The 57,671-nt window shown below is 48.6% G+C and carries 54 protein-coding genes and 1 tRNA gene (1 of these 55 cut by a window edge); 20 read left to right on the forward strand and 35 right to left on the reverse strand.

Features of this window, described 5'->3' with window-relative positions:
- Positions 1-120 precede the first annotated feature (120 nt).
- The 5 genes from AC4IFB_RS14335 to AC4IFB_RS14355 form a co-directional block, all read right to left on the reverse strand.
- A complete protein-coding gene (locus AC4IFB_RS14335) occupies positions 121-600 on the reverse strand; it encodes a hypothetical protein (RefSeq protein ID WP_490780517.1) in 480 nt (159 codons plus the stop codon).
- A gap of 407 nt (positions 601-1,007) precedes the next feature.
- A tRNA-Met gene (locus tag AC4IFB_RS14340) sits at positions 1,008-1,084 on the reverse strand.
- A gap of 54 nt (positions 1,085-1,138) precedes the next feature.
- A complete protein-coding gene (ychF, locus tag AC4IFB_RS14345; RefSeq protein WP_490780518.1) occupies positions 1,139-2,230 on the reverse strand; it encodes a redox-regulated ATPase YchF in 1,092 nt (363 codons plus the stop codon).
- Between the two features lie 101 nt (positions 2,231-2,331).
- Complete coding sequence (locus AC4IFB_RS14350; RefSeq protein WP_490777543.1) at positions 2,332-2,637, reverse strand: STAS domain-containing protein; 306 nt, start codon at positions 2,635-2,637, stop codon at positions 2,332-2,334.
- 193 nt (positions 2,638-2,830) lie between these two features.
- Complete coding sequence (locus AC4IFB_RS14355; protein ID WP_490777544.1) at positions 2,831-3,595, reverse strand: ParA family protein; 765 nt, start codon at positions 3,593-3,595, stop codon at positions 2,831-2,833.
- Positions 3,596-4,022: 427 nt separating this feature from the next.
- Between AC4IFB_RS14355 and AC4IFB_RS14360 the strand changes: the two genes are divergently transcribed.
- Positions 4,023-4,898, forward strand: coding sequence for a L,D-transpeptidase family protein (locus AC4IFB_RS14360; RefSeq protein ID WP_490777545.1), 876 nt, complete (start codon positions 4,023-4,025; stop codon positions 4,896-4,898).
- Between the two features lie 146 nt (positions 4,899-5,044).
- Here AC4IFB_RS14360 and AC4IFB_RS14365 read toward each other — a convergent pair whose 3' ends face one another.
- The 7 genes from AC4IFB_RS14365 to AC4IFB_RS14395 all read right to left on the reverse strand — a co-directional run bounded on the left by AC4IFB_RS14365 (position 5,045) and on the right by AC4IFB_RS14395 (position 11,713).
- Positions 5,045-5,314: an Lpp/OprI family alanine-zipper lipoprotein gene (locus tag AC4IFB_RS14365; RefSeq protein WP_490777546.1), complete on the reverse strand. Its 270-nt coding sequence runs from the start codon at positions 5,312-5,314 to the stop codon at positions 5,045-5,047.
- A 414-nt stretch (positions 5,315-5,728) separates the two neighbouring features.
- Positions 5,729-7,414, reverse strand: a complete 1,686-nt coding sequence (gene ggt / locus AC4IFB_RS14370; RefSeq protein WP_490780558.1) for a gamma-glutamyltransferase — start codon at positions 7,412-7,414, stop codon at positions 5,729-5,731.
- A gap of 4 nt (positions 7,415-7,418) precedes the next feature.
- Positions 7,419-7,673 carry a YfhL family 4Fe-4S dicluster ferredoxin gene (locus AC4IFB_RS14375; RefSeq protein ID WP_490777547.1) on the reverse strand — a complete coding sequence of 85 codons (255 nt, stop codon included), beginning with the start codon at positions 7,671-7,673 and terminating at the stop codon, positions 7,419-7,421.
- 107 nt (positions 7,674-7,780) lie between these two features.
- Entirely contained in the window at positions 7,781-8,257 is a 477-nt protein-coding gene (gene coaD, locus AC4IFB_RS14380) for a pantetheine-phosphate adenylyltransferase (protein ID WP_490777548.1), read from the reverse strand.
- Between the two features lie 119 nt (positions 8,258-8,376).
- A complete protein-coding gene (gene rsmD, locus AC4IFB_RS14385; RefSeq protein ID WP_490780519.1) occupies positions 8,377-8,946 on the reverse strand; it encodes a 16S rRNA (guanine(966)-N(2))-methyltransferase RsmD in 570 nt (189 codons plus the stop codon).
- Positions 8,947-9,015: 69 nt separating this feature from the next.
- A complete protein-coding gene (locus tag AC4IFB_RS14390) occupies positions 9,016-10,359 on the reverse strand; it encodes a M16 family metallopeptidase (RefSeq protein ID WP_490780520.1) in 1,344 nt (447 codons plus the stop codon).
- The gene (locus AC4IFB_RS14395) at positions 10,349-11,713 is read right to left on the reverse strand and encodes a M16 family metallopeptidase (RefSeq protein ID WP_490777551.1); all 1,365 of its coding nucleotides are present in this window, start codon (positions 11,711-11,713) and stop codon (positions 10,349-10,351) included. The genes AC4IFB_RS14390 and AC4IFB_RS14395 overlap by 11 nt, the downstream gene beginning before the upstream one ends.
- Before the next feature lie 248 nt (positions 11,714-11,961).
- Between AC4IFB_RS14395 and ftsY the strand changes: the two genes are divergently transcribed.
- The 5 genes from ftsY (at position 11,962) to AC4IFB_RS14420 (ending at position 18,927) form a co-directional block, all read left to right on the forward strand.
- Positions 11,962-12,963 (forward strand): signal recognition particle-docking protein FtsY, encoded by a 1,002-nt coding sequence (ftsY, locus tag AC4IFB_RS14400; protein ID WP_490777552.1) that lies wholly within the window; start codon positions 11,962-11,964, stop codon positions 12,961-12,963.
- On the forward strand, positions 12,960-13,643 hold the full coding sequence (ftsE, locus tag AC4IFB_RS14405; protein ID WP_490777553.1) for a cell division ATP-binding protein FtsE: 684 nt from the start codon (positions 12,960-12,962) through the stop codon (positions 13,641-13,643). The genes ftsY and ftsE overlap by 4 nt, the downstream gene beginning before the upstream one ends.
- Entirely contained in the window at positions 13,633-14,574 is a 942-nt protein-coding gene (ftsX, locus tag AC4IFB_RS14410) for a permease-like cell division protein FtsX (RefSeq protein WP_490780521.1), read from the forward strand. Before ftsE ends, ftsX begins: the two co-directional genes overlap by 11 nt.
- A gap of 136 nt (positions 14,575-14,710) precedes the next feature.
- Complete coding sequence (rpoH, locus tag AC4IFB_RS14415) at positions 14,711-15,568, forward strand: RNA polymerase sigma factor RpoH (RefSeq protein ID WP_490777555.1); 858 nt, start codon at positions 14,711-14,713, stop codon at positions 15,566-15,568.
- 362 nt (positions 15,569-15,930) lie between these two features.
- Positions 15,931-18,927: a bifunctional diguanylate cyclase/phosphodiesterase gene (locus AC4IFB_RS14420; RefSeq protein WP_490777556.1), complete on the forward strand. Its 2,997-nt coding sequence runs from the start codon at positions 15,931-15,933 to the stop codon at positions 18,925-18,927.
- A 19-nt stretch (positions 18,928-18,946) separates the two neighbouring features.
- Here AC4IFB_RS14420 and bioD read toward each other — a convergent pair whose 3' ends face one another.
- Genes bioD through bioB form a run of 5 tightly spaced genes read right to left on the reverse strand, consistent with a single transcriptional unit; the run spans position 18,947 to position 23,533 of the window.
- Positions 18,947-19,666: a dethiobiotin synthase gene (bioD, locus tag AC4IFB_RS14425; protein WP_490777557.1), complete on the reverse strand. Its 720-nt coding sequence runs from the start codon at positions 19,664-19,666 to the stop codon at positions 18,947-18,949.
- A gap of 13 nt (positions 19,667-19,679) precedes the next feature.
- Complete coding sequence (bioC, locus tag AC4IFB_RS14430) at positions 19,680-20,558, reverse strand: malonyl-ACP O-methyltransferase BioC (RefSeq protein WP_490777558.1); 879 nt, start codon at positions 20,556-20,558, stop codon at positions 19,680-19,682.
- Positions 20,555-21,325, reverse strand: a complete 771-nt coding sequence (bioH, locus tag AC4IFB_RS14435; protein WP_490780522.1) for a pimeloyl-ACP methyl ester esterase BioH — start codon at positions 21,323-21,325, stop codon at positions 20,555-20,557. Before bioH ends, bioC begins: the two co-directional genes overlap by 4 nt.
- Positions 21,322-22,482, reverse strand: a complete 1,161-nt coding sequence (gene bioF, locus AC4IFB_RS14440; RefSeq protein ID WP_490777560.1) for an 8-amino-7-oxononanoate synthase — start codon at positions 22,480-22,482, stop codon at positions 21,322-21,324. Before bioF ends, bioH begins: the two co-directional genes overlap by 4 nt.
- 40 nt (positions 22,483-22,522) lie before the next feature.
- Positions 22,523-23,533: a biotin synthase BioB gene (gene bioB, locus AC4IFB_RS14445; RefSeq protein WP_490777561.1), complete on the reverse strand. Its 1,011-nt coding sequence runs from the start codon at positions 23,531-23,533 to the stop codon at positions 22,523-22,525.
- A gap of 88 nt (positions 23,534-23,621) precedes the next feature.
- Here bioB and AC4IFB_RS14450 point away from each other — a divergent pair, with 88 nt between their 5' ends.
- Together AC4IFB_RS14450 and AC4IFB_RS14455 are read left to right on the forward strand one after the other, a co-directional pair.
- Entirely contained in the window at positions 23,622-24,332 is a 711-nt protein-coding gene (locus AC4IFB_RS14450) for a double zinc ribbon domain-containing protein (RefSeq protein ID WP_490777562.1), read from the forward strand.
- A gap of 180 nt (positions 24,333-24,512) precedes the next feature.
- Positions 24,513-25,370 (forward strand): HDOD domain-containing protein, encoded by an 858-nt coding sequence (locus AC4IFB_RS14455; protein WP_490777563.1) that lies wholly within the window; start codon positions 24,513-24,515, stop codon positions 25,368-25,370.
- Between the two features lie 4 nt (positions 25,371-25,374).
- On the opposite strand, the gene AC4IFB_RS14460 is transcribed toward AC4IFB_RS14455, so the two are convergent.
- From AC4IFB_RS14460 to AC4IFB_RS14475, 4 genes are all read right to left on the reverse strand, one after another.
- Positions 25,375-25,686: a DUF4124 domain-containing protein gene (locus AC4IFB_RS14460; RefSeq protein WP_490777564.1), complete on the reverse strand. Its 312-nt coding sequence runs from the start codon at positions 25,684-25,686 to the stop codon at positions 25,375-25,377.
- A 162-nt stretch (positions 25,687-25,848) separates the two neighbouring features.
- Positions 25,849-26,532 (reverse strand): general secretion pathway protein GspB, encoded by a 684-nt coding sequence (locus AC4IFB_RS14465; RefSeq protein ID WP_490780523.1) that lies wholly within the window; start codon positions 26,530-26,532, stop codon positions 25,849-25,851.
- 1 nt (position 26,533) lies between these two features.
- Positions 26,534-28,336, reverse strand: a complete 1,803-nt coding sequence (locus AC4IFB_RS14470; RefSeq protein WP_490777566.1) for an AAA family ATPase — start codon at positions 28,334-28,336, stop codon at positions 26,534-26,536.
- 15 nt (positions 28,337-28,351) lie between these two features.
- Positions 28,352-28,762 (reverse strand): tetratricopeptide repeat protein, encoded by a 411-nt coding sequence (locus tag AC4IFB_RS14475; RefSeq protein ID WP_490780524.1) that lies wholly within the window; start codon positions 28,760-28,762, stop codon positions 28,352-28,354.
- 339 nt (positions 28,763-29,101) lie between these two features.
- Here AC4IFB_RS14475 and AC4IFB_RS14480 point away from each other — a divergent pair, with 339 nt between their 5' ends.
- The 5 genes from AC4IFB_RS14480 to AC4IFB_RS14500 all read left to right on the forward strand — a co-directional run bounded on the left by AC4IFB_RS14480 (position 29,102) and on the right by AC4IFB_RS14500 (position 35,829).
- Positions 29,102-29,995, forward strand: a complete 894-nt coding sequence (locus AC4IFB_RS14480) for a sulfurtransferase (RefSeq protein ID WP_490780525.1) — start codon at positions 29,102-29,104, stop codon at positions 29,993-29,995.
- A gap of 41 nt (positions 29,996-30,036) precedes the next feature.
- Complete coding sequence (locus AC4IFB_RS14485) at positions 30,037-32,436, forward strand: thioredoxin domain-containing protein (RefSeq protein ID WP_490780526.1); 2,400 nt, start codon at positions 30,037-30,039, stop codon at positions 32,434-32,436.
- Between the two features lie 125 nt (positions 32,437-32,561).
- Positions 32,562-33,788, forward strand: a complete 1,227-nt coding sequence (locus AC4IFB_RS14490) for a hypothetical protein (protein ID WP_490780527.1) — start codon at positions 32,562-32,564, stop codon at positions 33,786-33,788.
- 293 nt (positions 33,789-34,081) lie between these two features.
- Positions 34,082-35,134 (forward strand): hypothetical protein, encoded by a 1,053-nt coding sequence (locus tag AC4IFB_RS14495; protein WP_490780528.1) that lies wholly within the window; start codon positions 34,082-34,084, stop codon positions 35,132-35,134.
- Positions 35,101-35,829 (forward strand): SH3 domain-containing protein, encoded by a 729-nt coding sequence (locus AC4IFB_RS14500; RefSeq protein ID WP_490775699.1) that lies wholly within the window; start codon positions 35,101-35,103, stop codon positions 35,827-35,829. The genes AC4IFB_RS14495 and AC4IFB_RS14500 overlap by 34 nt, the downstream gene beginning before the upstream one ends.
- Here AC4IFB_RS14500 and ubiA read toward each other — a convergent pair.
- From ubiA to recG, 3 genes are all read right to left on the reverse strand, one after another.
- On the reverse strand, positions 35,809-36,708 hold the full coding sequence (ubiA, locus tag AC4IFB_RS14505) for a 4-hydroxybenzoate octaprenyltransferase (protein WP_490780529.1): 900 nt from the start codon (positions 36,706-36,708) through the stop codon (positions 35,809-35,811). The two genes, AC4IFB_RS14500 and ubiA, sit on opposite strands and share 21 nt — an antisense overlap.
- Positions 36,705-37,292 carry a chorismate--pyruvate lyase family protein gene (locus AC4IFB_RS14510; protein ID WP_490775697.1) on the reverse strand — a complete coding sequence of 196 codons (588 nt, stop codon included), beginning with the start codon at positions 37,290-37,292 and terminating at the stop codon, positions 36,705-36,707. Before AC4IFB_RS14510 ends, ubiA begins: the two co-directional genes overlap by 4 nt.
- Positions 37,293-37,396: 104 nt before the next feature.
- On the reverse strand, positions 37,397-39,499 hold the full coding sequence (gene recG, locus AC4IFB_RS14515) for an ATP-dependent DNA helicase RecG (RefSeq protein WP_490780530.1): 2,103 nt from the start codon (positions 39,497-39,499) through the stop codon (positions 37,397-37,399).
- Between the two features lie 187 nt (positions 39,500-39,686).
- On the opposite strand from recG, the gene AC4IFB_RS14520 reads away from it, so the two are divergent.
- The gene (locus AC4IFB_RS14520; protein ID WP_490775695.1) at positions 39,687-40,106 is read left to right on the forward strand and encodes a secondary thiamine-phosphate synthase enzyme YjbQ; all 420 of its coding nucleotides are present in this window, start codon (positions 39,687-39,689) and stop codon (positions 40,104-40,106) included.
- A 142-nt stretch (positions 40,107-40,248) separates the two neighbouring features.
- Here the strand turns inward: AC4IFB_RS14520 and AC4IFB_RS14525 are convergent, their stop codons facing one another.
- From AC4IFB_RS14525 to AC4IFB_RS14545, 5 genes are all read right to left on the reverse strand, one after another.
- Positions 40,249-41,004, reverse strand: a complete 756-nt coding sequence (locus AC4IFB_RS14525; RefSeq protein WP_490780531.1) for a hypothetical protein — start codon at positions 41,002-41,004, stop codon at positions 40,249-40,251.
- Positions 41,005-41,057: 53 nt separating this feature from the next.
- Positions 41,058-41,444 (reverse strand): RidA family protein, encoded by a 387-nt coding sequence (locus AC4IFB_RS14530; protein WP_490775693.1) that lies wholly within the window; start codon positions 41,442-41,444, stop codon positions 41,058-41,060.
- A gap of 119 nt (positions 41,445-41,563) precedes the next feature.
- Positions 41,564-43,738 (reverse strand): bifunctional GTP diphosphokinase/guanosine-3',5'-bis pyrophosphate 3'-pyrophosphohydrolase, encoded by a 2,175-nt coding sequence (gene spoT, locus AC4IFB_RS14535; RefSeq protein WP_490775692.1) that lies wholly within the window; start codon positions 43,736-43,738, stop codon positions 41,564-41,566.
- 118 nt (positions 43,739-43,856) lie between these two features.
- Complete coding sequence (gene rpoZ, locus AC4IFB_RS14540) at positions 43,857-44,129, reverse strand: DNA-directed RNA polymerase subunit omega (RefSeq protein ID WP_490775691.1); 273 nt, start codon at positions 44,127-44,129, stop codon at positions 43,857-43,859.
- Positions 44,130-44,252: 123 nt separating this feature from the next.
- Positions 44,253-45,047 carry an AraC family transcriptional regulator gene (locus tag AC4IFB_RS14545; protein WP_490780532.1) on the reverse strand — a complete coding sequence of 265 codons (795 nt, stop codon included), beginning with the start codon at positions 45,045-45,047 and terminating at the stop codon, positions 44,253-44,255.
- A 44-nt stretch (positions 45,048-45,091) separates the two neighbouring features.
- Here AC4IFB_RS14545 and AC4IFB_RS14550 point away from each other — a divergent pair, with 44 nt between their 5' ends.
- From AC4IFB_RS14550 to AC4IFB_RS14565, 4 genes are all read left to right on the forward strand, one after another.
- Entirely contained in the window at positions 45,092-46,288 is a 1,197-nt protein-coding gene (locus tag AC4IFB_RS14550) for an MFS transporter (RefSeq protein WP_490780533.1), read from the forward strand.
- A gap of 364 nt (positions 46,289-46,652) precedes the next feature.
- A complete protein-coding gene (locus AC4IFB_RS14555) occupies positions 46,653-48,320 on the forward strand; it encodes a thiamine pyrophosphate-binding protein (protein WP_490775688.1) in 1,668 nt (555 codons plus the stop codon).
- Positions 48,321-48,327: 7 nt separating this feature from the next.
- Complete coding sequence (locus tag AC4IFB_RS14560; RefSeq protein WP_490775687.1) at positions 48,328-50,169, forward strand: hypothetical protein; 1,842 nt, start codon at positions 48,328-48,330, stop codon at positions 50,167-50,169.
- Complete coding sequence (locus AC4IFB_RS14565; protein WP_490775686.1) at positions 50,166-50,702, forward strand: hypothetical protein; 537 nt, start codon at positions 50,166-50,168, stop codon at positions 50,700-50,702. Before AC4IFB_RS14560 ends, AC4IFB_RS14565 begins: the two co-directional genes overlap by 4 nt.
- Here AC4IFB_RS14565 and AC4IFB_RS14570 read toward each other — a convergent pair.
- The 6 genes from AC4IFB_RS14570 to AC4IFB_RS14595 form a co-directional block, all read right to left on the reverse strand.
- Positions 50,688-51,290 carry a class I SAM-dependent methyltransferase gene (locus AC4IFB_RS14570; protein ID WP_490775685.1) on the reverse strand — a complete coding sequence of 201 codons (603 nt, stop codon included), beginning with the start codon at positions 51,288-51,290 and terminating at the stop codon, positions 50,688-50,690. The two genes, AC4IFB_RS14565 and AC4IFB_RS14570, sit on opposite strands and share 15 nt — an antisense overlap.
- A 20-nt stretch (positions 51,291-51,310) precedes the next feature.
- Positions 51,311-52,447: a glycosyltransferase family 4 protein gene (locus AC4IFB_RS14575; protein WP_490775684.1), complete on the reverse strand. Its 1,137-nt coding sequence runs from the start codon at positions 52,445-52,447 to the stop codon at positions 51,311-51,313.
- A 55-nt stretch (positions 52,448-52,502) separates the two neighbouring features.
- On the reverse strand, positions 52,503-53,186 hold the full coding sequence (locus tag AC4IFB_RS14580) for a TylF/MycF/NovP-related O-methyltransferase (RefSeq protein ID WP_490780534.1): 684 nt from the start codon (positions 53,184-53,186) through the stop codon (positions 52,503-52,505).
- A gap of 483 nt (positions 53,187-53,669) precedes the next feature.
- Positions 53,670-54,152 carry a hypothetical protein gene (locus AC4IFB_RS14585; RefSeq protein ID WP_490775682.1) on the reverse strand — a complete coding sequence of 161 codons (483 nt, stop codon included), beginning with the start codon at positions 54,150-54,152 and terminating at the stop codon, positions 53,670-53,672.
- A gap of 12 nt (positions 54,153-54,164) precedes the next feature.
- Positions 54,165-54,425, reverse strand: a complete 261-nt coding sequence (locus AC4IFB_RS14590) for a hypothetical protein (protein ID WP_490780535.1) — start codon at positions 54,423-54,425, stop codon at positions 54,165-54,167.
- A 53-nt stretch (positions 54,426-54,478) separates the two neighbouring features.
- Positions 54,479-55,288: a sterol desaturase family protein gene (locus AC4IFB_RS14595; protein ID WP_490775680.1), complete on the reverse strand. Its 810-nt coding sequence runs from the start codon at positions 55,286-55,288 to the stop codon at positions 54,479-54,481.
- Between the two features lie 608 nt (positions 55,289-55,896).
- Between AC4IFB_RS14595 and AC4IFB_RS14600 the strand changes: the two genes are divergently transcribed.
- Both AC4IFB_RS14600 and rsmA read left to right on the forward strand, forming a co-directional pair.
- Entirely contained in the window at positions 55,897-56,448 is a 552-nt protein-coding gene (locus AC4IFB_RS14600; protein WP_490780536.1) for a DUF4410 domain-containing protein, read from the forward strand.
- A 609-nt stretch (positions 56,449-57,057) separates the two neighbouring features.
- Positions 57,058-57,671, forward strand: the 5' portion of a protein-coding gene (gene rsmA, locus AC4IFB_RS14605) for a 16S rRNA (adenine(1518)-N(6)/adenine(1519)-N(6))-dimethyltransferase RsmA (RefSeq protein ID WP_490780537.1). 181 nt of this gene lie beyond the right edge of the window; the window shows 614 of its 795 coding nt (coding positions 1-614); its start codon is at positions 57,058-57,060; the stop codon falls past the right edge of the window.

The following is a 57,671-nucleotide window of genomic DNA, read 5'->3' on the forward strand; positions in this document are numbered from 1 at the left end:
GCCTCTCCACCAAGGCATATTTCAATCCCTTTTCTCTGACACTATTAACCCTAACATTCTGATATTAAAAGGACAGGCCAACCGTACCATATATACCGGCAACTGCAGTGGTAGAAACGTCTACTGGCGAGGCAGGTTTAACACAGGGCTGGCAGCCGTTGCTGGTTCCAGTGGTAGTGAGATAAAGGCGTGGTCGTTCTTGCCATGGCAGGTCATACAAGCCTGATTAAGCTTTGTGAATGATTGCTTGAAGCTATCCCAGTTTTTTGATGCCACCCCTTCCGCAATGGCCGGCAATCCAGTCTGTAAAAACTCCTCAGCCGTCTCTGCACGCTTCGGTCTGGCAAGCTGCACAACTTTGATCAACTTTTCAATCTCCTCAACCTGGTACTGGGCGAACTCCCATTTAGCCTGTTTTGCAGCCCAGTAGAGGCTCTTGTAGCGCTCACCGATTTCAAACATCCAGTGGGATGTCCCTGGCACTAATCTGAGCAGATTCTCAAGCTGCTCTTCAGGGCTGCTGTCATTTCGCCAGTCATCAGCTTTAACAGGTGATGCAAGAAGAAAAGTGGAAAATACTGCAATTCTTAACGCAATCATTGATTTTTTCCAATTGGGTGTGAATAGAGTGAATATCCGACAAATGAGGGGATAAGTTATTAAACAACAACATATTTCTCACTTTTCGCATATGCTGCCAAGCTGCTTCCACTCGTTCAGTAACAGGAACGAGATAGAGTCACCATGGACCATGCTATGCAGCCGATTCGGCATTCGGTGGATTAATTGAATATTGATAAATAGTGGGGGGAGTCTAGCTTTCAAGCTTGCACAAAAAAACATGCTAAAAACGGGTTTAATATACCTCAAGCAGCCGAGTTCTATCGTCAATTCGGCTTTACTGATCAGACCATAAGTATTACGACACTCAGCCGTCGTGTGCTGGCTCACGGCAAGGCAGTTATTGAAACGAAAAAAGGCCTGACGAATGTCAGGCCTTTTTGATTTGGTAGCAAGGGGCAGATTCGAACTGCCGACCCCAGCATTATGAGTGCTGTGCTCTAACCAACTGAGCTACCTTGCCAGAAGCTATGTTGAAGGGCGAGGAATATACTGATGCCTCACCCAAGTGTCAATATCAGACGTTAAATCGGAAATGGATAACATCCCCATCCTTGACCACATACTCCTTACCCTCAGAGCGCAATTTGCCTGCTTCCCGAGCACCCTGCTCGCCATTACAGGCGACAAAATCCTCATAGGCAATGACCTCTGCACGGATAAATCCCCGCTCAAAATCGGTATGTATGACCCCCGCAGCCTGAGGTGCTGTGGCTTCGGCAGGAATTGTCCAGGCCCGAACCTCTTTCTCCCCTGCGGTAAAATAGGTCTCCAGACCTAATAACTGATAGCCGGCACGAACAACCCGATTCAGGCCAGGTTCTTCCAGACCCATGTCTGCCAGGAACTCACCCCGCTCTTCCTCGTCCAACTCAACGATTTCGGCTTCGATGGCAGCACAGACCGGTACAACCTCGGCTCCCTCATCTGTCGCCAGCGCCACCAGCGTATCGAGATGGGGGTTATTTTCAAATCCACCCTCATCCACATTAGCAACATAGAGCACAGGCTTAATGGTCAATAGAAACAGATCCCGTAACTCAATGACCTGCTCCTCGCTGAGATCCATACTGCGAACCGGTTTACCGCTATTCAAATGGTCCCGCACAGATTCCAGCAATGCTTTACGCACAAGTATCTTCTTATCACCGGTTTTGGCTTGACGGGCAGTTTTGTCCAGCCCCTTCTCCACCGATTCCAGATCGGCCAGCGCCAACTCGGTGTTGATCACATCCACATCACCAGCAGGATCTACCCGACCGGAGACATGCACAACATCATCATTTTCGAAGCAGCGCACTACCTGAGCAATGGCGTCGGTTTCGCGAATATTGGCCAGGAACTTATTACCTAGCCCTTCGCCTTTGGAGGCCCCGGCCACCAGACCGGCAATATCCACAAACTGCATACTGGTCGGGATGATCGCCTGCGGCTTCACGATCCCGGCGATCACATCCTGTCGGGGATCCGGCAGGGGAACCACACCGACATTAGGGTCGATAGTGCAAAAGGGATAGTTTTCCGCTGCAATCGTCGCCTTGGTCAAGGCGTTAAAAAGTGTCGACTTGCCAACATTCGGCAAACCCACGATACCGCATTTAAAACCCATGAATGCTACCCCTGGAAAAAAAGGTGCCAGCATACCGGAAAGTACCGATAATTTGCACCATTACCAGGTATCAGGCCTGAAGATTAACTCAGATTGGGCGCTTACTGAATGGTAAAGAGCTTTCCGAAATTGGCGATCTGCAGGATCTCCCGCACCGCTTCATTACCGTTTATCAGCACGACATTATTCTCTTCTGCAGCACTGTGCTCACGCAATTGCAACAACATACCCATTGCTGAACTATCAAGATAATCAGTCTGAGCAAGATCCACTATGAATAACTTTTCACGTTTTGGATAGCTTTTGTAGGCCTGCATGAAATCTTGATGTGTGGAAAAATCAAATCGACCGGCAATTTTCAGAGTTACTGTTTTTTCATCGTCAGAGAGTTCGCTGATTATGGACATGGGTGCTCCTGATCAAGGCTTATATATTCTCTACACTAGCTAATATCGACACAGACCATGATTGCTGAAGCCCTCTCCCCACGGAAGAGAGGGATCAACAACACAAATATAGGGTACTCTGCCGATGCATATGAATTTCAATTCAGCTTGGGAAACCTGGTGGGCCATGGGGCAATTTTGCTAACTCTCAGAGCTACTGCTGCAGGTGGTCAACCCGATTCAATAGCTCATCCGCCAAAGCCTTGAACTCTTTCGCCGATTGACTCGAGGGCTTGTACTCAAAAATGGTGCGCCCAACCCCTGGACATTCAGCAATCGCCGCCGCTTCACGTATAGGTGTTGTCAGTAACTGATCAGCAAAGTGGTTTTGTAATTTTTCTGCGATCTCTTTACAGAGTTTTCTGCGTGGAAAAAACCGATTCAAGGCAATCCATTGAGTGAGTGGCTTTTTCAGATAGGGCTCGAATTTTTTTAGTGTTTTCAGCATCATCACCAGGCCATTCAGTGACATATGATCAGCACTGACTGGAATCAACGCCTCATCAGCGGCAAAAATCGCATTTGCCACAAGCAAACCTGAAGAGGGGGGACAGTCAAACAGGATAAAATCCTGATCCTCAGTCACATCCTCAAGTCCCTCTCGCAGTAATCGCGCCCGAGTTGCCCCACCATCCTGCAGATATTCTATCTCCTGGAGTTTTTCCCCTGCTGGAATCAGGGTTAGAAAATCCCGGATTCCCTGCCTGACAGCAGAGAGATCAAGTTCATTCATCAACACCCGGTCAATCCCTTTGGTCGGCGCACGAAACAGACCATAGCTCGATGCCAGTTGACCTTGAGGATCGAGATCAATCACCATGACCCTATGTCCGGCAAGCGCCAAGGCATGACCCAGGTTGGTGGTTATGGTGGTTTTGCCCACCCCACCTTTTTGGTTAATAAGCGCTATTCGCCTCATGCCTTGTCCTGTTCTTCATCGTATCCGGAATATCTCATGGTTGAATATTGCGCCTACCAATAACTTTGCCGGAATAGTCTATGCACAGCCGAGGGCTCTGGTAATAGCATCTGTAAGTTATTTGCTTGGTTGGCGGGTCATTTCCAGCATATGACCTTCAGCAATTTATAGTTGAGCCAAAAAAAATCAAACAGTACAAGGCCCTACATTTGCTATCGACCCTGACACCTGATTCTTTAAAAGGACCATGACAGTAAATTTATTGTCTAATAATTAAACAATTGTTGAAGTGCCCAACATTTCTCAGCCATGGTGCCGACATCTGAGGTAAACTCATCTATATTAGGTTTGTTTTGTCTATATGATTGTTATGCATTTTAAGCTCCCTCTACTGTTATTTTTCTTGACCTCTTTCGCCAGCCCCTTAATGGCGGTCACTTTTGACCTGCCTGCTGAGGGAGACGATATTGTGGGTCGGCACTTCAGACTGACCACACACTATGAAGACACCTTCTCAGATATCGCCCGAGTCTATGATATAGGCTATCGCCAAATGGTTGCAGCCAACCCAGAGGTCGATGCCTGGTTGCCTGGTGAGGGCAGTGAGATAGTCGTACCTCAGCAATATATACTCCCTCCTGGCCCACGCGAGGGTATTGTTATCAATCTGGCCGAGTTACGCCTCTACTACTACCCCAAAGAGAGACCAGTGGTAATCACCTACCCAATCGGCATCGGTCGAGAGGGTTGGAGCACACCCACTGGAGTGACGAAGGTGATCGGCAAGAAGGAGGGCCCCAGCTGGACGGTTCCTGAGTCGATTCTCAAAGAACATGAAGCGGATGGTAACCCATTACCGGAAGTGGTCCCTCCGGGCCCTGACAACCCTCTGGGCACTCATGCTGTCTATTTAGGCATGAGTGGATATCTACTGCATGGTACGAATAAGCCTTTTGGGGTCGGGATGCGGGTCAGCCACGGCTGTATTCGCCTCTATCCGGAAAATATCAAACAATTCTTCGATGAAGTTGAAACCGGTATTCCGGTGCGAATCATTGACAAGCCCTATAAGGCAGGCTGGTTGAAGGGTGAGCTCTATGTACAGGTACACCCTCCCCTGGTTGAATATGTGGCGGAAAACGGCCACAACCAAACTGAACTGATCGATGCTGTAATCAGTAAGCTGACTGAAGATAACCGTCGCCCAGACTGGAGACAGCTGCAAACCTATGCAGATCAGCAGACAGGTCTACCTATGCCGCTCTACCTTTTGCAAGGGAACGAGGTGGCGGATAGCCACTGAAAATCGCTGCCATCAGAAAAACTATTTCTCTAATCGCCTGATTCTCTATTGATTCCAATAAAAAACCCCCGTGGAAACATTTTCCAACGGGGGTTTCTATAGCCAATGCGTTACAAAAAAGAAACGCCCGACTTAACGATATACCTTTACTTGGCCATCGCTTTCTCAGACATACGACCGCAACGCTCGTTACAAGCTTCGGCAGTATCTTTGGCAGCATTCGCAGCTTTCATGGCAGCATCAGCTGTACCCTGAGCAGTGGCAGCGTCCAGTTGAGCCTCTTTCGCAGCTTTCATGGCAGCGTCTGCAGCAGCTTGAGCGTTTGCTACATCAGCTTCCAGGCTGCTATTGGTAGCACAACCTGCGAACAGACCAAGACTGAGAATCATAGCGGCAGTTTTGATGGTAGTTTTCATAATTACTCTCGATCTCTCTTGTGAGTTTTACATTGTGTGGCAGACGCTCCGTACCTTTCCAGCTGTTTTTGTCGATACAGAGTTTCCCAAATAGACCCTTTCCAGGTATCTCATGCGATAAACCCCAACCCTGGGGTTAAAACTATCAACGGCCTATTTGGGATGCTCCCAAAAACGAGGGCTTCGCCCTGTAATGCCCGATTAGTCTACTCCAACAAAGATTAGAGCGTACCCGATCGAGTAGAACATTGCGCAATCCGGCTCCCCACCGTTTAACAAGTATCTACAAATCCCAGACTGTAAAGAGCAGTAACATCTGGCACGGAAGCTTGATCCAAAAGTTAAACAAATTCAATGGCAAGATTCCAACTTTTAGAACTTTTTTGCAAATAATCACCGACTTTTAACGTTAATCTACTCGATTCTCGCCATCCCCACCCCTCTGGGATCACTTGCTGCTTCTACTTCACCGGTTTGTTTGTTCCACATAACCCCCTGCATATTGCCATACTTTCTCTGCAGGGATTTAAAGCTGTGGCCCATGGAAGTTAATCGCTTCAGCTGCTCTTCGGTGAAGGCATCCGATTCAAACTGCACCTGATCAGGTAGATACTGGTGATGGAATCGGGGGCGTTTGACCCAGCTATCCGGCCCTTTTCCCTCTGCCATCTCCAGGATCCCAAGCAGCACCATGGTGATGATGCGACTCCCCCCCGGCGTACCTAAAATGGCCACTCGCTGGTCATCTTCCACGAAGCTAGGACTCATGCTTGAGAGCATGCGCTTCCCACCTTCGATCGCATTTGCCTCGCCGCCGACAAGACCATAAACATTTGGCACACCCGGACTGGCAGAGAAATCGTCCATTTCATCATTCAACAGAACCCCTGTGCCTGGAACAACCACACCGGAACCAAAGGGGTAATTAATGCTCAATGTTGCCGATACCCGATTCCCTTGCCGATCCAGAATGGAAAAATGGGTAGTGTCCTGACCCTCCCCCTGTGCGGCTTTTTCACCCAGGACGCTTGGGGTGGCACGCTGCATATCAATCCCACGACTCAATCCCGTTGCATAAAGGGGATGGGTAAGGGTCGCAACCGGTACTTCAACAAAGTCAGTGTCTCCCAGATATTCAGCCCTATCGCGATAAGCCCGTCGCATCGCCTCAATCAACAGATGGTTTTTTTGCGGCTCCGGTAAGGCGGCATAGTCCATCTGATCGAGAATATTGAGAATAGTCAGGATCGCCACCCCCCCTGAAGAGGGTGGTGCAGCACTGGTGATTCTCAAGCCCCGATATGAGCCGGTGATCGGTTTACGCTCGATGACCTGATATTGGGACAGATCCTCCAGACTCCAGATTCCACCTGCCGCTTTAACTCCCTCTACCAGCTGTCGCGCCATCGCTCCCTGGTAAAAACCATCTCTCCCTTCATCTGCAAGCCTTTGCAGGGTATCTGCGAGCTCTGGCTGTTTTATCAGGTAACCTGCCGGTGGTATCTCCCCCTGGGACAAAAATTGTGCAGAGGAGGCAGGATAGGCCTGTAGTACAGGCAGACGCCACTTCACCATTTGCCGATAGAAGTCATCGACTTCAAAGCCTTTTCTGGCGATATCGATGGCAGGTTGAAGTAAAACTTCTAGTGGCAGTTTTCCATAGTGCTCTGCCAGATGAGCTAGGGCTGCTGGAGCCCCAGGAATGGCTGCAGCGAGTGCCCCGTCGATCGATTTGGAAGTGACAATTTCACCCGTTTCATCCAGATAGAGATCACGATGAGCCGCCAATGGCGCTTTTTCCCGACCATCTATCATGGTCTGATAACCATCGCTTGCGCGATGTAGTAACCAGAATCCCCCGCCTCCCAACCCCGAACTATAGGGTTCGACTACAGCCAACACCGCACTCACTGTAACTGCAGCATCGAAGGCATTGCCACCCAGGCGAAGGATTTTGTGACCCGCCTCGGTCGCGAGAGGATGAGCACTGGCTATCGCTGCATTTTGGGGGTTTTCTAATGCCCATGCCGAATTGATACAGAAAAGCAAAATAAAAAGGCTCCGCAAAGGAGCCTTAAACAATCCCGTGGCAAGCGCCATCGTTTTATTCGGATTCGCCAGTGATCTTGAGGTATTTGGCATACAGTACTTCATAACTCTCCTCATGTTCAGGATCTTTAGGAATACAGTCAACCGGGCAGACCTCAACACATTGTGAGGTTTCATAATGACCTACGCATTCCGTGCAAAGGTCAGCGTCAATTTCATAGATTTCATCACCCTGTGTGATCGCCCCATTGGGACATTCGGGTTCACAGACATCACAATTGATGCATTCATCGGTGATTAATAATGCCATTCGGTTCTCTCCTACTCGTTCGGATGTTTAGACTATTTCCCAAGGCTTGTTGACTCCAAATCAGCGTCCTAGATAACACTGTCAGAGTCACGGCGCCGAATTTTAGGCTAGCTATAGCGTTGACTCAATGCATTTTGTACATTGGCATGCACAAATTCAGAAACATCGCCCCCCAAGGCGGCAATCTCTCTGACCAATCCGGATGATATGAATGCAAATTGTTCGGCCGGGGTTAGAAATAAAGTCTCAATATCCGGTGCCAAACGGCGATTCATACCTGCCAATTGAAATTCATACTCGAAGTCTGAAACAGCACGTAACCCTCTAAGAATTACGTTTGCCTGACACTCATGCACAAAATCCACCAGCAGCGTGTCGAAAGCAAGAATCTCAACATTTTCGATCCCCCCCAGTACAGTTTGTGCCAGGGCAAGACGCTGTTCCAGATCAAATGCGGGGTTTTTCCCCGGATTTTTAGCCACCGCCAATATGACATGATCGAACAGTTCCGACGCCCTTCTTACAAGGTCGCTATGTCCGTTGGTAATGGGGTCAAAAGTTCCAGGGTATACGGCTTTAATCATATTTCACTAGCAATTAAACGGAATTATCATAGTAGCAGAAGCTTGAGTATTGAATGACAATTATCACATCAGCCATGGGGTTTCAGTTAAACCGGGCCTATCAACCCTGACTGCAAACCTCATCCGGGCAGTGGCGCACTGGCCAAGCCATATCGGACTTGCCCTGCCACCTTTTCCTTCAATAGCTGCCAACCTTCAGGCAGAACCGGTAATGTCCTGGAGGTCTCTTCTTCAAGATAGATCCGGGCATCGGCAGCCAGCCATCCCTGAGCCAGTTTCTGACACAGGGGACCAAGAAGATTAGCAGAGAAGGGGGGATCAAGAAAAACCACATCGAAGGTTGCAGGCTCCTGTTCCAACCATTGAAGCGCATCAGCTCTCACCACAGTGACCTGATTTAACTTTAAATTCCGCCGGTTCTCCTCCAATTGTCTAACCACCGCAGAAGCCGTATCCAGCATCACAACCTGACTGGCACCTCTTGAGGCGGCTTCCATTCCCAAGGAACCACTTCCGGCAAACAGATCCAGACATCTCGATCCCACGATTCTTGGTTGCAGCCAATTGAACAACGTCTCTCTAACTCGGTCCCCCGTCGGCCTAAGACCAGGAAGATCCGCAAAGGGAAGCCTCCTTCCCCTGTGTTCACCACCGATTATGCGAACTTGGCTTGCTACTTGATTGGACATCTACTCTTCTCTAATCATTTCTTGTACAACCACTGTTGAGCACACTTATTGAGCGGGATAGTGGGTCGACTAGGGCTTACCATCAGCCTGAGCCAATGGATTAGAGAATCTACCCACCTGCACCCGTACCAGACGCTCAGGGTCAACACGGCGTTGGAAGGCATCACGAATCTGTTCTTTGGTGACGGCTCTAATCTGTTCAACAAAAACATCGAGATAGTCCAAAGGTAGTTCGTAGAAACCGATTACAGCAAGATACTCCACAATCTTTCCGTTGGAGGCTATTCGCAAAGGGAATCCACCGGTGATATTCTGTTTAGCCGCTTTCAACTCCTCTTCTGTCGGCCCTTCTGAGATATAACGCGACAGGGTATTTTTCGCCACTTCCAATGCTTCCTCAGCCTGTTCATTTTTTGTCTGCAGACCGAGCTGGAAGAGACCGAGCTGACGCATTGGCAGGAAGTAGCTGTATACACTATAGCTCAGCCCACGTTTCTCCCTCACCTCTTCACTCAGTAGTGAGACCAAACCGCTACCGCCGAGAATGTGATTACCGACATAGAGGGAGAAGTAGTCCTTATCACCCCGTTTCAAACCAGGCTGACCTAGATAGAGGTGGGATTGAGTAGATGGAAAGGGTATCTGTTTAACAATCTCCTTTTCAATTGATTTTACCGGGGGAAGCGGGGGAGTGTGTTCTCCAGCCGGCAGACCACGCATCACCTCTTCTGCAAGCACAGCCGCAAGATCCCGTTCCACTGCCCCAACAATCGCAATCAGTCCGTTTCGAGCCACATAGAGTCGTCGATGTGTCTGCTGAATATCTTCACGGGTTATCGATTCAACCGATGCTTTAGTGCCCGATGGATCTGCAGCATAGGGGTGGTCACCATACACCAGCTGGTAGAGCTGCTTTTTACCAATACTCCCCGGAGACTGCTCATCCCTGATCAACCCAGCCAGTATTGATTGGCGCTCTCGGGCAATGTCATCTGCTGAAAATCGGGGTTTGACCAGTATTGCAGACAGGGTTTCGAGGGTCAGATCGAGCACTTCAGGATCAGTCAAAGACCTCACAGAGACCCAAGCCATATCCCTTAATGAGCCTGATTCCAGTTGTGAACCCACCCCTTCCAGGCGCTCAGCTATCTGCTGGGCACTCCAATCTCCTGCTCCTTCTGTCAAAAGCGTATTGGTGAAAGAGGTTATTCCCGGTTTATCCCCATCTCTTGCGCTGCCGGCATCGAATACCACCCTGATATCAACCATGGGTATTTCAGGTGCATGAACATAGAGTACCTTTGCACCATTCGAGGTCTCCCATGTCTCGATATTGGGAGAAGCCGCAAGCAGCCCTGAAAACAGCGTCAATGCAGATAGAATAAAAAGACGAATCACTGATTTAGTGGGCATGGCGGCCTCCTGCTATAGACTGCTTCATATCACTCTCATCCATTGGCAGAGGCTCAAGCACTGCAACAGTTAAATTATCATCAACCAGATACTTTTCAGCGACCTGCTTGACCTGTTCAGCGGTTACAGCCTTCAGATGATCGACATACTCATCGGCCAATCGCCAATCAAGCCCGACAGTCTCAAGTTGGCCGATCAGCATGGCCTGGTAGAAGACCGAGTCCTTCTCGAAAACCTTGGAGGCTATGATCTGATTGCGCACTCTGGCCATCTCCTCCTCGGTGACCAACTCTCTCTTGAACCGATCAAGCTCTTTGATGATTGCTGTTTCAACCGTCTCAACTGAAACACCTGTCTTAGGAACTGCATCAAGGATAAGCATGCTTGGAAGTCGCGAAAAAGCGCTGTAGCGGGTATCCACCGAGACCGCCAATTGACTGCCCCGTATCAGATTGCTCGCCAGTCGTGCGCTGGCTCCACCATCGAGAATGTAGGTCAACATCTCAAGCGCATAGGGTTCCCACTCCTGCTCGGCTTTACCAATTACTGGCGTTTTAAATCCCATCACCATATAGGGTTGTCGGGCTGGCACCTTCAGTGCTAATCGTTTTACCCCTCGCTGGACTGGTTCATCTCGTGGTTTGGTCATGGAGATCGGCTCAGGCTTGAGCACACCGAAATATTGCTCAGCCAATTTAATCACCTGATCGGGATCCACATCCCCGACCACCACCAGTGTCGCATTGTTGGGTGCATACCATTTACGGTACCAAACCTGTAGATCTTCCACCTGCAATGCATCCAGATCAGACATCCATCCGATTACTGGGATGCGATAAGGGGATGCCTGGTAGGCACCAGTAAGAAAAAGTTCGTAGGTCAGAGACTGAGGCTTGTCTTCAGTACGCATACGGCGCTCTTCTTTGACCACCTCAACCTCTTTTTTAAACTCTTCTGCTGGCAGTAACAGGTTCCTCATCCGGTCGGCCTCCAGCTCGAAGGAGACTTCCAGCCGATCACTCGCCATGGTCTGGTAATAAGCTGTGTAGTCCCTGCCGGTAAAGGCATTCTCATCCCCACCATTCGCTGCAACGATGCGGGAAAACTGTCCAGGGGGATGATTCTCAGTGCCTTTGAACATCATATGCTCAAGAACATGCGAGACGCCGGTAATGCCACCATGCTCATAGCTTGAGCCAACCTTGTACCACACCTGGGATACCGCAATCGGTGCTCGTCTATCCTGCTTCACAATCACCTTCATTCCATTTTCCAGCTGGTGTTCCACAACTTCGGCCTGGGCAGTGCCCAAGGCAAACAGAAACAGGGTCATTACCGTCATCAATCTTTGCATCAAGATCTTCCTTTTTTATCGTTCACGATTCAGCTGGAGCTTTACATATTCCTGTCTCAATCCCGTAACTGGAACAGAGCGAGAAATACTGGCACTTTATCAATGGCCCAGAGGCGCTGTAGAATAGCGCCGGCGACAATCCGATGGCATTGTTTCAGAGGCTCTGAGGATTGTCCAAAAAGCTCCAGGTAAAACTATGAACCTGGGATCAGAGCAGAGTTCCAATCACCCTCTTGGTAATCCCCAATATGTTCGGTTTTGGTAAACGAAAGAAGTCAGCGTCAGAAGCGCCAGCAGAGAAGCCCGCAGTTGAAGAAAAACGTGGCCTCTTCTCCCGTCTGCAGGAGAGACTGACCCGTACCCGTCACAATTTAACCGATGGGCTGGCAAATCTGGTGATGGGTCGCAAGACCATTGATGAGTCATTGCTGGAAGAGTTGGAGACCCTGCTGATTACCGCCGACGTTGGAGTAGAGGCAACCAGCAGAATCATAGATGACCTGACTGATCGGGTAAAACGAAAATCCCTGAACGACCCTGAAGCCCTGACCCAGATCCTCAAACAACATCTGCTGGAGATTCTGCAGAGTTGCGATACACCAGTCAAAGAGCACCAGAATGGCAAGCCTTTGGTGATGATCATGGTGGGGATTAACGGTGCGGGGAAAACCACGACCATCGGCAAACTGGCTCGAAAATTCCAACTCGACGGGGAGACCGTAATGCTTGCTGCCGGCGACACTTTTCGGGCAGCTGCCGTGGAACAGTTGCAAACCTGGGGTGAGCGCAATGAGATTCAGGTTATCGCCCAACATACCGGTGCCGATGCCGCCTCGGTAGTCTTTGATGCCCTACAGGCAGCCACTGCACGACAAATCGATGTGCTGATTGCGGATACAGCGGGTCGCCTGCATACTAAAGCCAACCTCATGGAGGAGTTGGCTAAAATCACACGCGTGATGAAGAAAATAGACCCGGACGCCCCCCATGAAGTACTGCTTGTGGTGGATGCCGGCACAGGACAAAATGCAGTCAATCAGGCGATGCATTTCAATGAATCAGTGGGACTGACCGGGCTGGTCATTACCAAACTGGACGGAACCGCCAAAGGCGGTGTTGTCTTCGCCATAGCAGATAAGGTCAAGGTTCCGATAAGGTTTATCGGCGTCGGCGAGTCTATTGAAGACCTGCGGGAATTTGAGCCAAAGGAGTTTGTCGACGCTCTGTTTGAGAGAGACGCTACAAGTTGATCCATTTCGACAATGTCAGCAAGCGCTACCCTGGTGGCCACACCGGGTTAAGCAATATCAATCTGCGTATTGAAGCAGAAGAGGTGGTCTTTCTGACTGGACATTCAGGTGCCGGTAAAAGCACCTTACTGAAACTGATTGGTCTACTGGAACGCTCAAGTGGTGGGCAGGTCCATGTCAATGGCCGCAATTTGACCCGACTCAAGAATCGCCAGATCCCCTTTCACCGACGGGAGGTGGGGATGATTTTCCAGGATCATCGCCTGCTGCATGACCGTACTGTATTTGACAATGTAGCTCTACCCCTGGTGGTTGCTGGTTTGGGACATAAAGAGATCGGCAGGAGGGTTCGTGCTGCCCTGGATAAGGTCGGCTTGCTGCATAAAGAGAAAAATGCCCCTGTAACACTCTCCGGTGGAGAGCAGCAGCGTGTTGGCATAGCAAGAGCCGTAGTCAGTAAACCCCCCCTGGTGTTGGCGGATGAGCCCACAGGTAATCTGGACCCAGACCTCTCCAGAGAGATCATGGATCTGTTTATGCAATTCAACCAGGTCGGTGTGACCCTGTTGATCGCCTCTCATGATCTGGCATTGATCAGTGGCATGAATAAACGCATGCTGACCCTGACCAACGGCGCGTTGAGTAACGACACCAAGCAGGAGTTCAGGGATGTCACTTAGCAGACTGCTCGCACTCCCTGGAATCTGGTTACAGAGACACGCCCAGGTCTCCCTATTCAGCCTTGGTCGACTGTTCGCTAACCGTGTCTCCTCATTGATGACCTGTGCCGTTATTGGTATTGCGCTCGCCTTGCCTGTCGGTCTGCATGTGATGCTGAGTAATCTGCAGGGAATCAGTGGTGGATGGGATAGCGGAGCAAGCATATCTCTGTTTCTGAAACAAAATATTACAGACACTCAGGCAATTTCACTGGCTGAGAAACTTCGCCAGCATGGACGCATTGAGCAGGTTGAAATGATCAGCCGAGGATCTGCACTGGAAGAGTTTCAGAGTCTCAGCGGCTATGCAGACGCGTTGGAAGCGCTCGACAGCAATCCACTACCCAATCTGCTGGTAATTCAACCGCAAGCGAAATACACCACAGCAGAGACCGCACAACAACTGGTTCAGGAGCTACGCTTGTTACCAGAGGCTGACATAGTGCAACTCGACCTGCAGTGGGTTAGGCGGTTACAGGCCATTACAGTCATAGCGCAACGCGCTGTGGTTGTACTCGCTGGGCTACTCAGCATGGCGGTGCTGCTGATTGTAGGAAATACCATCCGGCTGGAGATTCAAAACCGTAGAACCGAGATTGAGATAACCAAGCTGATTGGTGCAACCAACGCCTTCATCCGTCGTCCATTTCTCTATACCGGGTTCTGGTATGGACTGTTCGGTGGTTTGATCGCCTGGATACTGGTGGCCCTGGCAATCATTCTGCTGAGTGGCCCAATCGCCAAACTGGCTCAGCTCTATCAGAGTTCGTTCGATCTGAGTTCGCTGGATTTTATGACCGTGCTCGTGCTCTTGAGTGGCAGCTCCCTGCTTGGCTTAGCCGGCTCCTGGTTAGCTGTAGGGCGTCATTTGAGCGCAATCGAACCCAGCTAACACACTGATATCAGTAATAATAAACCACTTTTTTCCTATTGAACTTTCCCTCTGCTCACTGGTCAGAAACTACAGTTGGCACTCCTCACACGAGAGTGCTAATATTCACTATAGAAGAAATCTGGGGTAATTTTGCATGAGTAAAGAGATCGCACTGGCCACCATGCCAACTGGTAGTATGGATACTTATATCAGCGCAGCCTTTCAGTTGCCGATGCTGAGTGCCGAAGAGGAACACAGTCTCGCAGTAAGACTGCGTGACCAAAAGGACCTGAAAGCGGCTCAAGCTCTGATCACCTCCCACATTCGCTTTGTAGTACGTGTCGCCAGAAATTACAGTGGCTACGGACTGGCTCTGCCCGACTTGATTCAAGAGGGCACAGTCGGGTTGATGAAGGCGGTCAAGCGCTTTGACCCCGACATGGGCGTACGCCTGGTCTCCTTTGCCGTACATTGGATCAAGGCAGAAATTCATGAGTACATCCTGAAGAACTGGCGTATCGTCAAAGTAGCAACCACCAAGGCCCAGCGAAAACTCTTTTTCAATCTTCGCAGCTCGAAAAAGCGCTTGGGTTGGTTTTCCAAGGAAGAGGTCGACAACGTCGCCCAGGATCTCGGGGTCAAACCTGAGACCGTCATGGAAATGGAATCAAGACTTTCAGGTCAGGATATCGCTTTCGACGGCCCCTCCCAGGACGACGAAGAACAGATCACCCCCGCCCCCGCAGGATATCTTAGCGATATGCGCATGGAACCAGCATCCGTGCTGGAAACTGCGGACAGTGAGACTCAGATGAAAAAGAGCCTGATGTCAGCGTTGCAGGATCTGGATCAGAGAAGTCGTCAGATTTTAGAGGCACGATGGTTAGGAGAGCAGAAATCGACTCTGCATGAATTGGCAGAAGAGTTTCAGGTTTCAGCTGAACGAATACGCCAAATAGAGAAAAGTGCAATGAAAAAGCTGAAGCTGCAACTTGCCAGCCAAGCTAGTTAAATTAGCTCTTCAAGCTGAACTGACTGCATAAAAGTCCTCTCATTCCCACACACTTCTAAAGCTACCTCACCCCTGGCCGACATATGCAGTCAGGGGTTACCTATTGTCTGACTATAATGCCGATGGAATTCCCTGACTTTTTTAAACGGTCTGGTGGCTAACTCCCAATATAAAATACCGCTGCCGGAAGACCATTCAGGACATAGATTCCTGGGAAATTACGCAGGGCGCAATGGAATTTAAAGAGTTTACAATTAGAACGAGATTCACAGCCCACCTTGCTGTAACCTTTCAACACATACGCTAACCATGTTGGCCAAGGAGAAGCAATCGAAAGCAAAATACGGATTTGCCTTACACTTATGTTCTCTTACCTGAATTCCCCGCTAAAACTGATCACCGCCTCGGTTATGTTCTGTCTGGTTGCATTGACCATAGCAGAGATGTCTGGTGTGTTCGAAGATGCTGAATTTGCAGAGGAGAGAGCGTGGCAACACTACTCTGAATCACTTGCAGTCAAACTATACCCATCCGTATCATCAAATAACCATTCAACACTGACCAGGATCCTTAGCAACGCTCTGGCAGATAATCCTCAAGCAATTTCCGCAACGGTAGAAACCCTAACTGGAGAGAAGCTTGAGTTTAAGGCACCCAAACATAATCGTCAGCCTGACTTTTCAATCCCGGATTCATCTCACGCGCTGCATGTGCCGATTGGTTTCGGTAGCAAAGTCGCCGGAACACTATCAATAGAGTTTTTAGATGGCACAACTGAAGAGGCTTGGTCGTTTATAGAGATATCTATTTTAAGCCTGTGGGTTCTTCTGGCTTCACTGATCCTGTTGCTCGCTTACACCGAAAGCCAAAGGCAGGGACTCACAGCAAGATCAATCATCCCTGAACGGGTGCGAGCTGCTTTCAATGCCCTCTCTGAAGGGCTACTGATTCTTGATGAACGACACAGAATCATTCTTGCCAACGACTCTTTCTGCCAAAAAGTTGATCGAAATTTAAAAGCCCTGGCTGATATCGACGCTGACCTATTGCCATGGAAACACAGGGAGGGAACAGATAACCCAAGGAACCTCCCCTGGCATATCAGTCTGAATAATTGTGAACGGGTCACAGGGGTCCCGATACGCCTTGCGCTGAATGACGGAAGCGAAAGAGCTTTTTCAGTAAACAGCGCGCCGATCTTTGACCACAATGGACAGATCAAGGGAGCACTCACCACCTTCGATGACATGACTGAGTTGGAGAAGTCCTATCGGCAACTCAAGTCGGCTCTTTTGAAACTACGCGTCTCTGAGAAGGCGTTGCGAAATAAAACAGTTGAGCTGGAATTTCTGGCGACCAGAGACTCTCTCACAGGTTGCCTCAACAGAAGAGCGTTCTTTAAAAAATTCGATCACCTTTTCTCTATTGCCAAAACCCAAAACAGATCCCTCGTTTTTATAATGGTGGATATTGATCGTTTTAAATTCATAAACGACCACTACGGACATGCCAACGGCGATAAAGTAATCAAATACGTCTCAGAAATTCTAAGTACAAATTCGCGACCCGAGGATGTTGTCGGCCGATACGGTGGAGATGAATTTGCGCTTGTCCTCCCAGATGCATTGATGGATGAAGCCCTCGCTATAGCCGAACGTTTGAGAATGGACATTCAGCAAAAGTGCCACACCTTGTTTACCAACCCCCAAACCGTCACTACCAGTATTGGGTTGGCTGGACTGGAAGAGGAAGTAGAGGACTCCATGTTGTTGATCAACAATGCTGATTGTGCACTCTATGAGGCCAAACAGCAGGGCCGCAACTGTATTATCCAGTGGAATCCCGAACTCAGACACTCAGCACATAAGAGCAAGGATAACCCAGCCAATATAGTTTCCGACTCCGAATGGCGGGAGATGGATGAATCGGAGCGCCATCTGAGAACCGAAATACTTCGACTTGAGGATGTAATAGGCCATCTCGAATCTGAACTCGAATTTAACCGGCAGGAGATGAAACGAAGGGAAGGCAGGGATGAACTCACCGGACTGCCTAACCGATACATATTCAACGACAGGATAGGTCAGGAACTGGCCCGGAGTGAACGTAACCACAAGTTGACCGCCATCATATCCATTGATATCGATAGTTTTTCACGAATCAATGAAGCACTGGGCGTCTCAACCGGCGATCAGATTCTTAAACTGACAGCCGAGCGTCTCATTATCTCCCTCAGAAAGACTGACACCATTGCCGTGGTCGATGAGCAGAGTGAGTACGACTTACCCAATATTTCTCGTATCAACAAAGATGAGTTTGCCCTGGTTCTCAGTGATGTTGAGGATGTGAAATCGGTTACCTGGGTAGCCCATCGCATCTTGAGCCAGCTCAAAAAACCAATGCATGTAGATGATCAGGAACTATTCATCTCATTCAGTATGGGGGTTGCACTCTATCCTCATGATGACGAGACACCGGATGAATTGCTGCATAAGGCGGCTACCGCCAGACGTGCAGCCAAAAGTGATGCTGGTAGCAACCCTGTTCGCTTCTTCTCAAGGGAGATAAACCGCAAAGCCTTTCATAGCATCTGGCTTGAAACCCAGCTGAACAAAGCGATCTTTCATCAGCAGTTCGAGTTGGTCTATCAGCCAAAAATCAACATACTTACTGGACGCATCGTCGGCATTGAGGCTCTCGCCCGCTGGCCCCATCCAAAAGTTGGTTACATTCCTCCGGATGAGTTTATTCCTATTGCGGAACAGACCGGAAGGATCAACAAATTAGGACTCTGGGCATTCAAGAAAGCCTGTACCGATATGCGTCGCTGGCACAAAATGGGGTTTGAGGATCTCTCTCTCAGCGTCAATTTATCCGCCGTGCAGCTGCGCGACGATGCCCTGGCAGAAAAATTTCTGCGGGTCTGCGAGAAACGAAAAATCCCCCCATCAAAAATCGAACTTGAAATTACAGAAAGCACCCTGATAAAGAACTTTGAACACAGCCAGAGCGTAATGTCCGATCTGCACGATGCCGGTATAAATTTTGCGCTCGATGATTTTGGTAAAGGATTCTCTTCATTGAACTATCTTCAGAATCTTCCGATCAGGACCATTAAGATCGATCGGACTTTTCTAAATAACACACTCCCCAACAAACAAACGCAAACCATAGTCGCCGCTATCATTTCAATGGCAAAGAGCCTTGATCTGAAAATAGTGGCGGAAGGCGTTGAAACTGAGGCTCAGCGCAATTTTCTGGAACAACACGAATGTGATGAGATTCAGGGAACCCTCTTCAGCCCACCAGTCACAGCAGATGAAGTGGCTACTCTGTTAAAGAAGGTCAACGGCAGGTGATCTGCCTCAAAAGATTATCCTAAAAGTTGGACAGAGTGAAGTGTGCGTTTGTGGTGGTGCCGGGCATGGCATACAGATCATCACTGAGGTACTTGGCTATCGCCTCTGCTTGCGGATTGGAAAGATAGGGAATTTCACCAAGACATGGCGCAGGTAACCAGGCTCTCAGCGTCGCCAGATTCTCATCCAATGCGGACATCTCTGGATCAACTTGATTCGCCACCCAGCCAGCAAAAGTCACCCCCGCATTGAGCATACACTCTGCTGTCATCAGTGCATGATTAAGACACCCCAGACGCATCCCGACGACCATTACTACCGGTAGCGCCAACCCCCGGGCAAGGTCAGCAAGGGTATCCTGCTCCCCTAAGGGTACATGCCACCCCCCAACGCCCTCAACCACTACACGATCAGCCCGATTCTGCAGAGCTCGATACCCCTCTAGGATCACTTCGAGATCGATAGGATTTGCCGCTTGTGATGCAGCCAGATGGGGGGCTATGGGAGGCTGGTATGCAAAGGGATTGACGCTCTCATAGGGTAGCTCGAGACTTGATTGTGCCTGAATTCGCAAGGCATCTTCATTACGCAACCCATCCTGGGTTTTATCTGCTCCTGAGGCGATTGGTTTCATACCCAATACAATGTTCCCCTGTCGCTGAAGCTTTTGCATCAACCCAAGAGTCACCTCTGTTTTTCCGCACCCGGTATCTGTACCGGTAATAAATAGACCGACCATATTTAACTGCGTCCTAGGACCTGTTAACAGGCCCTAATTGTATTTGATCCAGAGGAATGGCGGTCACCCCATCGACCCTGGGTTGTGACGGAGCCCAGGCATGACCGTAGACCACTTCGTAGCTGGCAGGTAGTTTACTCTCCACCCGCAGCTTCTCATAAGCCTCGATCATAGCGCGCATACGACCCTTACCAGTCAACCCCTTCGGTCGTTGAGCAGTCACATTATGTGCGCCGAGCGTTTTCAGATCGCGCATCAGTGAGGGCACGTCATCATAACTCAGACAGATTCGATCTACATCCACTACCGGTTCCGCAAAGCCTACCTGAACCATGGCATCCCCAACATCATGCATATCTGTGAATGGTGAAACATGACTATTTCCATCTACGGCAGACCAACTCGCCCGCAGCTCTTTCAGCGTACCGGGGCCAAAAGTTGAAAAAAGCAACATCCCGTTCGGTCGTAGCACGCGCAGAAACTCCGCCATGGTTCCCTGTAGATCGTTACACCATTGCAGGGCGACATTCGAGAAGATCATATCGACCGACTGGTTGGCCAGGGGTAGCTGTTCAGCATCACCACAAATACATCGGGGACGGCGAAACCAACGTCCTCGTTTGCGCGCCTGCTGCAGCATTGGAAAAGCAAAATCTAGAGCAATGATCTGAGCTTTATTGTAGTGTTTGCCGAGCGCTTGAGTTGCATCACCAGTCCCCGCCCCCACATCAACAACCAGCTCAGGTTGATGACGAATATAGCTGAGACGCTCTATCATTCTGCTGGCAATCTCCCGCTGCAATTCAGCGACCTCATCATAATGTGAAGCGGCACGGGAGAATGCGGCACGGGCCTGACGTTTGTCTATCCTTGAGGATGCAGCAGTGGTCACGCCATAGCCTCCAGGCTATCAAGTACCAATTTTTCTGTCTCTCCGGGGTGGGACAGAAAAGGTGTATGGGCAGCCTTTTCGATAATATGTATCGCCGCATTTGGCAGCCATTGCTGCAGGATCTCAGAGGCTTTGGCGGGCGCGAGACTGTCCCTCCCACCATAGATCCAGCTCATCGGACAGGTAATTTCCACGAGTCGCTGTCGAAGATCGCACTGTTTTAGCAACTCAAGCCCAGCGTGTAGTGCTTGCGGATTGGGATCTGGACGCTCCTGTAATTTCAACTTGAGTCCTCGCAGCACCTCCACAGCAAGATCACTGCCCAACATTTGCAAGGCCAGAAAACGTTCCAGTGCCCGAGTCATATCATCCCCCATCAACTCAATGAATTGATTCAGGGTTCTCAGTGCCATTGCATGGGGCCACTCTTCACTCTTAACGAATTTCGGCATGCCAGCAATAAGCACAGCCCCCCTGACCCTCTCTGGGGCATTAAGAACCGCCTGCAAAGTCACCATAGAGCCGAGAGACCAGCCAATCCAGGCAGCCCTGTCCGGTGCAACCTCCAGGCAGGCATTCGCCCAGGCATCTATACTCTGCTGACCGTCATAGGGGCTTAATCCATGTCCAGGCAGGTCGATCAATGTCACACGGTAACTACGGCCCAGATGCCGGGCAAAATCATGCCATACAACGGAGTTCATACCCCACCCATGCAGCATCACCAGCGCATCACCGCTACCGAATGTTTCTACCCCCAGCTTCATCTCTGCTTCATCGATAAGTTGTCCAAGGCATCCAGCAATCTATCGAGCTGACGCTCAGTATGGTTGGCACTGAAAGTAAGGCGCAGTCTTGCACGCCCCTCAGGTACAGTAGGTGGACGAATTGCACTGACTAAAATGCCCTTTTCCTGCAGCGCCATGCTCCAACTTAAAGCCTGATCTGCACTACCAGCCAGGATCGGTTGAATCGGTGTATCCGATGCCATCAGCGGCAAACCAATCTGCTCGGCTGCCAGTCTGAAACGCGCCACCAGTTTTACCAGTCTCTCGCGTCTCCAGTTCTCTTGTTGGGCGATACGCAGACTGACACGGGTCGCCTCTGCAATGGCCGACGGCATCGCAGTGGTATAGATATAGCTGCGTGATTGTTGTATCAGTGTTTCAATCAAATCATCACTACCAGCAACGAAGGCTCCGAAAGTGCCAAAACCTTTACCCAGAGTCCCCATCAGGATAGGTGCTTCGTCGATACTCAGGCCAAAGTGACTCAAGGTACCTCTACCCTGCTCCCCCAACACACCTAATCCGTGGGCATCATCAACCATCAACCAGCTATTATGATGCCGGGCAATTCTCGCCAGCTCAGGCAGTGGCGCCAGATCCCCATCCATGCTGAACACACCATCTGTAGCAATCAGTCGATGCTCTGCTTCACAGAGCTTGATCTGGCGCTCAAGACTCTCGGAATCAGCATGCTGAAAGCGCTTTACCTTCGCCTGACTGAGCTGGCCTGCGTCCACCAGAGAGGCGTGATTCAGACGATCCTCCAGAAGACAATCACCTCGTCCCAACAGCGCGGTGATCACACCCAAATTTGCCATATAACCTGTTGAGAACAGCAAGGCTCTTGGACGACCGGTAAATTCTGCCAGCTCCTCTTCCAGAGCATGATGGATAGCTGTATGACCGTTGATCAAATGGGCAGCACCACTACCAACACCATATTCACTCGCTGCCTGCTGTAGTGCACTGATCAACTCAGGATGGTTTGCCAGACCAAGATAGTCGTTACTGCAAAACACCAACATGGGTCGACCGTCGACGACCATCTCTGTCTGCTGAGGCGATGAGACAACTTTACGCTCTCGATAGAGTCGGGCATCGCGCCGACGCGAAAGCTCTTCTGACAATCTGTTCATATCACTCTACTCAGGCCTCGCCAAAGGACGAGATTCAGTCTCAAACTGCCTGAGCTTTCTTGCAGGGCACTTTGGCAGCTTTGACCTCAGTCTCCACCAAAGTCTCTGTCTTCATACCGAGACGCTGCAACAATGCCCTATCATGATCCGCTTCTGGATTGTCCGTTGTCAGCAGACGCTCGCCGTAGAAGATCGAATTCGCACCAGCGAGAAAGCAGAGCGCCTGCATCTCGTCACTCATCTCTCCCCGACCTGCAGAGAGTCTGACATATGAGTTCGGCATCAGAATCCGTGCAACGGCTATGGTTCGTACAAATTCAAGAGGATCCAAATCTTCAACCTTGGAGAGCGGGGTCCCTTCGATCTTGACCAGCATGTTGATCGGTACCGATTCTGGATGCTTGGGAAGGTTCACCAGCTCGCGCAACATGCTGGCACGATCCCGTCTCGATTCACCCATACCAAGAATGCCGCCGGAGCAGACGTTGATGCCTGCATCCCGCACATGTGAGAGGGTCTTTAATCGGTCGTCAAAGGTCCGGGTGGTTATGACGTTCCCATAAAACTCCGGCGAGGTATCCAGGTTGTGATTGTAGTAGTCGAGACCTGCGGATCGCAGACGCTCAGCCTGTGTCTCAGTCAACATTCCCAGAGTCAGACAGGTCTCCATGCCCAGGCCATTGACCGCTTCGACCATCTCGACGACACGTGCCAGGTTTTTATCAGTAGGGTTGCGCCAGGCTGCCCCCATACAGAATCGGTTGGCACCCTTCTCTTTGGCTGCCTCTGCTGCCTTGATGACATCTTCCAATGGCATCAGCTTTTCCGCTTCCAGCCCAGAATCGTTTTTAGCACTCTGAGAGCAGTAGCCACAATCTTCTGCACAGGCACCGGTCTTGATACTCAACAGACTGCTCATCTGAATCTGATTGGGGTCAAATTTCTCGCGGTGAATAGACTGGGCACGAAATAGCAGGTCATTGAATGGCAGATCAAGCAGCTTTTCGATCTCATCCAGACTCCAGTCGTGGCGTATTTGGCTTTCGGTCATGGTATTCACTCGCTAAAATATCAATCTGCTATGCATGGGCTGCCTATGGTAAGCATTGAGCAGCAACAGTCAACCAAGGAAGGTTTACATGGTTTACAACTGGATAAAATCTATACAGCTCCATCTCTACCCCCAGAGCTGCCTTCTCTGCGGCTCTCGCGCTGATTTTGAAACCCGCTTCTGCCAGACTTGTTATGAATCCCTACCTTATAACAACCATGCCTGTCCCTGCTGTGCCCTCCCTCTGCCTACAGGTGTGGCTAAAGGAACCCGCTGTGGCGCCTGCATTCAGCAACAGCTTCCATTCGACTCATGCAGCACAGCGGTACTCTATGAACCCCCTTTGAGCCGCCTGATCAGTAACCTCAAATTTAGACAACATCTTCATCTCACAGCCCCGTTGGCGAGACTATTAATCCATCGACTGGCTGAGCCTGCCCATCTGCCGGAATTACTGTTGCCGGTTCCCCTTCATCCACGTCGCTTGCGTGAACGCGGTTTTAATCAGGCCCAGGAACTCGGGCGGGTAGTGGCGAAGCACTATGGCATTCCCCTGGATAGTCGACTGGTAAAACGCACCAGGGAAACCTCTGCTCAATCGGATCTGAGCGAACTTGAACGGCGAAGAAACCTGCGTAACGCTTTTCGGGTCTATGGCAGCTTAAAGGGCGTCAAAGTGGCTATACTGGATGATGTGGTAACCACAGGATCCACCATCAAAGAGATGAGCATGGCTCTAAACCGGGCGGGAGCCGATAAAATAACAGTCTGGGCGATAGCCAGAACAGTCTCGAACTAAACGTTAAATATAGTTAACCTGGCTAATCATGATCCATTACAGGGTAGAAGTTGATATACTTTATGTATCGTCGCGGGATTATTAATGCGGCGAATTCATTAAAGAAGAATTATGAACAGATGCTTCATGTTCTACCCACAGGACCTGAGGTTGAGCGCAATCTGTTCATGAGGTGCAGCTATGCCAACACTGTGGGAAAAGATCACCGAGGATTGCAGACTAATATCCCTGCCTGATGTCTATATTCGTTTAAAAAATATCGTCGAATCTGCCGAATATCGCCTGGAAGATGTAGCCGATACCATACGCAGTGATCCGGCCCTGACGGCACGCATCCTGAAACTGATTAACAGTCCCTATTTCGGCATGCCCAGCAAGATAGAGACTGTGTTTCGTGCAGTCTCTCTGCTGGGAACACAGCAAATACACGACCTGACCCTCGCCACCTGCATCTCGGAATCGTTGAGTAAAAAGCCCACCCCAGCCCTCGATATGCATCAATTTTGGAAGCGGAGTGTCTATTGCGGTTTAGCTGCACAAGGTTTCGCCCGTCACCTGGGAATGATAGATAGTGAACGTCTGTTTGTCTGTGGACTACTGTATGATTTAGGACACTTGATTCTCTACCAAAGCATACCCAAAGAGACCCAGGCAGCACTTCAGATATCCCAGCAACAATCCTTACCTTTGGTGGAAGCAGAGCGAGAATCAATTGGCCTTGACTACGCCCGGGTAGGGGCCACCCTTATGCGTCAATGGAGTTTTCCCATCTGTTTAATCGAAACGACAGAATTTCATCCTGAGCCGGTTCGTGCCAAACACCACCCCACTGAAGCAGCTATGGTACACATCGCCTCTATGCTGGCCGAAGCGTTCATCGGTAATGGAAAGTTTAATGAGGGGATACTTATACCCAACCCCGCCGCACTGGAAATAACAGATTTGAGTATTGATTTGTCTATTTCTATCGCTGAGGAGGTAAAAAGCGGGTTTGATACCATCCTGGATACCATCTATCCCATGCGCGAAGCTTCCTGAGCCCTTAACGTTTTAGCGGACAAGTACTGCCTCTGGTTGTACGTTTCTTGACTATCTTCTTCAGCTTCGGCTTTTGCACTCGTTTGCGTTTCTTGACAGGTTTAATTGCGTTTTTGGGGACTTTTCGCATCTCCAATGAGGAGAATGTATCGGTATTGATAGCGGCAGATTGACTCCCCTTGGGAGGCGGTGATTGAGAGTAATGAACCTTTCCCTGCTCGTCATACCACTTGTAGATTCTTGCCTGGGACAAGACCGGGTAGGCGAGGAACACGCATAGACAGATATTCACCACAAGGCTCTTCCGCTCCATCATACTACGTTCCTTAAGTTATCCTGTTACTATTTTTTACTGTAAATCAATCATTTGCCTAATAAGATCAATATATCGCACTCAGCCAATACATTCTATAAATCAAGCACCAGTTAATCCGGTAGATGGTGCCGTCTGTCAGACTGACATCCTATGGCTGATTGATCAGAGGTTACCTAAGGGCAGGATAAAACGCTCACCCATATGCTCCATAACCACCCCCTCGGGTAAGATTTCGATCAGATTTGGCCCTTCTGCCAGATAGTCACCTTCACGATATTTTTCCATGTTGATCAGTACATATCGTTTCATTGGCCTGGGATCATAGCTGTGAATATCGATGTTCATCTCAGGTAAATTCGATACAAAACCGCTCGGCATTTCATGCAGGGGCATTGCACGGGGTGGCGGAGGTTCAGGTGGTGCTTTAACCGGGGCTGGCCGGACAGGAGGTAATTCAATAGGAGCGACCTCGGCTTTAACCTGCTCAATTGGCTTCGGCTTTTCCTCTACCGGCAAGGGCTGGACAACCTGTGGAGATTGCCTAACTTCTGCCATAGGTTGAGGATTATTGTTTTGTGGGCGTACTGGTCTGGCAGTCAACTCACCCGACGGACGAGTTATTTCCGGCTCTGACTTGGCTTCTGTCTGGGGCTGTGGCGTACTCTGCATACCACCAAGATAGATTCCAATGCCAAGCATAGCCAAAGCAAAAAGCGATAGAAGTCCCCAGCCAAGCCGGTGTTTACCTTGTCCATCCTGTTCAGACGCCTGAGAAGATATGCCCGGAATCTCACCCAGCTTATGCTGACGTTCGGCTTTTTTCAGTGCCTCCAGAATCAGCGACATATCAACTATCCCCCTTTTCCGTGGTGGAATAGAGAGTTGGTGTTCCATCAGGCAAAGCAACATTATTCAGATAGATCTGGGTCTGTTGTCCTGCAACACCATCAGCCTGTAAGCCACTATTGCTTTGAAACTCCTGTAGCCTGACCTTCAAGGCATTATTAAATCGATCCAGGCTCGCCACTCGGAGCACTGGTCTGCCATCAACAAGATGTAACTGTTGACGCAACCAGGTAACCGCTTCCCCGGTCGAGCCTTCACCAATCAAGGCCAATCCCGCTTGTGGTTTCCAAAGCATTATGAAGCCCCCCTGCCAATAAGGCTTGAGCTGCTCCAGACGGACCACCCCCTGTTCATCTCCACTATCCACCAACAACCAATCACCATCGACGTGGGTTAATGCAAGAAGGCGTTCCTGACGCTCCTGCTTCAGGCGGATCAAGAGCGGACGATTCAGACGCAACAGTCTCGACCACTCTGCCTGGGCATTTAAACATCGTAATCCATATTCGGGGGCCTGCAGACAAGGAGGTACTGATATTTTCAGACTTATCGATGGATCCCATGCCTGAAAAAGCAGCTGATAGCTGTTGAAGCTATCCTGAGGTCGAGCAAAAAGTCTCTGCAAATCGATCTCTTGGGGGGGGGCCTCCTCAGCAACAGGGGGAGCTGATTCAGTCGTGGAAGAAGCTGTGTCATTCGTCTCGACTGGCTTCGGGGTCACAGGGGTAACCTGTTCTGGTTCAACTTTAGCCTCAGGAGCAGGCACTGCTGCTTCAGACACCATTGGCTCAGACTCAGCCAGTAAAGAGGGTTGTTGATCTGACGTCTCTGCTCTCTTGTTACCTGAATCGGTCTGCTGCAACTCCGAACTGAGCCCATTCTCACCGGCAACCGGTTGATTCATTTCAAACCAATACCAACCGCCTGCTGCCACTGCCAACAGCAGAGCAAGAGCAACCCCCAGCCCAACTCCCAATCGGCGAAACCGCTTTGGTTTCTTTCCTCGCACTTCATGCGCTGCTCGCCATATCATACGGCTATCTACCCGTTGCCTACCGCTGGTGTAGATGGCCAGCAGGGCACGCTCGCAAATAGTATTGATCAGACGTGGAATTCCGCGGGAATATCTGTGCAGAAGACGTACTGCCATCGGCGTAAAAAGATCTTCTCTTATTCCCGCCACAGCCAGGCGGTGAGTAATGTAGGAGCGACTCTCCTGGGCAGTTAAAGGCGCAAGATGGTAACGGGCCGTGATACGTTGGTCCACCTGCCGCAGCTCTTTGCGTGCCAGCATCTGCAGCAGCTCTGGCTGACCAACCAGAATAATACGCAGCAGTTTATGGTGGGATGTTTCCAGATTCGTCAACAACCGAACCTGTTCCAGCACTCTCGGACTGAGGTTTTGTGCTTCATCCACTACCAACACAGTGTGTTTACCCTCACTGTGAATTTCCAATAGTCGTTTGGAGAGGATGTCGCTGAGATGTTTTAAAGAGTAAGGGGGGCCTTTGTACGCTACACCAAGCTCATCACAGATGGTTGCCAAAAACTCACGCCGCGAGAGGCGAGGATTTAGAATCAGAGCCACTTCCACATCACCAAGCTGCTGCGCCAAAAGGCTCCTGAGCAACAAGGTCTTACCGGTGCCGACCTCTCCGGTCAACAACACGAACCCCCCATTCGGGCCGGCTCCATAGATCAAATGGGCCAGACTCTCCTCATGCCCCCGACTCAGATAGAGATAGCGGGGATCCGGGGTTATGGCAAAAGGGTTTTCCTTAAATCCAAAATCGCTGAATTTCATTATTTCAGGGACGAACTATTCACATCCATCGTCCGCCTCCCCCTCGTTTTCTGCAGCTATCGCACTCGAAAGCTCTATCCATTTTATTGCTTCGGTTTCATCCGGCTTAACCCACTGTCCTGCGAGATAGATCTGACCCAGCTCATTCGCGGCCATGTAAGAGTAACCCTCTGCAGCCCGTTTCAGCCAGGAGATCCCTTTCTGGGCATCCTGATCAACTCCTTTTCCAAAAAGGTAGAGCATACCCAGCTGAAACTGAGCCTCGGCATGATCCCGTTTAGCCAGGCGCTTGAAAGCCCTGTAGGCTGAGGAGTAATCCTTATTTGTCAATACAGCCAACGCATCATCGTAATCATCGGCTCTTGTCTGTAGCGCCAATAGAATCAACAGACCTGCCAGGAGATATTTTATTGTCGAATTATTCATGATCGCACTATTCTGACACAGGGTGCGGTGAATACCAGACCGGTTAAGCGTTTTTTCCAAGTGGATTTAGCTCCAAAATAGCAAACTGCTGCCAGGTTTTAACAGTTAGACTCTCCAAATGATCTCCAGGCAGGAACTATTCACTGGAAATAGTTGCCATTACACGCAACTTTAAGGATTGTTATCAATCTGATAATAACCAGACCATAACAATTCCGAAACCCATAGATAGCTGTGGTCTGGTTATTAAATATGAAGTCCGGCGACTCAACTCAGAGATCACCAATGCCAGCGCAGGAAAGAACAAAAACATTCGAACAACATTGAATTAGGTGCCTTATGATCAGACCATTCACACTCATATTTCTCCTCTTTGCATCCCTTCCCGTATTTGCACAGCCCCTGGTATCGGTTGAATGGCTACAACAGAACAAGGATAAACCAAATGTTGTCCTGCTAGACCTGCAGAGTAATCAGAACTATTTACGTTTCCACATACCCGGATCAGTTAACACCGAATACGCTCAGTGGCGGGTCGAGAAAAAGGGAGCGCCAAAAATAATGCCCCCGGTCTCAATCATGGAGAAGTTAATCGGCTCTCTTGGGATCGACAACAACAGCCAGGTTGTTTTGATCCCCCTCGGAGCCAGTGCTGGTGATATGGCCATCGCGGCCCGGGTCTACTGGACCTTCAAAGTCCTGGGGCACGATAAGGTATCAATCCTCGACGCTGGCCTGGTGGGATACGCTGAGACCCGTAAATACCCATTGCAAAAGGGTAATCACCAACTCAAGCCCACAACCTTCAAGGCTGACTATAGAGCGGAAATGAATCCCAATGCCAAGGCAGTGAAGATGGCACTTGATGCAGGCACCCTCGCAGTAGACAACCGCACCAGGGCTGAATATATGGGTGTCTACGGCGGTGGAGGTAAGGAGCGTGCCGGCAGCCTGCCAGGTGCGGTCAACCTCAACTACGACTGGCTCACCGTCAATGGCAGTGGAAAATTGCACAGTTTGGACAATTTAAAGCAGATATACGCTGCCAGCCAGGTTCCTCAGGAAGGGCCACAAATCAACTACTGCCACACCGGCAATCGAGCTGCGTTAGCCTGGTTCGTCTCCCATGAACTGCTCGGCAACACCCAGGCCAGACTCTATGATGGCTCCACTCAGGAGTGGGCTGTCGATCCGAGTCTGCCAATGCAACAACAGGTCAGATTAAACCTCTGAGCGGTGATGAGTTTGCTCTCACCCAGCCTCGAGTGTAAATCTTGAACACAGGCAAGCTATTGCTGTCAGTTTCAGGCCTGCTGATTCTGCTAGCGCCTGCCCATGCTGATGAACGCCTACATCTACAGAGGTCAGAGGATATGCAGCAAACTCTCTATCAGGCATTTCTCGATAAGGGGGTAGCCTATCGCCCCCGTACCGAACACTTCAAAAAGGATGGTACCCCCAGCTATATCAACCGCTTGATCCTCGAGGACTCTCCCTATCTGCTACAGCATGCACATAACCCGGTTGACTGGCACCCCTGGTCTGAAGCAGCTTTCCAGAAAGCCAAGCAGGAGAACAAACCGATATTTCTATCGATCGGTTACTCCACCTGCCACTGGTGTCATGTGATGGAGCGGGAGAGTTTTGAAAATCTACAAATCGCTTCCCTGCTGAACCGTGACTTCATAGCAATCAAAGTGGACCGGGAGAGTCATCCCGATGTGGATGAGGTCTACATGACCGCGGTGATGTTGCTCACCGGCCACGGGGGTTGGCCTATGTCTACATTTCTTACTCCAGAGGGTAAACCTTTCTTTGGTGGCACCTATTACACTCCGGATCAATTTACTTCACTGCTGCAGCAGGTGAATCAACTCTGGGGGGAGCGTCGGCAAGAGTTGATCGCCCAGGCAGAAAAGGTCGCCGACGCAGTAGCAGAGAGCAATCGCCTCAGGGGAGAGGCGAAAGCCCTCGATAAAGGGGTAATAGCAGAGGCACTGGGGAGCATGCAGAAGTCATTCGATGAGATCCAGGGTGGATTTGGCCAGGCCCCCAAGTTTCCCAGAGAACCCTGGCTCTATCTGCTGCTCGACCAGGCCGAACGCAATGCGGACGCCACGGCGTTACAGATGCTCACAGTCACCCTCGATCATATGGCCAGAGGCGGTATCTATGACCAGGTTGCCGGAGGTTTCCACCGCTACTCCACCGACTACGAATGGCTGATTCCTCACTTTGAAAAAATGCTCTACAACCAGGCGCATCTCAGCCGCATCTACCTGGCTGCATGGCGTCTCACCGGCAGAGAAGATTTCCGCCGCATAGCCACACAAACCCTAAACTATGTCCTGCGAGAGATGACTTCAGAGGAAGGGGGATTCTATTCCGCCACCGATGCCGACAGTGAAGGGGAAGAGGGTCTCTTCTTTACCTGGACCCCGGATGAGTTGAAATCAGTGCTTACTGAAGAAGAGAGCACTCTTGCAATGGCCCTCTACGGCGTTACCCGGTCAGGCAACTTTGAAGGTCGTAACATCCTCCATCTGCCTGAACAGCTCAACGCGTTTGCCCAGCAGCAAAAACGCTCAGAAGCAGATCTCCTGCAACAGCTGGCGGCCATCAACCGGAAACTGCTATTAACCCGGAACAAACGCACTGCCCCCCTGCGGGACGACAAGATAGTGACTGCCTGGAATGGCATGATGATTACTGCGTTGGCACAGGCTGCCGATCTACTGGATAGCGTTCGCTACCGTGAAGCAGCGGAAATGGCGGCTAATTTTCTTTGGCAGCAGAATCGATATAAAGAGGGGCATCTGTGGCGGGTTCACTTGAATGGTCAGTCATCCATACCAGCCACCCAGGAAGATTACGCCTACCTGTCTGAGAGTTTTCTCCATCTCTATGACCTGACCGGGGAACCGCAATGGCTAAGCCGCGCAAAAGAGCTAGCAGAGGCTTTGACCACCCGCTTTCTCGATCAGAAACAGGGCGGGTTCTTCATGAATGAGGTGGAAAGCAGCATCACCGGCATGGGACGCCCAAAGGATGAAGGCTCTGACAATGCAATCCCCTCAGGCAGCTCGGTTGCGATACACAGCCTGCAACGGCTCTGGCAACGCACAGGGGAGCTGGACTATCGTCAACATACCGATGCTCTGATATCCCGTTTTGCCCCTGCCATAGAAGCAGCCCCCATCAGCTATGGCTATCTGCTCAGTGCGGTCAGCAACCACCTGCATGGAGAGTTGGGAGCACGAGCCTATGCGGGCCAGGGTGGTATCCGCATAGAGGCAGATATCTCTCAGGCCTCTGAACAAAACATACTAAGCGTCCATATCGTCATCCCTGAGGGTTGGCATATCAACACCAATCAACCTAAGAGCAAAGATCTGATCCCTACTCTACTCTCCCTTCCTGAGAGTGGAAATGGGTGGCAGATAGGGCCGGTAACCTATCCTAAAGGTGTTGAAGAAAAACTCGCTTTTCAGCAACAGCCCCTATCCGTTTACGGGGGAAAGATTACCTTACAGACCCTGCTAAAGCGTACCGACAAAAGAGAATTGGAAACCATTACACTCCCTGCAGAATTACAACTTCAAGCCTGTAATGAACAGGTCTGTCTGCCACCGGAGACAGTGACCCTTTGGGTTGATTTTAATAAGAATATCTAAACTTCTGCTTAGGGCCTGTTAACCAAATAATAGAGATGGGTCAGGGTTTTTATGTGTAAAATTGCCGATTAACTATACGATATAGAACCTAAGATCATTGATTTCTTAATCATGGAAGATCACTAATGAAGCTGGACTGGATAAAGTTACTGTTTATTGCTTTCCTACTGAACATAGTTGCGGGCTGTAGTGGAGGAGGGGGAGATGATGAAGAGCCCACTGCAAATGAAGCAAACACCCAGTCTGATACTAACTCTGCCACCAGCACCCTTACCAGCAAGCTTTGGCTAACTTCAGAATGCCTTAAGAGTGGAAAAAATCACTATATAAAAGGTTTATATCAGTTCACATCTAATGGTCAGATTCTATATGGTTACCAGGAGTTTCAGAATAAAAGGTGCTCGATAAAAGCAGAACAGACCGTCCCAAATTATTTTCTAGGTTCTTATCGGGTTATCGGTAAAGAGACACTTCAAGATGAAACTAATGGATTAAAGATACGGATCGATATCAAAGATAACAACCATATCGGATATCTCACACAGACCCAACAAAACAGGTTCTGTGTATCTGAAAACATATTCTTTAGCACTCTCGGTCTATATTTCGACGCAAATGCCACTTCCAATATAAATTATAAAAATTGCTTAAGTGATTCTAATGCAATTAATGATCAAGAGAATACCGACACTGACGTAGAAATTCCAACAGAACCAATTTCAGCTCCAATACCCCCTTCCGATCTGAAGGAACTTCGAGGTGTGATTGTAATGGGAATACAGCCCAGTGGCATGTTTGGTCTAACCGATGATTTCATAGCGCTCTTCAATGATGGAACCTACACTAGTGACCTTGAAACGCTCTTTGCGCATAACCCGCAAATTTCGAAACAACAAAACCCCGCTTCCTGGGGCCAGTGGCAGATGCGCGAAAGTGATAATCAACTCTTACTGAAGGAGAGCGATGATAGTAACTTCAATGACACAAGAGGCAACTGGATCGCAAGACCAGCATCAAAGGGCGAAGCTCTATCAGGGTGCTTTGGAAGAGTTACAACGAGCGGCGATGCTTACGATAGTGACACTACAGTTGGTCTGGCGCAGACTTGGTGCTTTTGGAAAAATGGTAGGTTTACAAATTCTTCAACCGCATTCGGCCACTCTACATCAGCTGTTGATGTCAGTATGTTGTCGATATCGCCAAAAGCTCGTGGACGATATTCTGTTGAGAACTATACCATTCGGCTTATCTATGATGATGGGTATGAAATTCAAGCTGCATTTTGCTTCACTAATGAGAGGAAGAATCACATTACCTTAAATGGTAAACGATTCATGGGCGGAAGTGATTAGCTAGTGTGGTGCGTCATATAAACCCTGTATTTAGAAAGCCGCTCAAGCCGTGAGTGCAAGGCGCAGCCCGCAGGTAATGGTTGTTCCCTTACCAAGGGGTGCAACGCCGCAATCACGGCTTGAGTGGCTTCCCGCAGGGCGAGGCAGGTGATTTAAACGCAAACTGAGATTGGCCTTGTCTAAATATAGGGTTTATATGACGCACCACACTAGGGTTATCCCCAGTGCTCTAAACGATCAAAATCATATAGTCTCCTAGTAGATCAAGGAAATGAGAGACAGGAGATTTGACCATGAATGGTTCAAGCGTCGCCCCAGGTGGCCAACAGACATCAGCTTCAAGCTATCTGCCTGGTGCATTTCGTACTACTCCTCACAGTTCAAGCCGAAACAATTGCGACGCGACTCAAGAGGTCGCTGATCTATTTAGCCAGGGCAGACAGGGAGAGGCGGTTGCCCTTCTGAACAGTATGAAAGATGGACAACCCATGGTCATGCAGCAAGCCTTTGATCGGATGGTCAGCGCAAAACTGCAATACTCGATATCAACCTATGATACTCAGGCCATGCAGACCTTAACCCCCTCTCCAGCTGAAGTAGGAACAGCAATTCGACTGATCAACGCGGCGGGCAACAATCCTCCAGAGATGCCAAACACAACCGGCCTGACTGAACAGCAGAAGTTTGAAGTCTATTCCAGTATTGTCCAGACTCGTGGTGACACTACCGCCCTGAATGATCTAAAGAGTGGAAACAGTGTGGTTGTTGGTCTACGTTCGGAAAACAGCACCTTGGAAAATAGTGGTAGAGGAGTCTATGACGACCGCATTGCTGTCATCTCCAGAGAAGCTAATGGCACGGTACATGTAGAAGAGTTTTTTCGTGTATCAACAGAACCTACAGCACAATACGATGCTAATTTGGCGAACCATCCTGACAACCGCTACAGGCGAGCAGAAGGTGATGATGTGACAGGGGACGGTGTACCTGATCAAGGCAGACTTGCTTCACCACAAACTATACAGATGTACGAGGACACGCATAGAAATCCAGCCTCTGCAGGAGGCACTGACTTTGCCCTAAGACCGACGCAACAGGCAGTCAGTCAAGGGCAAGGTGGCGTAGAAAGATTCACTGCGGGAAATGGTTATATCGATAATAGCGATCCAGCAGCGATCAGTGATCTGAATCGCACATTCAAGATCCACTCCGGAAGCCAGACCAATACTGACTCGGCAGGTTGCACGACCATACACCCAGATGACTATATGCGTTTTGAAAACAGCGTCACCAGCAATAGCTCACAAGGCACATGGAACTACGTATTAACAGAGGTTTCACCATAATCACACAGCATAAATACACCATCGACGCTCAAAGACTTAAGCATGTGCTTGTCGTGCTGCTCTGCTCTCTACAAGCAACTGCCACCCTGGCAGAAGAGGCCTGGTTACCAGCTTCTGAAACAGATTGTCGGCTTGAGGGCTGGTCAAAGGATACTCATCAGGATGGTTTAGAGGTTCGCTCATCAGCAACTGCCCATGCAGAGGTGCTCGGAACCTTACCCGCCTATGTGAAAAATTTTAGCAGCCACAACTTTGGTATTGAGTTCCAGATTATCGGATCGCACAACGGCTGGATGAAGATTACCGGTGCAAAAGACGATCCGAATCGAAGCAACCTGCCGCTTAGGTCTACCTATAGCGGAACGGGCTGGATTCCTGGAGACAGGGTGGATTTTATCGTGCAGTCAGGTAGTGGTTATCTACTTCCGGATGCTGCGAGTCGAAAAGCACTCGACCTTCATGGTGATTGGTTAACCTCAATGGGGGATATAGAGCTTATTGTGGCCTGCGATGGTGAATGGGTACTGCTCGACTATTCCCTTAAAAAGAGACGCAATCAGCAAACCTTATCACTGAGAAAACTATCTATTGATGAACAGAAGGCCTCTAAAGGCCGCGCTTGGTTTCGTGGTATCTGTGCGAACCAGGAAACTACATGTGAAACTGAGACTGCTCTAGACGCTAAAATCGAGTAACAAGCCAATAAACACCACCATGCCGAACAGATTGTTATTCATAAAGGCTTTAAAGCAGGCCTTGGACTCCCGCTCTCGAGTCAACCACTGTTGATAAATGAACAGAATCGCGGCAGCAGCAATCCCAAGATAGTAGAGTTCACCGCGATCGCTCAAAAAACCGATCAGAACCAGTAAGCCGATCATCACAGCCTGCAGCACTCCCATAATAAAATTATCATGCCTGCCAAAGAGTATCGCGCTGGATTTGACTCCGATTTTAAGATCATCATCCCGATCCACCATGGCATACTGGGTATCGTAGATCAGAGCCCATAGGATGGCACTGAGGAACAGTAACCAGGCCAATAGAGGCAAGCTTCCGGTGAGGGCCATAAAAACCATCGGCACTGCCCAGCCAAACGCGGCACCCAGTACCACCTGTGGCAGGTGAGTGAAGCGCTTCATAAATGGATAGAGTGTTGCCAGCCCCAATGCCACAAGAGACATGAAACGGGTGGGCCAATTTAGAAAAATAAGCAGGCTGGCTGCGAGAAGTGAAAGTGCGACAAAAACTGCGATTGCTTCACCAGGTTTCACAAGTCCGGCGGCGATGGGACGGCTCTCAGTTCTGGCCACATGACCATCAAAATCCCGATCTGCATAGTCATTAATTGCGCAGCCCGCAGAGCGCATGATCGCCACCCCCAGACTGAACACCAGAACCATTCCCCAGGGTGGTGAGCCCTCTCCCGCTATCCACAGTGACCACAAGGTTGGCCAAAGCAGTAGTAAAATACCGATAGGTCGATGCAACCTCACTAGCAGAACATAGTTTCTCAAACGTTCTCGCCACTCCCAAGATGGCGACATGGCCATATTCTGAGCACGCCTCGTCATTGTTTGCCACACCTCTGCATCGGCAAATCTGGAAGAAAGAGTTCGTTAATCAAAATCGGCCTGGAATCAACGTAAAATAGAGTTCGCCTGCCCCAGAGTTGCTCTGGCATCTGTTCAAGCTGCGAACTTGCGGCATCAAATAGGGTATGGCCTGGAGTAAGCCGGGCGATCAGTGTAGAACCGCGAGAGACTTTCGGGTCAGAGAAGAGCACGGCACCCAGCGGACGCTCTCCGAGCTGCATTAAACGTCTTGCTGACCCTTTCAGGGTCTTTACGGGTATCCAGGTTCTGGCAAATACCCATGGTGCATCCTCGCACAGCAGAACCACATCACGGATCAGCGCCAAACGCCCCTGTCTGATATGTAGCGCCTGGCGTTCGCTGTTTAGCGGTATATCCCACCCCTGCTGAAGCAGACGCACCCTGAACCTGCCTTCTCCACAATGCTCTATAACCCGCTTGGTCAAAGAACCCGTGTCGCGCAACCAGGCCTGAGCATCAATAGGAACACCGCCATAACGACGCTGTGACCAATCGCTCCAATTGGGTTCCCGTTGTGACCTCTTACTGCTTCGCTGATTCAAGCTATGTTCCTTGAAAAATCTAGATTATCGCACAGCAGACGAGCACTTGACGAACATCTCTAAATAGCAGGAGATCCAGGATGGCTCGATTGATTTCAGGCATCTCAAACCCGCCCATAATCAACACAATCACCCAACCACCTTTTGACCAGGTTTGAAGCGCCAGGTGGATCAAGTTTCAACATCATTTCTGCGGCCTCACGTACATCATCCAGAATATCCTGGTCCCTGATCAGATCGGCAATACGCAACTGCATCTCTCCCGTCTGACGGGTACCAAGCACCTCTCCTGGCCCCCGCATTTCCAGATCTTTCTGGGCAATCAGGAAACCATCTCCTGTTTCACGCAGTATCGCCAAGCGCTCCTTCGCCTGGAGAGACAAGGGCGACTGATACATCAGAACACAGTGGCTCTCTGCACTGCCACGCCCTACCCTGCCACGTAATTGATGTAGCTGCGCCAAGCCCAACCTTTCCGGATTTTCAATGATCATCAGGCTTGCGTTGGGTACATCCACGCCGACTTCAATCACGGTCGTAGCTACCAGCAAGTCGAGTTCTCCCGACTTGAAGGCCGCCATCATCCGCTCTTTTTCATCCTGCTTGATACGTCCATGAACCAATCCAACATTGAGATCAGGCAAGGCCTCTGACAATAACTTCTCTGTCTCTTCCGCCGCCTGACACTGCAGGACCTCAGACTCCTCGATCAAAGTGCAGACCCAATAGGCCTGACGACCCTCTGCGCATGCTGCCTGCACACGGGCAACCACTTCATCGCGACGCCCGCTTGAAATCACTGCAGTAGCCACCGGCTTACGACCGGGAGGTAAACCATCGATTACTGAGAGATCGAGATCCGCATAGGCTGTCATCGCCAGCGTACGCGGGATTGGGGTTGCGGTCATAATCAGCTGGTGTGGTATATGGTTTTGTCGCTGACCTTTTTCCCGCAATGCAAGTCGTTGATGAACGCCAAATCGGTGTTGCTCGTCAATAACTATCAATCCAAGGTCACTGAATGTTACATCATCCTGAAACAGGGCTTGAGTTCCGACAACCATCTGCACCTGACCTGAGGCTATGTGTTGCAAAACCTGCTCTCTGGAGCGCCCTTTGAGTCGTCCGGTAAGCCAGGCTATCTCTACCCCCAAGGGCTGTAGCCATTGACTGAAATTGCGCAAATGCTGCTCTGCAAGCAATTCGGTAGGGGCCATCAATGCAACCTGACTCCCGGCACCTATCACCTGAAGCGCTGCCAGTGCACTGACCACTGTTTTACCTGATCCAACATCACCCTGCACCAAACGCTGCATCGGTTTGGCTGAGGCCAGATCCTCTTCTATTTCACCAACAACTTTAACCTGGGCCTCAGTCAGACTAAAGGGCAAAGCCTCTATCAAATCCTGCTGCAGAGGGTTCTTAACGGGGTAAACAGTAGTCTCAATACTTTGGTGCCTGGCGCGGACAATCAAGAGGCTGATCTGATGCGCCAACAGCTCCTCAAATGCGAGCCGTTGCTGGGCTGGGTGTTGACCGGACAACAACAGCTGCAGATCCACATCCGGAGGTGGTCGATGCAGAAAACAGACGGCTTGAAGCAGATTTGGTAACTGAAAACGACCCAGCAGGGTAGCTGGCAGTAATTCAGGCAGAGAGGTGGGCTGCAGCTCTAAAATATCTAGTAGCTGCCGCATCAACCCCCTTAAGGTCAACTGGTGTACGCCTTCTGTTGTCGGGTAGACCGATGTCAACGCTTCATCTACAGCCATCGGTTTACCAACATTGACTGCCTGATACTCAGGATGAACCATCTCCAGGCTGTTAGGGCCGCTACGGACTTCACCGAAGCATCGTAGACGCACACCCCGAGCCAAGGCCTGACGCTGAGCATTACTGAAATAGAAGAATCGTAAAAACAGGCTCCCGGTGCCATCAGACAAATGCACCATCAACGAGCGTCGTCGTCCAAACTTAATCTCCGACAGATCCACCTCACCTTCGATAACCACCTGATCCCCCCGACGCAAACTGCCAATGGGGTGAACCCGGGTACGATCCTGATAGCGCAAAGGGAGATGGAACAGAAGATCCTGAAGCGAACTGATCCCCAGTTTGGCGAGTTTTTCGGCATTCCTTGCCCCGACCCCTTTCAACAGTGTGACAGGCTGATCGGCCAGACTTTTAGACGAAGTATCCTTGATCAATGTCGACTCGTTTTCACTCTTTTAGATGTAAACTACCCTTCCTACTCAGACAGCAGTCAAGGTAGATCGCTCATAATGAAAATCGGCAGCTAGCTATAAGCCTGGGCCAAACATATGTCGGAACATGGCATGATTGACAGGTTGCCTTAATGATTAGCATGCCAGAACAGGCGGGAGTAAAGCAAAAATGGTGTTTCAGGAAACACTAAACATTCAAACACAGGGCAGGAAGACATATGACATTACCCACCAGGTAGCAGAAATAGTCGCGCAATCGGGTATCAGAACCGGTATCTGCCAACTCTTTATACAGCACACCAGTGCCTCATTGATCCTGTGTGAAAATGCTGATCCCGATGTCCGCTCAGACCTGGAAAGATTCATCTCCAGACTGGTACCTGACGGCGATCCGATCTTTGATCATATCCAGGAAGGAGCTGATGATATGCCTGCCCATGTTCGCTCCATCCTGACCCATCTGGATCTAAGCATACCAATTACTAATAGAGATCTTACACTAGGCACCTGGCAAGGGATCTATCTTTGGGAGCATCGAACCCATCCACACAGGCGTCGAATAATGGTGACACTATTTGGAGAAGCGTAAACAGCCGTCTATTCGAAGACTGCAGCTAAGCTACGTGTTAGGTGTTTTTAAGTTGGGCATGGTGCGGCAGGGCCGCACCCTTCTACATTAGTGAATCCAGCCAAACAGTAGCGGCTTTTTGCCGCGTCTGAAGATGCTTCTATTAATCCAGCTTTACCCGTCCGCCAAACAAGCGACCAACCAGACTTTTTTTGGATTTCCGCACCCACTCTTCCCTTTCACTAAGCAATACCTTTGAAAGGTTGACCAAGGCTTGAAGGGATTTGGTCTTGGCTATCTGCATCCTTATTTCAGTCTGCTCAGTAGCACTGTTCCAGGGCCCGCCATTGTTTTTACGAATAAAACTGACGACATGCTGATGCAGAGCGTTACGTAGTTCAGCAACCAGATCTGCTTCTGCTTTTTTCGGATCTCTGCCCACCAATCCCTGAACATATTTCTTGGCTTGTTTCGGAGTCACCAATTTCAATGTCACACAATCATTGGCTAAAAGATGTTCCATTTCAGCACGCCGATCCTTAAGACGTTCCGGCATCGACTTGGCGTCTGGTACATAGCCTGATTCTTTCTTATGATCGCGCTCAGGTTTGGGTTGTTTTTCCTGCTTCTCTTCGCCATCATCAATTGGATTATCGGAGGTTGAGGAAGCCTCGTCTACGGCTGGACCAGCCTCATTCAGCTGGTCAATTTCCCGCTCAAGCCAAGCCGCTTGTTCATTCAGGGCTGCATGAAAATCTGTGATAGAGCTATCATCCGATAGCATTGCCATAGTTGCTTCTTCGAGTATCTGTACATAGTAAGAAATTATACTGGGATCAGAAACACCACGGGATTGGCAGATAACAAAGGCCCTGCCCTTTATATTTACCTGCATCATCTGCTGAAGTTTGTTGCTCATCACGCTCCGATATCTGTTGACATCAAAATGTGGGCTTTTTTACAGCTAACCCATTATGAATCGATTTCCATAACTGCATCCATCTCTACTTCTGCACCTTTTGGAAGTGCGGCCACACCAATAGCTGCCCTTGCCGGGTAGGGTTGTGAAAAGTAATCGGCCATCACCTCATTTACTACAGGAAAATGGACTAAATCGGTAAGAAAAACGTTCAGTTTAACGACATCAGAAAGGTTTCCGCCAGCCGCTCTCGCAACTGCATGCAGGTTATCGAACACCCTTCTGATTTGCTGTTCAATACCACCCTCAACCATCTCCATAGTCTCGGGAACCAAGGGAATCTGACCCGACAAATAGACTGTCTGACCAACTTTAACCGCTTGGGAATAGGTTCCTATAGCTTGCGGAGCCTGGTCAGTTCGGATGATTTCTCGACTCATTATGAAATTCCTCTTTTTTTATTGGACCTGCCATATGATCCTATACTATTTATCTGTCAAAGAGATAAATAAAAGCACATTGCAAGAACTCAAAGCTCAACACTTAGTGACTGAATCCTCTACTTGACTCGATTGATGCGCATCACAGATGGCAACGATCTTACCTGACGCATAATCCTCGCCAGATGACGACGACTCTTCACGGTAATGATGAATACCAATGTTGACGAGAGACCATCCCGCTCTTCTGAGCCAACATGCTCGATGTTGGATTCCTGCTGAGAAATCACCGAAGCCACAGAAGCCAATACCCCACGCTGGTTACCAGACTCAACCCTGATCTTGGTCGCGAATTCACCTTTTACATCGGTTTCCCATTCAGCCTCAATCCACTTATGACCATGCTTCTTGTAGTCTCCCAGGTTGGGGCAGCCCTGACGGTGAATTACGATCCCCTTACCCGGATTGAAGACACCAACAATGGCATCACCTGGTATCGGCCAGCAACACTTTGCGAAGTTGACGACCATGCCTTCAGTGCCCCGGATCGCCAATCCACCCGAAGGCTGCTCTATCTCTTGTGGACTGGTTTCATTCACAGCGGGAGCCATCTCTTCTCCTGCCATACGCCGGGCAATCAACATTGGCATATGATTACCCAGGGCTATGCCGGCAAGCAGCTTATCCAAGCTCTCCAGCCGGAACTCTTCCAATACCTTTTCCACCTGCTCTTTATCTATCTCATCCAACTTCAGTGAAATCAGGTTCAACTCTCTTTCCAGCAATCGCTTACCCAAATTTACCGCTTCCTGATCCTGAAGATTCTTCAGATAGGATCGGATATTGGCTCTGGCCTTGCCGGTAACGACAAAATTCAGCCACGCAGGACTGGGGCCAGCAGTTTCAGAATTGATGATTTCCACTGTCTGGCCATTATGCAATCGGGTTCGCAATGGCACCAGGCGGCGATCAACCCGTGCCGCAACACAGGTATTACCAACATCGGTATGGACGCTGTAGGCGAAATCTACAACCGTAGCGCCTTTAGGAAGCACCATGATGCGTCCTCTGGGAGTGAACACATAGACCTCATCAGGGAACAGGTCGACTTTGACGTGCTCCAGAAACTCCATTGAGTCACCAACGCCTTGCTGCATTTCCAGTAGGTTTTGCAGCCAGTCAGAGGCTCTGGACTTAACCCACTGCCCACTGGCCTCGCCGGTTTTATACATCCAATGTGCAGCAATACCTGATTCAGCCAGCTTGTCCATCTCTTCTGTACGGATCTGAATTTCAATCGGGATGCCCTGGGGGCCGAACAACACGGTATGCAAAGATTGATAGCCATTCGCTTTGGGTATCGCGATATAGTCTTTGAACCTGCCAGGCATTGGTTTATAGAGATTGTGCACCACACCGAGTACCCGATAGCAGGTATCAACCCGTTCGACCACGATACGAAAGGCAAATACATCGACGACTTCAGAAAAGCTGAGCTTCTTCTCTACCATTTTTAAATAGATACTGTAGAGATGCTTTTGGCGGCCGTAGACCTGCCCCTGGAAATCCTCTTGCTCGAGACGGGCGCCCAAAGCCTTCTCAACATTCTCCACCAACTCCCTGTGATGCCCTCTGGCATCGGCCACAGCCTTTTTCAGAGCGCGATATCGCATTGGCCAATAGGCGGCAAAACCCAGCTCTTCCAATTCGAGTCGCATGCTGTTGATGCCTAAACGATTGGCAATCGGCGCAAAGATATCCAGTGTCTCCTTGGCGATTCGGCGAGACTTGTCCGGGCGCATAACCCCAAGTGTGCGCATATTGTGCAGTCGATCTGACAGCTTGATAAGGATCACACGAATATCCTTGGTCATCGCCAACAGCATCTTACGCAGACTTGCAGCCTGGGCCTCGGCCTGAGAATTAAAATCGATTTTTGAGAGCTTGCTGACCCCATCCACCAGTTCAGCAATCTCTGAATCAAAGGTATCGGCCAGCTGCTCCTTGGCAGTTGGTGTATCCTCGATCACATCGTGCAGTATGGCAGCCATCAGGCATTTATAGTCCATGCGCATGGTAGCCAGGATGCGGGCCACAGCAACAGGATGATAGATATAGGGTTCGCCTGTCTTCCGATGCTGCCCTACATGAGCTTCAGCCCCAAACAGGTAGGCACGATAGACTTCGCGTATATGATCCGAAGAGAGATACTCTTCCAGGTAGGCGCACAGATCACTGATCAGGAAACGCGGCGTATCCTGATCATTATCTATAAGGCCTAAAGGGTTGCTCATCCGGGCACTCCACAATCGCTGTTATAGCGATTCTGTGCTGATTCAGCCCTATGTTGCAAGTCGATAAGCGGGAAAAATGTTATGCGCGGTCATTTTGACCGCGAATGAAGGGAGCTGGTTATTGATTTGATCCCATTGGGGAGATATCCACATCCATAATTGCCTCATCCGTAACCGATTCCTGGCTAGCTATCTGTGCATCCACATCCTTATGATTGATCAAGCCCTCAGCAATTTCACGTAGTGCCATGACGGTAGGCTTGTCATTTTCCCAGGGTAGCAGCGGCTCAACGCCATTCACCAGCTGGCGGGCACGTTTCGTGGCAAGCAATACCAGATCAAAACGGTTATCAACATATGCCATACAATCTTCAACTGTCACGCGTGCCATGGTTTATCCCCAGAGGAATTGATACTTGATCGGCCCACAAGGCCGGGAAAAGATGGAGATCATAAACTATGTTTACATCAAAGCCAATTTCATGAGGTAAAAATAGCCTTGAAACAACACCATTCAGTTAAAAAACCTCGCAGGAGGGACCCCCAGATTTTGCCGGAACATGGCAATAAATGCACTGGGGCTACCATATCCAAGCTCGTATGAGACCTCTGTAACTGAAGCACCATTACCAAGCCTGTCTATCGACTCCAAGAGTCGCAGACGTCGTCTCCAGGCCCCGAAGCTCATCCCCAAATGACGCAAAAAGAGTCTCCCAAGGGTGCGCTCACTTGCACCGATCAGTTTTGACCACTCTGCCAGAGTCCTGTTATCTGCTGGATTTTGAAGCATTGCATCTGTCACCTTTGAGACCTTTGGCTCATCGGAAAAAGGCAGATAGAAGTGAAACTGCTCAATTTTTTTCAGCTGATCTATGATCACCAACATTAAGCGGGCTTCGGCAGTATCGGGCAGATACTCATTTCCGATCGCTGTGGCTTCAAGTATTAAAGCCTGCAACAGCGGTGACACCCTCAAAACAGAACACTCCACAGGCAGATCTGTCGTGTGGCTGGGATCGATATAGATCGACCGAAGAGAAACAGCCTGGGCCATTTCAACCTCATGCATTACCCCACCAGGAATCCATACCGCCTGTGATGGCGGTACAAGCCAGGCGCCATCGTCTGTGGTCGCTTTCATCGCTCCGCGAATGGCAAACAGCAACTGCCCCCGAAGATGAGCATGCCTGGATACCTGCTCAGATGCCTTCCGCTCACCGGAGATGGACAACACAGGCCGCTCGGGATCAACGATATATCCCACGTGAACAAGCGAGTCCACTGTCTGTTTTTCACTATTCATTGTCATATTATAGCTATTACGCCAAATAAAAATGGCCGCATAATATATTCATGCCAAACATTCTGACCAAAATTCAACACCGCCCCGAAATTCTGCTGCTTCTGCTGGCGGTAGCAGTGCCACTCAGTTTTGCCACCTGGCAGACCCTGTTGAACAATTTCGCGATCGAACGAGCGGTTTTTTCAGGAAGGGAGATGGGCATACTCCAAAGTCTTCGTGAGATACCGGGCTTTCTCGCTTTTGGCGTGGTTTTTCTGCTGCTGTTGGTACGTGAGCAAAAACTGGCCTATATCTCGTTGGCTCTGCTCGGAGTAGGCACTGCGCTGACAGGTTTTTTCCCATCTGCTTTAGGGCTATATATCACTACCGTCATTATGTCTGTCGGTTTCCACTATTACGAAACACTGCAGACTTCCCTGGCCCTGCAGTGGACCGACACATCCAATTCTGCCGAAGTTCTGGGTCGATTGATCGCTGCAGGCTCATTTGCATCGATAATAACCTTCGGACTGATCTGGCTTGGGGATAATCTGCTGCAACTGGATTACCGCTGGATCTATCTGGTTATGGGTAGCCTGACACTGCTGATTGCTCTGGGCGCCTGGTTCATCTTCCCCCTGTTCCCCCAAAAAACAGAGCAGCACAAGCATATGGTATTGCGAAAACGATATTGGCTATTCTATCTGCTGACCTTCATGTCAGGGGCCCGTCGTCAGATCTTTGTGGTATTTGCAGGATTCTTAATGGTGGAGAAGTTCGGATATAGCGTCTCCCAGATTGCCATGCTGTTTCTGATCAATGCTTCAATCAATGTTTTTCTTGCCCCTCGCATCGGACGAATGATTGGCAGAATCGGTGAACACAAGGCACTGCTTATTGAATATGCCGGATTGGTGTTGGTATTTTGTGGCTATGCCCTGGTCGAAAATGTCATCATGGCAGGCGCGCTCTATATTGTTGACCATCTCTTCTTTGCCATGGCAATTGCTCTGAAAACCTACTTTCAGAAAATAGCCGCCAAAGAGGATATTGCCTCGACAGCCGGGGTCAGTTTCTCTATCAACCATATCGCTGCGGTTATCATTCCGGCACTATTCGGCCTGATCTGGCTTAGCTCACCAGCCCTGGTGTTCTATGCAGGCGCGGCTATGGCAGCCATCTCTTTTGCCCTCTCCCTACTGGTTCCTGAAGCACCCACACAAGGCAGAGAGAGTCGTCTTGCCTACTCCACCGCAGTTGGAAATTGACGATAACCAGCTGCGGAATATGCATTTAATCTCATAGGGTTAGGGCTACAGCTCTATGTTGCGGCGCTTGAGCCATAACTTGCGAACCGTGCCTTGTTCTGAGCCACTCTTGTAGACCTGAGTGTCGGGATACTTATCGTCAGGGACTAATAATCCATGGGAGATAGTGCATTTTTACAGAATTTCGAATACCCTCACCGAACTTTGCATCTATCTGCAACCCGGCACTCCAGGGATAATACCCAGGCCTGAGCTTGAATCGCACCACGCGACGCTTCGTCTATGTTGCTAGATATAAACAGACTGGGCATGCCATCCTAATTAGTCTCCTAAGCTGGATATCATTCCCCGAATTAGAAGTTCGATGAAGATAAAAGTCAGTGAATTAATCGTAAGATATTTAGAGCGTTTAGGCGTTGATACAATATTCGGCATGCCCGGCGCTCACGTTCTACCCATCTACGACGCACTCTACGATTCTAAGATTGAAGCCGTACTTGCCAAACACGAGCAGGGTGCAGCCTTCATGGCAGGTGGCTATGCAAAATCATCTGAAAAAGTCTCAGCCTGCATCGCAACGGCCGGACCAGGGGCAACCAACCTGATAACCGGCATTGCCAATGCCTACGCCGACAAACAGCCTGTATTAGTGATCACAGGGGAGGCCCCCACCTATATCTTTGGAAAAGGAGGTCTTCAGGAGAGTTCAGGTGAAGGCGGCAGCCTCGACCAGGTTGCACTATTCAAACATATCACCCGCTACAGCAAATCCATCGAACGAGTCGACTATCTACCGCAGGTTTTAACCCAAACCACCAAGGCGTTGTTGGAGAGTAATCCTGGCCCGGTTCTATTGAGCATCCCGTTCAATGTTCAGAGCGAACTTGTTGATGAAGAGATATTGGACGAGCTCTCATTCAACCTGCCACATGCACCAGTCAGTCTAACCAGTGACTTGGTCAGTAGTATCCTGGAACTATTGAATGAAGCCAATCATCCGGTAATTGTTGCTGGATACGGCACCATTCGATCAGGTGCACAGCAAGCTTTATCAGAGCTCAGTAACTTGTTAAACATCCCTGTCGCCTCAAGCTTAAAGGCCAAAGGGGTGATCAATGAGCGGTCGGATCTCTCCCTGGGAAGCCTCGGCGTAACCTCGAATGGGGTCGCCTATCAATACATTAGGGAGAATGCTGATCTGTTGATTGTACTTGGGGCCAGTTTTAATGAAAGAACAAGTTATGTTTGGGACAAGTCGCTGCTTGGTAATCTGAAAATCATCCAAATTGATCAGGCAGCCCACCAACTGGGAAAAGTCTTAAATACCGACCTTGCAATATGTGGCGATATCAGTCAGATCCTTGAAACATTGCTGAACGTTCTCAAGGATCAGAAAAGCGGACATTCAGGCACTCCAAAGATTGAGCAATCGATCAATCAGTTAAAAAGTACTTCCGATAATGGTTATACCATTTTTAAATCCGGATTCTCCCTGATCGAAACCTTCTACAAAGAGTTGAGCGCACGATTCTCTGATGAAATACGGGTATTTGATGACAATATTATTTTTGCCCAGAACTTCTACGATGTCGCTAACCACCATCACTACCACCCGAACGCAGGTATCTCATCCCTGGGACATGCAATACCTGCTGCGATTGGTGCACAATTCACTGAAATCCTACCGAGCTTTGCGATTCTTGGAGATGGTGGTTTTCAGATGTGCTGCATGGAAATCATGACAGCGGTCAACTACAACAAACCTCTGAATATCGTCATGTTTAATAATGGCACCATGGGTTTAATACGAAAGAACCAACATCAACTTTATGACAAGCGCTTTATAAACTGTGACTTCGTCAACCCTGACTACCACCATTTAGCCCAATCATTCGGTATACAATATAAACAGATAACCAATATTGACCAACTGGCAGATCTGTTCGAAAACCAGGATCTCCGTCAATCCATCAACTTGATAGATATCGCGATTGATAAGAACGCCTTCCCCAACTACTCTTCAAAACGTTGAGTGAATAATGGCACACCTGAAACCAGTGGTGCTCAACCAGCTAATCGATTCTACCAATATCGAAGTAGATAATCAGAGTCTCATTAAGAGACTCAATGAGCACAAACTTAAGCCGGAGAGCCAACTCACAGCAGAAAATCTGCTTGAACTATACAACAGCGCAGCAATAACTTTAGAGAGACGATTATCCGAAAGCGGCTACCCCGATAGCTTACTGAAACAGCAACAGCTTCTTTTCCATGAAATGGAGTCTCAGCTATCCCAGCTTGCTGGTGATGATCGTCATAACTTTATCATTGTTATACCGATCGCAGACAGACCACAACATCTGAAAAACTGCCTGAATTCACTACTGACACTATGCCAACGATTCTACTATGGCGGCAGAGAGGGCGACCGATATAAAAAAATCAATGTTTTGGTCGCAGATGATAGTCAGAGTGAGCAGAATAGAGAGGCTATTAAACTGACTGTTGAGACATTCGATCGCTTAGGATTGTCCAGTACATATTTCGGACTGGAAGAGCAACAGTCACAAATTGCCAAACTTGACCGCCAACAAAGATCAAAGATTAAAAGGATTATAGGTGATCAGCCAACTGATACCTTCTACCATAAAGGCGCCTCCATCACGCGTAACATCTGTTATCTGAAACTGAATGAACTGATCAATAAAAAAAATAATACACTAACCTGGTTCGTAGATAGCGACCAGGAGTTCCAGGTTAACTTTGGAAGCGATAGTAAATCTGTCTATGGAATAAACTACTTCCACCAGATCGACCATATCTTTTCTCATACCAGTACCCAGGTACTTACTGGTAAGGTTGTAGGAGACCCACCCGTCTCTCCAGCTGTAATGGGCGGTAACTTTCTGGACGACGTTGCCGGCTTTATATCCAAAGTTAAAAACCTGGACCCTCACCATGCCTGTGAATTTCACCAGCAAGACTCTCCTACTGTAGAAGATGCGGCATATCATGACATGGCCGACCTTTTTGGCTTCAAAACCAAACATAGCACCTATAACTACTGCTGCACCTTAGATGGCGACCATAGCAACAAGGTGTGTTTAACTGACTTTGCTGCAAAGCTGAACGCCTTCTTTGACGGACAGCACCCAACACGTCAATCCCATTACATCCATTCAGCTTTGCACTCGAGTATCACCCCTGCCCGTACCGTCTACACCGGCAACTACATAATCAATGGTAGTGCGCTTCACCATTTTATACCCTTTGCCACTTTAAGCCTCAGAATGGCTGGCCCAGTACTTGGACGTCTTCTTAAATCTGAATTAGATGGCGCTTTCATCTCAGCAAACCTACCCATGATGCATAAACGCACCCTGATAGAGACCAATGAATCTGAATTCAGATCCGGTGTAGAACGGCAACACAATTGTGTCGACCTTAGTGGTGAATTTGAAAAACAGTTCTTTGGTGACGTGATGTTGTTTACCATACAACGACTGACTGAGCTTGGGTTTCCAAAAACAGTACCCAATGACAAGGTAGTTGAACAAACCATTGCGCACATCACCAAGAATATGCTTGATAAATATTTGCTAAAACAAGACCAGATCAGTAACAAAATTGATGCGCTCAGATCTGCAATAGATCAACCTGACAGGTGGTGGCATACGCTACTCAATTACAATCAAGTAAGTGATAATTTGCACGATTTCCTGAATAACATGGAGAATAATTTTGGTAACCGGTCTAACAGCTATCGTCTGATCAATGACACTGCTCACCGACAATCCAGATGCAATGAAATAAAAGATGCAATTTTCAACTACCCCTTGGATCGAATTAACTGGATTGAGGCACTCGGAAGAGAACCATGAATATTTTTATTCTTAACTCTGGCAGGTGCGGCTCTACAACCTTCATCAGGGCTTGTGAACATATCACCAATTACACAACTGGCCACGAAACAAGAGCCCATCTAACAGGTGATAAACGTATCGACTATCCTGACAACCACATAGAAGCTGACAACCGACTGAGTTGGATTTTAGGGCGGATTGATAATAAATTTGGCGCTGCCGCCCACTATGTTCACCTGAGTCGCAACCGGGAGGACACTATTGCCAGCTTTGTTAAAAGGTCACACTTCGGCATCATGAAGGCTTACAAAGAAGGCATACTTTTAGGTGGCAACAATCAACGACCTGAACAGATCGCAGAGGATTATCTCGATACCATCGAAACCAATATCTCCCTATTTCTAAAAGATAAGCCATTAAAGTCACTATTTAGACTTGAGCATGCTGAAAAAGACTTTATAAATTTTTGGGATCAAATTAATGCGCAAGGAGAGCTGAAAATGGCGCTACAAGAGTGGCAGTTTCACCACAATGCCTCAATCCAGAGTTAGAACTGAACAACCTCGACTGGTTTCAATATATTGATGTTTTAAATCAGGAAACTTTTCGCACCACATGGAAACAATCTCACGCTCCTCCCGACGAGCTGCATCATCGAGATAGACCCTACTTTGAGACCTCAAACTTGAATAGCAGACCGGCAATGCCGGATAGCGGGCATGACTGCAGATAAATCCGGGAGGCCCATCAATAACCAACATATCTATTTTTTCTTCAGGCAGTTTTTCTAGTGAGTACCAGGAATATTCGCTACCATCATGCTTCTGCGCAATGAGTGGCGCAGTAATAACTGTAGCAAACTCTTGTAATTCATATCTTACAATATAACTACGGGTAGCATCAGCATATTCCTCACCATTCTCCAGACTGACCACACGTCCACCACCATTGATCTGACAACAGCGCGCTAACATCAGAGTAGTCAATCCACTACTACACTCAAGCACCAATGCAGGCTTAGCCTCTAGACAGGCATCTACAATTATCTGAAGAAAGTCTGCACCGGCCGTCCAATTTTCTGTATAGGGTATTCCTTGACTAAGTCCCAGCTGTTGCTGAAGTAAGCTGTACTCTTTCATGATTTTACTAACCAGATCACTTATCCATTCAGATCACGATACAGTGCCGCCATCATTTCCAGTCGTCTCTCTGAATCGAAACTCTCTTTGATGCGTTGTTCTGCTCTATCCAGTTTAAGGTGATAATATTCCGGTCTATCCAGGAATGACTTCAAGGTAGAGACCAGTACACTTTCATTTTCAGGGGGAATCAGTGTTGCCACTTCAGAACTGTCTACTATTTCAGATGTTCCACCCACATCAGTTGCAATCACCGGCACTCTCATCAACATTGCTTCGAGGATCACATTCGGCAAGCCTTCAGTGGATGAGGTTTGAATAACCAGGTCAATTTCGCTGTAGACCGGAAGCATATCCTCGATAAATCCCGAAAATATAATGGCATCAGCTATTCCAAGTTGTTCCGACAGCTGGCGTAATCGACTCTCTTCAGGCCCTACACCAATAAATACAATCTTAAAATCATACCCATCTTCGAGCAACTGCGCAGCTGCCTGAATGAGATCCTCCTGCCTCTTCTCTGGACTCAGTCTGCCTATTTTCGCCAGCAGCGGTGTCTCTTTAGGGATATTGAGAGAGCGCCTGAAGGAATCACCTTCAATTTTCTTATAATTCTTGGTATCCAGCGTGTTATGAACAGTCAGCACGCGAGCGGAGGGAAGATAACTATCAAGCCTCTGCTTTGCAGCATTCGATACGGTTATCACCGCATCAAACAGGTATGACAACATCAGATTGCCTAAAACCATAATCGCTTTTCTTTTAAAACTATTTGCAACCCAACCATGCATCGTTGAGATGATGGGTAATTTCAACCTGTGGGCAGCCAACAATCCATATACATTCGATCTCAGATCGTGGGTATGAATGATGGTGAATGGAATCTTTTGATGGAGCGCGACAATCTGATCGACAATTGCAGATTCGAAGGTTTTAGTCTCTCTGATTTCTATACACTCAAGCCCTCTCTCTCTCGCCTTCTTGAGATAGTCCGAATCCGCCGAATTATCGGATACGAAACTGGCGATCGTAATCTCAATACCTTGAGTCTTCAGCCCCGATGCAACTTCAATAATCGTACGTCCGGGTCCGTCATGCCATGGTGAGTCACGAATATCGAGAATTTGAATTGGCTGATCAACACCAGTCGAGGTCATATTTTCAGTAAACTTCTGTTGATGCTTGATTTTTTTTGCAGCTCTTAGATACCACCTATAAAATCCTAATAGCAACCTGCACATGATCATTGGTTGCAGCAATAACCTCATACTCCCTCATATAGGCAGAGGCATAGTCCTCCAATGCTCTGAACTCATCGAGCACGCTATAAAATTCGTCAAATATAATGACGCTACCTGGCACGAGATATTGATTCATATAGGTCAACACATAGAGGGTGGCCGAGTAGAGATCCGAATCATTATGGATCACAAGCTGTTTGTCAGGCTTAAACGTCTCAAGGAAGCCTGGCAAACTATCCTGGAACAGTCCCTTTACAAAGCTTACCCTGTCATCGTCTATAGACGGCATATTTCCTTCTGTTGTGAAGGTCTCTTTTTTAACGGTACGGGAGAACTCAATCCAGTCTTCAGGTAGACCCTCGAAGGTATCAAAACCAACGAAACGGGAATCACCCTGCTTATTCAAACCTGAAAAATATTTGATGCTATCGCCCTTGAAAACCCCGAACTCCAGATAATCTATCTCGCAGCCCTTCAAAATCTCATTATTGACGTAGTCATACATTTTAAAACGCTGGTCAAAAAATGGATACTGGCCTGACTTCTTCTTCCAATCTTCCATTACCGGTTTATGAAGCAGGTACCTCAGTCGGCCTGAGTTAGGTATCATGCTCAGGATAAACTTTCGTATCCTGTCACTTGCTGACTTATCCACTTGATCAACTCCGGTTGCAAATAATCTTAAAACTCAATCTATATATAATCAGTCCAGGATACCCTGTTTCAGGCAACGACATGAGCCATAACCGGCAGTAAACCACCCATTTACAGCCCAAGGTAGACCACCTGAACAATCTCTGTAATTACCTGATCTGTATATTGTTTTTTCTGTGGTTCAACTATTTTGGCCTGACAGGTATACCCAGATAGCTTTTGGCTGGGTAAGTCACATCAGAACCGTAAATATAGATCCTGTGATCTTCGTTGCAGAGATAATGACAGTAATCCAAAGTGAACTCAATATTGCATCTCTCTCTTGTGGGCCGCTGGGTTAATCAGACAACTCACAAGCGCCATTGGCCTGATATGCTTCAGATTGTTATGCGGAGTTGATATTCAGAACTCCATTCGATGGGGCGACCAAAATAGATACAGCTCCAGAAATCGGTGACATTTCATAGAAGTATTGAGCAGAACCTCAATAGAGGTACTCGATCTCGTCATTAACGAATGTGTATCGTGGCTGCTTATACCAGCCATATAAAAAGGACCAGCGTGGCTCCTTATGAACCTTGGACTGATAGATTTTTAACATCCCTGTTTTATCATTCATCCAAAAATCAAGATCGTAGAGCTTATCCGGCTCCCCCACCACATGAAAATCGGTACATGCAAAATAGATATCGCTACCGATCTGTCGCACAGGATCGTGGATACGCACAAACTTTAATGCCAGCTCTTCTCCTGTCTTATCATCACGAAGGTGAAATATACCTTCATCATCAACACTATCCTCAATATGTTTAACCATCGTGGACTTTATGTCTTCGACATAATATTTACGACTATCAGTGGGCGCATTACCCGACTCTTGATCCACTCCATAGGCGGTGCCCACTGAGATTGCGATAGTGCTGGACAGTCCGAATATGCCAAGCAGTATTCCAAGGTATCTCGACATTGTGACAAAATCCTATTTTAAAGCTTTTCCTGCATGTTCAGCGGCCTTACCCCCATGCTCTTTCTTCATCTCATCCATTGCTGCCTCTCCCTCTTCTACAGCCTCTTCAGCCTGCTCCTTAACCTCCATTGCCTTACCCCCATGCTCGGCGGATTTTTCAGCAACTGCCTTCTTCTGCATCGCTTTACCACCATGCTCAGCAGCCTTACCTGCATGTTCAGCAGCGATTGAAGTTAAGGGAATTAATAACAACAAGCTTAAAATCTTTTTCATGTCACTCCTCCTCGGAGTCTTTATCTTTTTGGTGTGAAAATTATCGTTAGTTGTCACTCGGCCAACCCCATATTTCGGCGACTAAAGGGTTCTGTAAGCCATGCACGGAATGAAAATGACAATTCCCGAGCTTCGGGTAATCCAATACTGTCAGTTTGTGCTGATGTTTCGCCTGGCACCTGATTGTAACTGCGAAACAGAGGATCCCAAAAGCTGAAAATGGTCGAAAAATTGGCATCGCCAAACGCTCTATCGACCATGTGGTGCGATGTATGAAATCTTGGTGTCACAATAACACGAGACAGTTTTCGCTCAATTGAATCCGGCAGATCGATATTGCTGTGATGAAATTGGGCACAAAGGCTGATCAGACCTTCAAACACAAACCAGGCGATGGCTGTTGGCCCCCACACAAGAACCCACAACGCCTTGGCAAATGATGAAAGAAATAGCTCACCAGGGTGAAAACGCAGGGCAGTGGTTACATCCATTTCGGTATCGGCGTGATGTGCCTTGTGAAACCGCCAGAGAAAAGGGATACGGTGATTCGCGCGATGCCAAAAGTAGTCGAACATATCAAGCATGATAAGAGAGAGTACAATCTCAACCCAGCCGTTAAGACCCAGCCAACGTGAAACGCCCCAGCCTTGCTGCTCAACATAGACAACCCAGAGCAAAAAGGGGACATAGATCAAAACCCGTACCAGCACGGTATTGAGGGCTGCTACTGCCGAGTGAAACAGCATGCGATTGAGCCGTTTTCCTCGCCAGCTACGCGCCGGAAACAGTGACTCGATGAGAATAAAAAAAGAGAGCCCGCCTAAAAAAATGACCAAGCGCCCACCATCAAGGTTCAGTTCCATATCATTTCAGCTCTTATGTCTCTGTTCTCAGGTAGTTTGGTCTATGGCCCACTTATCAGTGATCAAATCTTACCTTTTTTAGCAACAGCATTTGCAATAGTGTTAGTGTTGTTTTTGTAAATTATATCGAGATATTTGATTGTAGACTCAGCTTTGGCAGAGAAAAGCATATGATAAACATTGAAAATACAAGCAAAAATCTGAAATCAGTGAACTTTATAACTCTTCGCTTACACTTTTAATGTCTTGAATAATAAAGATATTTTCAGTCAATACCCGAACTACAATAAGCTATGCTACTCCAACCAAAATTAAGTGTAATTCTAGAACAACCTATCCACTGATCACTTACGCACTTTTTTAGGAATTAAATAACTTGATTCAGATTGTAAATTTAGATTAGGCTTTTAACGAATAGCATAAATTGCATAGGGATAAATTGTTTTACGGAATCCAACCATTTTGCCTTTCAATACCCCTCAATAAACGATCATATCTCTTTTAAGCTTCTTAACTACAGAGCGAGTAGCCCCCTTTCCAAGCACTTTATTCTTTTATCAATACAAAGTAGTAAAGAGTCACAAAGTTTTAATGGAGTATTATTAATCATGTTTAATCGAGTGGTATCTGTCTCTCTTTTCCTAATCGTTATACTATCATTATCAGCTTGCTCAAGTTCTGTAAAACAAGCAGATAACGTACCGGCATACAATTCAACAATAACGACAGAAATTAATGAAGTTACCATCAACTTCTCTGAAGCAGTTAAAACAAAGCTAAAGGGCGTTGAAAGCTTTGACATGATTAGATTCAACGAAACTGTAATAAATAGATTAGATGAAAAAGATCTTTTGAATGCATCTAGCGATAAAACCCTTGAGATCATGATTAAAAGTGTTCGTTTTCGCAATACAGCAGTAGCAGTATTTTTTGGATTTATGGCGGGTGCTGACCACATCACTGGCGATGTTACTGTTAAAAACAAAGCTCATAAAATCATCGGACAATATGAAATTTCTGCTAGTTATGCCCTCGGTGGAATTGGTGGTGGTCAGACTGAGTCTCGCATAAGCTATTTGTACGGCCGATTCGCTGAACTGACAGCTGAAACTCTAAGTGGCGAAGTAACATTAACTAAAAAGGAAGTACCTGAAATATAATTAAGGTAAGCAGTGTGTCAGGCTGACCAAGTCAAACTACATTGATGCATTAAATAGCAACTGCGATTGAGGTGGATTACCCTTACCTCCTGAGCCGGTGTATTGGTTTGTTAGAATATCGTTCAGCCATATGTATTGTTGGTGTAAACATTATTCTTAAAAAACATGTCAAATTGACATTCAGATTGAACACACTACCAAATCTTTGAATCAGCGTCTCCACGCCGATTTACGCTGTTTTCAGGAAAAGGCCAGCTTTTTGACATCCCTGAATTCTGGGTAATGATGATCGACATACTACCTGTTTCGGACAGTGGCGTTGGCGTGGTGACCTCTACCTGATCGTTACATGATGCATACGGCTCTGCATTCCGTGGAGAGACCGATACTCTCTATTTGTATACCCAGGTTGACTGGTTATGGCACCAAGTGAATATTCACATTCTCAAAGACAATGCCAATAGCCATTCCATAAATAAATATTTTTCTGAATAAACCGTTTCAATTTTCTCAGCGACTTGCTTTTCTCTTCTGATTTCCTAAGCGACTGGTTTTAGTGGATAATCCCAAACATGCTTTTTCTAATGTATTGAGTTAACTCTACTTCTAATGGGTAATCCCACACCACACAGGGCCAGAAAAAGGTTTGGCCAGAATTTCCTGCATGATCCAGGCATCATTCAACGTATAGTTCAGAGCATCAATCCTAAACCTGGGGATAATCTGGTTGAGATAGGCCCAGGCCAGGGAGCTATTACCACTGAGCTTCTGCCTCTGGTCAATCAGATGTATGCAATAGAACTTGACCGGGATCTTGTTGAGCCCCTTGCACAGCAGTGCGCCTCACTTGGTGAACTCCTGATCCACAATACAGATGCCCTGAAGTTCGACTTCTCCTCCCTGTCAGAAGCGCAGCGCCCCCTACGGGTGGTAGGCAATCTACCCTACAACATCTCGACTCCACTGCTGTTTCACCTGCTGGACTATTCGCCCTATATCAAGGATATGCACTTCATGCTGCAGAAGGAGGTGGTTGATCGGATGGGTGCAGATCCTGGCTCAAAGAGTTATGGCCGTCTTTCAGTGATGCTACAGGCCAGGGCTGAGGTGACACCGCTGTTCAACATTGGCCCAGGCGCTTTCAATCCACCACCCAAAGTCGACTCTGCCTTTGTGCGTCTCAATCCCTATGATGTCTCCCCATATCATATCGACAACTGGGA

The organism is Candidatus Thiodiazotropha sp. AKIB8 (assembly GCF_058244675.1).

What these genes read in the sequence shown, in the direction of transcription:
- ggt (WP_490780558.1), bottom strand. Translation starts at nt 7,414, where the DNA reads ATGGCGCTTGCCACGGGATTGTTTAAGGCTCCTTTGCGGAGCCTTTTT.
- bioB (WP_490777561.1), bottom strand. Translation starts at nt 23,533, where the DNA reads ATGACCGAAAGCCAAATACGCCACGACTGGAGTCTGGATGAGATCGAA.
- AC4IFB_RS14395 (WP_490777551.1), bottom strand. Translation starts at nt 11,713, where the DNA reads ATGCAAAGATTGATGACGGTAATGACCCTGTTTCTGTTTGCCTTGGGC.
- rpoZ (WP_490775691.1), bottom strand. Translation starts at nt 44,129, where the DNA reads ATGGCACGCGTGACAGTTGAAGATTGTATGGCATATGTTGATAACCGT.
- rsmD (WP_490780519.1), bottom strand. Translation starts at nt 8,946, where the DNA reads ATGTCCAATCAAGTAGCAAGCCAAGTTCGCATAATCGGTGGTGAACAC.
- coaD (WP_490777548.1), bottom strand. Translation starts at nt 8,257, where the DNA reads ATGATTAAAGCCGTATACCCTGGAACTTTTGACCCCATTACCAACGGA.
- AC4IFB_RS14455 (WP_490777563.1), top strand. Translation starts at nt 24,513, where the DNA reads ATGCCAACACTGTGGGAAAAGATCACCGAGGATTGCAGACTAATATCC.
- AC4IFB_RS14335 (WP_490780517.1), bottom strand. Translation starts at nt 600, where the DNA reads ATGATTGCGTTAAGAATTGCAGTATTTTCCACTTTTCTTCTTGCATCA.
- AC4IFB_RS14350 (WP_490777543.1), bottom strand. Translation starts at nt 2,637, where the DNA reads ATGTCCATAATCAGCGAACTCTCTGACGATGAAAAAACAGTAACTCTG.
- AC4IFB_RS14490 (WP_490780527.1), top strand. Translation starts at nt 32,562, where the DNA reads ATGAAGCTGGACTGGATAAAGTTACTGTTTATTGCTTTCCTACTGAAC.
- AC4IFB_RS14590 (WP_490780535.1), bottom strand. Translation starts at nt 54,425, where the DNA reads ATGAAAAAGATTTTAAGCTTGTTGTTATTAATTCCCTTAACTTCAATC.
- AC4IFB_RS14555 (WP_490775688.1), top strand. Translation starts at nt 46,653, where the DNA reads ATGAAGATAAAAGTCAGTGAATTAATCGTAAGATATTTAGAGCGTTTA.
- AC4IFB_RS14600 (WP_490780536.1), top strand. Translation starts at nt 55,897, where the DNA reads ATGTTTAATCGAGTGGTATCTGTCTCTCTTTTCCTAATCGTTATACTA.
- AC4IFB_RS14575 (WP_490775684.1), bottom strand. Translation starts at nt 52,447, where the DNA reads ATGACCTCGACTGGTGTTGATCAGCCAATTCAAATTCTCGATATTCGT.
- AC4IFB_RS14565 (WP_490775686.1), top strand. Translation starts at nt 50,166, where the DNA reads ATGAATATTTTTATTCTTAACTCTGGCAGGTGCGGCTCTACAACCTTC.
- AC4IFB_RS14460 (WP_490777564.1), bottom strand. Translation starts at nt 25,686, where the DNA reads ATGATGGAGCGGAAGAGCCTTGTGGTGAATATCTGTCTATGCGTGTTC.
- AC4IFB_RS14355 (WP_490777544.1), bottom strand. Translation starts at nt 3,595, where the DNA reads ATGAGGCGAATAGCGCTTATTAACCAAAAAGGTGGGGTGGGCAAAACC.
- AC4IFB_RS14550 (WP_490780533.1), top strand. Translation starts at nt 45,092, where the DNA reads ATGCCAAACATTCTGACCAAAATTCAACACCGCCCCGAAATTCTGCTG.
- ubiA (WP_490780529.1), bottom strand. Translation starts at nt 36,708, where the DNA reads ATGACGAGGCGTGCTCAGAATATGGCCATGTCGCCATCTTGGGAGTGG.
- AC4IFB_RS14585 (WP_490775682.1), bottom strand. Translation starts at nt 54,152, where the DNA reads ATGTCGAGATACCTTGGAATACTGCTTGGCATATTCGGACTGTCCAGC.
- bioD (WP_490777557.1), bottom strand. Translation starts at nt 19,666, where the DNA reads ATGGTCGGTCTATTTATTACCGGTACAGATACCGGGTGCGGAAAAACA.
- AC4IFB_RS14525 (WP_490780531.1), bottom strand. Translation starts at nt 41,004, where the DNA reads ATGAGCAACAAACTTCAGCAGATGATGCAGGTAAATATAAAGGGCAGG.
- AC4IFB_RS14570 (WP_490775685.1), bottom strand. Translation starts at nt 51,290, where the DNA reads ATGAAAGAGTACAGCTTACTTCAGCAACAGCTGGGACTTAGTCAAGGA.
- AC4IFB_RS14560 (WP_490775687.1), top strand. Translation starts at nt 48,328, where the DNA reads ATGGCACACCTGAAACCAGTGGTGCTCAACCAGCTAATCGATTCTACC.
- AC4IFB_RS14465 (WP_490780523.1), bottom strand. Translation starts at nt 26,532, where the DNA reads ATGTCGCTGATTCTGGAGGCACTGAAAAAAGCCGAACGTCAGCATAAG.
- spoT (WP_490775692.1), bottom strand. Translation starts at nt 43,738, where the DNA reads ATGAGCAACCCTTTAGGCCTTATAGATAATGATCAGGATACGCCGCGT.
- AC4IFB_RS14545 (WP_490780532.1), bottom strand. Translation starts at nt 45,047, where the DNA reads ATGACAATGAATAGTGAAAAACAGACAGTGGACTCGCTTGTTCACGTG.
- AC4IFB_RS14530 (WP_490775693.1), bottom strand. Translation starts at nt 41,444, where the DNA reads ATGAGTCGAGAAATCATCCGAACTGACCAGGCTCCGCAAGCTATAGGA.
- bioH (WP_490780522.1), bottom strand. Translation starts at nt 21,325, where the DNA reads ATGAAGCTGGGGGTAGAAACATTCGGTAGCGGTGATGCGCTGGTGATG.
- AC4IFB_RS14390 (WP_490780520.1), bottom strand. Translation starts at nt 10,359, where the DNA reads ATGCCCACTAAATCAGTGATTCGTCTTTTTATTCTATCTGCATTGACG.
- AC4IFB_RS14520 (WP_490775695.1), top strand. Translation starts at nt 39,687, where the DNA reads ATGGTGTTTCAGGAAACACTAAACATTCAAACACAGGGCAGGAAGACA.
- AC4IFB_RS14500 (WP_490775699.1), top strand. Translation starts at nt 35,101, where the DNA reads ATGGAACTACGTATTAACAGAGGTTTCACCATAATCACACAGCATAAA.
- ftsY (WP_490777552.1), top strand. Translation starts at nt 11,962, where the DNA reads ATGTTCGGTTTTGGTAAACGAAAGAAGTCAGCGTCAGAAGCGCCAGCA.
- AC4IFB_RS14420 (WP_490777556.1), top strand. Translation starts at nt 15,931, where the DNA reads ATGTTCTCTTACCTGAATTCCCCGCTAAAACTGATCACCGCCTCGGTT.
- AC4IFB_RS14450 (WP_490777562.1), top strand. Translation starts at nt 23,622, where the DNA reads ATGGTTTACAACTGGATAAAATCTATACAGCTCCATCTCTACCCCCAG.
- AC4IFB_RS14595 (WP_490775680.1), bottom strand. Translation starts at nt 55,288, where the DNA reads ATGGAACTGAACCTTGATGGTGGGCGCTTGGTCATTTTTTTAGGCGGG.
- AC4IFB_RS14375 (WP_490777547.1), bottom strand. Translation starts at nt 7,673, where the DNA reads ATGGCATTATTAATCACCGATGAATGCATCAATTGTGATGTCTGTGAA.
- bioF (WP_490777560.1), bottom strand. Translation starts at nt 22,482, where the DNA reads ATGAACAGATTGTCAGAAGAGCTTTCGCGTCGGCGCGATGCCCGACTC.
- AC4IFB_RS14480 (WP_490780525.1), top strand. Translation starts at nt 29,102, where the DNA reads ATGATCAGACCATTCACACTCATATTTCTCCTCTTTGCATCCCTTCCC.
- AC4IFB_RS14365 (WP_490777546.1), bottom strand. Translation starts at nt 5,314, where the DNA reads ATGAAAACTACCATCAAAACTGCCGCTATGATTCTCAGTCTTGGTCTG.
- AC4IFB_RS14470 (WP_490777566.1), bottom strand. Translation starts at nt 28,336, where the DNA reads ATGAAATTCAGCGATTTTGGATTTAAGGAAAACCCTTTTGCCATAACC.
- ychF (WP_490780518.1), bottom strand. Translation starts at nt 2,230, where the DNA reads ATGGGTTTTAAATGCGGTATCGTGGGTTTGCCGAATGTTGGCAAGTCG.
- ftsX (WP_490780521.1), top strand. Translation starts at nt 13,633, where the DNA reads ATGTCACTTAGCAGACTGCTCGCACTCCCTGGAATCTGGTTACAGAGA.
- AC4IFB_RS14495 (WP_490780528.1), top strand. Translation starts at nt 34,082, where the DNA reads ATGAATGGTTCAAGCGTCGCCCCAGGTGGCCAACAGACATCAGCTTCA.
- AC4IFB_RS14475 (WP_490780524.1), bottom strand. Translation starts at nt 28,762, where the DNA reads ATGAATAATTCGACAATAAAATATCTCCTGGCAGGTCTGTTGATTCTA.
- AC4IFB_RS14360 (WP_490777545.1), top strand. Translation starts at nt 4,023, where the DNA reads ATGGCGGTCACTTTTGACCTGCCTGCTGAGGGAGACGATATTGTGGGT.
- rpoH (WP_490777555.1), top strand. Translation starts at nt 14,711, where the DNA reads ATGAGTAAAGAGATCGCACTGGCCACCATGCCAACTGGTAGTATGGAT.